At 59.4% G+C, this 57671-nt stretch carries 44 protein-coding genes (1 of these 44 running past the window's edge); 19 read left to right on the forward strand and 25 right to left on the reverse strand.

Going from position 1 to position 57671, the window contains the following annotated elements; translation table 11 throughout:
- Window positions 1-274 precede the first annotated feature (274 nt).
- Window positions 275-877: a YdeI/OmpD-associated family protein gene (locus C5L13_RS26755; RefSeq protein WP_105386322.1), complete on the forward strand. Its 603-nt coding sequence runs from the start codon at window positions 275-277 to the stop codon at window positions 875-877.
- Between the two features lie 106 nt (window positions 878-983).
- Here the strand turns inward: C5L13_RS26755 and C5L13_RS26760 are convergent, their stop codons facing one another.
- The 10 genes from C5L13_RS26760 to tssH all read right to left on the reverse strand — a co-directional run bounded on the left by C5L13_RS26760 (window position 984) and on the right by tssH (window position 16384).
- Window positions 984-1877: a leucine-rich repeat domain-containing protein gene (locus C5L13_RS26760; protein WP_105386323.1), complete on the reverse strand. Its 894-nt coding sequence runs from the start codon at window positions 1875-1877 to the stop codon at window positions 984-986.
- A 100-nt stretch (window positions 1878-1977) separates the two neighbouring features.
- Complete coding sequence (locus C5L13_RS26765; protein WP_105386324.1) at window positions 1978-6312, reverse strand: RHS repeat-associated core domain-containing protein; 4335 nt, start codon at window positions 6310-6312, stop codon at window positions 1978-1980.
- A complete protein-coding gene (locus C5L13_RS28860; RefSeq protein WP_158693538.1) occupies window positions 6305-6625 on the reverse strand; it encodes a hypothetical protein in 321 nt (106 codons plus the stop codon). The genes C5L13_RS26765 and C5L13_RS28860 overlap by 8 nt, the downstream gene beginning before the upstream one ends.
- 182 nt (window positions 6626-6807) lie before the next feature.
- On the reverse strand, window positions 6808-7353 hold the full coding sequence (locus C5L13_RS26775) for a PAAR-like domain-containing protein (RefSeq protein WP_280952659.1): 546 nt from the start codon (window positions 7351-7353) through the stop codon (window positions 6808-6810).
- A 41-nt stretch (window positions 7354-7394) separates the two neighbouring features.
- Window positions 7395-8603, reverse strand: coding sequence for a DUF2169 family type VI secretion system accessory protein (locus C5L13_RS26780; protein WP_105386327.1), 1209 nt, complete (start codon window positions 8601-8603; stop codon window positions 7395-7397).
- 16 nt (window positions 8604-8619) lie between these two features.
- Complete coding sequence (gene tssI / locus C5L13_RS26785) at window positions 8620-10890, reverse strand: type VI secretion system tip protein TssI/VgrG (RefSeq protein WP_105386328.1); 2271 nt, start codon at window positions 10888-10890, stop codon at window positions 8620-8622.
- A 45-nt stretch (window positions 10891-10935) separates the two neighbouring features.
- Window positions 10936-11676: a hypothetical protein gene (locus C5L13_RS26790; protein WP_158693539.1), complete on the reverse strand. Its 741-nt coding sequence runs from the start codon at window positions 11674-11676 to the stop codon at window positions 10936-10938.
- 187 nt (window positions 11677-11863) lie between these two features.
- Window positions 11864-12940, reverse strand: coding sequence for a hypothetical protein (locus C5L13_RS26795; RefSeq protein ID WP_105386330.1), 1077 nt, complete (start codon window positions 12938-12940; stop codon window positions 11864-11866).
- Between the two features lie 151 nt (window positions 12941-13091).
- Window positions 13092-13568 carry an Hcp family type VI secretion system effector gene (locus tag C5L13_RS26800; RefSeq protein ID WP_105386331.1) on the reverse strand — a complete coding sequence of 159 codons (477 nt, stop codon included), beginning with the start codon at window positions 13566-13568 and terminating at the stop codon, window positions 13092-13094.
- A gap of 38 nt (window positions 13569-13606) precedes the next feature.
- Window positions 13607-16384 (reverse strand): type VI secretion system ATPase TssH, encoded by a 2778-nt coding sequence (tssH, locus tag C5L13_RS26805; protein ID WP_105386332.1) that lies wholly within the window; start codon window positions 16382-16384, stop codon window positions 13607-13609.
- 232 nt (window positions 16385-16616) lie between these two features.
- Here tssH and tssA point away from each other — a divergent pair, with 232 nt between their 5' ends.
- From tssA to C5L13_RS26875, 14 genes are all read left to right on the forward strand, one after another.
- Window positions 16617-17678: a type VI secretion system protein TssA gene (tssA, locus tag C5L13_RS26810; RefSeq protein ID WP_105386333.1), complete on the forward strand. Its 1062-nt coding sequence runs from the start codon at window positions 16617-16619 to the stop codon at window positions 17676-17678.
- Between the two features lie 87 nt (window positions 17679-17765).
- Window positions 17766-18290 carry a type VI secretion system contractile sheath small subunit gene (tssB, locus tag C5L13_RS26815; RefSeq protein WP_105386334.1) on the forward strand — a complete coding sequence of 175 codons (525 nt, stop codon included), beginning with the start codon at window positions 17766-17768 and terminating at the stop codon, window positions 18288-18290.
- 125 nt (window positions 18291-18415) lie between these two features.
- A complete protein-coding gene (tssC, locus tag C5L13_RS26820) occupies window positions 18416-19897 on the forward strand; it encodes a type VI secretion system contractile sheath large subunit (protein WP_105386335.1) in 1482 nt (493 codons plus the stop codon).
- 58 nt (window positions 19898-19955) lie between these two features.
- Entirely contained in the window at window positions 19956-21359 is a 1404-nt protein-coding gene (gene tssC / locus C5L13_RS26825; protein ID WP_342588204.1) for a type VI secretion system contractile sheath large subunit, read from the forward strand.
- Window positions 21356-22186 (forward strand): type VI secretion system accessory protein TagJ, encoded by an 831-nt coding sequence (locus C5L13_RS26830; RefSeq protein ID WP_105386337.1) that lies wholly within the window; start codon window positions 21356-21358, stop codon window positions 22184-22186. The genes tssC (C5L13_RS26825) and C5L13_RS26830 overlap by 4 nt, the downstream gene beginning before the upstream one ends.
- A complete protein-coding gene (tssE, locus tag C5L13_RS26835) occupies window positions 22179-22688 on the forward strand; it encodes a type VI secretion system baseplate subunit TssE (RefSeq protein WP_105386338.1) in 510 nt (169 codons plus the stop codon). The genes C5L13_RS26830 and tssE overlap by 8 nt, the downstream gene beginning before the upstream one ends.
- Window positions 22681-24462, forward strand: coding sequence for a type VI secretion system baseplate subunit TssF (gene tssF / locus C5L13_RS26840; RefSeq protein ID WP_105386339.1), 1782 nt, complete (start codon window positions 22681-22683; stop codon window positions 24460-24462). The genes tssE and tssF overlap by 8 nt, the downstream gene beginning before the upstream one ends.
- A 10-nt stretch (window positions 24463-24472) precedes the next feature.
- A complete protein-coding gene (gene tssG, locus C5L13_RS26845) occupies window positions 24473-25504 on the forward strand; it encodes a type VI secretion system baseplate subunit TssG (RefSeq protein WP_105386340.1) in 1032 nt (343 codons plus the stop codon).
- On the forward strand, window positions 25494-26690 hold the full coding sequence (locus C5L13_RS26850; protein ID WP_105386341.1) for an FHA domain-containing protein: 1197 nt from the start codon (window positions 25494-25496) through the stop codon (window positions 26688-26690). Before tssG ends, C5L13_RS26850 begins: the two co-directional genes overlap by 11 nt.
- Window positions 26680-28020, forward strand: coding sequence for a type VI secretion system baseplate subunit TssK (tssK, locus tag C5L13_RS26855; RefSeq protein WP_105386342.1), 1341 nt, complete (start codon window positions 26680-26682; stop codon window positions 28018-28020). The genes C5L13_RS26850 and tssK overlap by 11 nt, the downstream gene beginning before the upstream one ends.
- A complete protein-coding gene (gene tssL, locus C5L13_RS26860; protein ID WP_105386343.1) occupies window positions 28017-29564 on the forward strand; it encodes a type VI secretion system protein TssL, long form in 1548 nt (515 codons plus the stop codon). The genes tssK and tssL overlap by 4 nt, the downstream gene beginning before the upstream one ends.
- Window positions 29561-33040, forward strand: coding sequence for a type VI secretion system membrane subunit TssM (tssM, locus tag C5L13_RS26865; protein ID WP_105386344.1), 3480 nt, complete (start codon window positions 29561-29563; stop codon window positions 33038-33040). The genes tssL and tssM overlap by 4 nt, the downstream gene beginning before the upstream one ends.
- 10 nt (window positions 33041-33050) lie before the next feature.
- Window positions 33051-34433: a type VI secretion system-associated protein TagF gene (gene tagF, locus C5L13_RS26870; RefSeq protein ID WP_105386345.1), complete on the forward strand. Its 1383-nt coding sequence runs from the start codon at window positions 33051-33053 to the stop codon at window positions 34431-34433.
- Window positions 34423-35340 carry a serine/threonine-protein kinase gene (locus C5L13_RS26875; protein WP_105386346.1) on the forward strand — a complete coding sequence of 306 codons (918 nt, stop codon included), beginning with the start codon at window positions 34423-34425 and terminating at the stop codon, window positions 35338-35340. The genes tagF and C5L13_RS26875 overlap by 11 nt, the downstream gene beginning before the upstream one ends.
- Window positions 35341-35343: 3 nt before the next feature.
- On the opposite strand, the gene C5L13_RS26880 is transcribed toward C5L13_RS26875, so the two are convergent.
- The 8 genes from C5L13_RS26880 to C5L13_RS26915 all read right to left on the reverse strand — a co-directional run bounded on the left by C5L13_RS26880 (window position 35344) and on the right by C5L13_RS26915 (window position 44297).
- Window positions 35344-36480 carry a polysaccharide biosynthesis/export family protein gene (locus tag C5L13_RS26880; protein WP_105386347.1) on the reverse strand — a complete coding sequence of 379 codons (1137 nt, stop codon included), beginning with the start codon at window positions 36478-36480 and terminating at the stop codon, window positions 35344-35346.
- Between the two features lie 316 nt (window positions 36481-36796).
- Complete coding sequence (locus C5L13_RS26885; RefSeq protein WP_105386348.1) at window positions 36797-37519, reverse strand: ABC transporter ATP-binding protein; 723 nt, start codon at window positions 37517-37519, stop codon at window positions 36797-36799.
- Window positions 37516-38265 carry an ABC transporter ATP-binding protein gene (locus tag C5L13_RS26890; protein ID WP_105386349.1) on the reverse strand — a complete coding sequence of 250 codons (750 nt, stop codon included), beginning with the start codon at window positions 38263-38265 and terminating at the stop codon, window positions 37516-37518. Before C5L13_RS26890 ends, C5L13_RS26885 begins: the two co-directional genes overlap by 4 nt.
- Entirely contained in the window at window positions 38262-39305 is a 1044-nt protein-coding gene (locus C5L13_RS26895; RefSeq protein ID WP_105386350.1) for a branched-chain amino acid ABC transporter permease, read from the reverse strand. The genes C5L13_RS26890 and C5L13_RS26895 overlap by 4 nt, the downstream gene beginning before the upstream one ends.
- Window positions 39302-40159: a branched-chain amino acid ABC transporter permease gene (locus C5L13_RS26900; protein ID WP_105386351.1), complete on the reverse strand. Its 858-nt coding sequence runs from the start codon at window positions 40157-40159 to the stop codon at window positions 39302-39304. Before C5L13_RS26900 ends, C5L13_RS26895 begins: the two co-directional genes overlap by 4 nt.
- A 178-nt stretch (window positions 40160-40337) precedes the next feature.
- Window positions 40338-41516, reverse strand: a complete 1179-nt coding sequence (locus tag C5L13_RS26905; RefSeq protein ID WP_105386352.1) for an ABC transporter substrate-binding protein — start codon at window positions 41514-41516, stop codon at window positions 40338-40340.
- Between the two features lie 293 nt (window positions 41517-41809).
- The gene (locus C5L13_RS26910; protein ID WP_105386377.1) at window positions 41810-43021 is read right to left on the reverse strand and encodes a LysR family transcriptional regulator; all 1212 of its coding nucleotides are present in this window, start codon (window positions 43019-43021) and stop codon (window positions 41810-41812) included.
- A 100-nt stretch (window positions 43022-43121) separates the two neighbouring features.
- Complete coding sequence (locus tag C5L13_RS26915; RefSeq protein ID WP_105386353.1) at window positions 43122-44297, reverse strand: ABC transporter substrate-binding protein; 1176 nt, start codon at window positions 44295-44297, stop codon at window positions 43122-43124.
- On the opposite strand from C5L13_RS26915, the gene C5L13_RS28865 reads away from it, so the two are divergent.
- Window positions 44275-44622 (forward strand): hypothetical protein, encoded by a 348-nt coding sequence (locus C5L13_RS28865; RefSeq protein ID WP_158693540.1) that lies wholly within the window; start codon window positions 44275-44277, stop codon window positions 44620-44622. The two genes, C5L13_RS26915 and C5L13_RS28865, sit on opposite strands and share 23 nt — an antisense overlap.
- Before the next feature lie 388 nt (window positions 44623-45010).
- Here C5L13_RS28865 and C5L13_RS26920 read toward each other — a convergent pair whose 3' ends face one another.
- The 5 genes from C5L13_RS26920 to C5L13_RS26940 all read right to left on the reverse strand — a co-directional run bounded on the left by C5L13_RS26920 (window position 45011) and on the right by C5L13_RS26940 (window position 51420).
- A complete protein-coding gene (locus C5L13_RS26920; RefSeq protein ID WP_105386354.1) occupies window positions 45011-46825 on the reverse strand; it encodes a DEAD/DEAH box helicase in 1815 nt (604 codons plus the stop codon).
- Window positions 46826-47081: 256 nt separating this feature from the next.
- Window positions 47082-47936 carry a carboxylating nicotinate-nucleotide diphosphorylase gene (gene nadC / locus C5L13_RS26925; RefSeq protein WP_105386355.1) on the reverse strand — a complete coding sequence of 285 codons (855 nt, stop codon included), beginning with the start codon at window positions 47934-47936 and terminating at the stop codon, window positions 47082-47084.
- 1 nt (window position 47937) lies between these two features.
- On the reverse strand, window positions 47938-49479 hold the full coding sequence (locus C5L13_RS26930; protein ID WP_105386356.1) for an L-aspartate oxidase: 1542 nt from the start codon (window positions 49477-49479) through the stop codon (window positions 47938-47940).
- The gene (nadA, locus tag C5L13_RS26935) at window positions 49476-50447 is read right to left on the reverse strand and encodes a quinolinate synthase NadA (protein ID WP_105386357.1); all 972 of its coding nucleotides are present in this window, start codon (window positions 50445-50447) and stop codon (window positions 49476-49478) included. The genes C5L13_RS26930 and nadA overlap by 4 nt, the downstream gene beginning before the upstream one ends.
- A gap of 67 nt (window positions 50448-50514) precedes the next feature.
- The gene (locus C5L13_RS26940; RefSeq protein ID WP_105386358.1) at window positions 50515-51420 is read right to left on the reverse strand and encodes an NUDIX hydrolase; all 906 of its coding nucleotides are present in this window, start codon (window positions 51418-51420) and stop codon (window positions 50515-50517) included.
- A gap of 334 nt (window positions 51421-51754) precedes the next feature.
- Between C5L13_RS26940 and C5L13_RS26945 the strand changes: the two genes are divergently transcribed.
- Window positions 51755-53059 carry a metal-dependent hydrolase family protein gene (locus C5L13_RS26945; RefSeq protein WP_105386378.1) on the forward strand — a complete coding sequence of 435 codons (1305 nt, stop codon included), beginning with the start codon at window positions 51755-51757 and terminating at the stop codon, window positions 53057-53059.
- 97 nt (window positions 53060-53156) lie between these two features.
- Here C5L13_RS26945 and panB read toward each other — a convergent pair whose 3' ends face one another.
- On the reverse strand, window positions 53157-53978 hold the full coding sequence (panB, locus tag C5L13_RS26950) for a 3-methyl-2-oxobutanoate hydroxymethyltransferase (RefSeq protein ID WP_105386359.1): 822 nt from the start codon (window positions 53976-53978) through the stop codon (window positions 53157-53159).
- Window positions 53975-54850, reverse strand: coding sequence for a pantoate--beta-alanine ligase (panC, locus tag C5L13_RS26955; protein ID WP_105386360.1), 876 nt, complete (start codon window positions 54848-54850; stop codon window positions 53975-53977). Before panC ends, panB begins: the two co-directional genes overlap by 4 nt.
- A gap of 503 nt (window positions 54851-55353) precedes the next feature.
- Between panC and C5L13_RS26960 the strand changes: the two genes are divergently transcribed.
- Both C5L13_RS26960 and C5L13_RS26965 read left to right on the forward strand, forming a co-directional pair.
- Window positions 55354-56850 carry an ABC transporter substrate-binding protein gene (locus C5L13_RS26960; protein ID WP_105386379.1) on the forward strand — a complete coding sequence of 499 codons (1497 nt, stop codon included), beginning with the start codon at window positions 55354-55356 and terminating at the stop codon, window positions 56848-56850.
- A 61-nt stretch (window positions 56851-56911) separates the two neighbouring features.
- Window positions 56912-57671: the 5' portion of an ABC transporter permease gene (locus tag C5L13_RS26965; protein WP_105386361.1), read on the forward strand. 257 nt of this gene lie beyond the right edge of the window; only the first 760 of its 1017 coding nucleotides appear in the window; it begins with the start codon at window positions 56912-56914; its stop codon lies beyond the right edge, outside the window.

The following is a 57671-nucleotide window of genomic DNA, read 5'->3' on the forward strand; positions in this document are numbered from 1 at the left end:
TACGCGTAGTCGAAGATCATCGCTTAGTGCCTGTGCCATCATCCACCTCTCCGCTGTGGATGTTGAATCAGCTTCGGCTCGCCCCGTCACCTCACAATCGATTCATCGATTACAGGACCTGCTCTAGGTAACATCCGGCAGAGGCAAGCCGTCCTCCGGGATGATTTCAGCCGCCATAACTGGCGGTTTCCGCGGTGCCGCTCTTGAGTTACCATTGCCTGTCGCAGACATGGGGATTTCAATCAGATCACTCACACCAGGAGACGATCCTTCCATGCCCCCCGTTACCGTCGACCCCAAGAAAGTCTGCGAATTCCCGGATGCCAATGCCTTCTACAGTTGGCTCGGCGAGAACCAAGATAAGGCTACCGAAATCTGGATACGAATCTTCAAGGTTGATTCCGACGTACCATCGATAACGCCCAAAGAAGCGATTGACGTCGTGCTGTGCTGGGGGTGGATCGATGGTATCAGGAAAGGACTGGACGAGAAGAGCTTTCTACAACGCTACACGCCGCGCCGCAGGAAAAGCATTTGGAGCCAGATCAACGTCGAGAATGTCGAACGCTTGATCAACGAAGGGCGCATGACCGGGCACGGACTGCGCGAAGTAGAGGCCGCAAAGTTGGATGGGCGTTGGCAGCGTGCCTATGCCAGCGGCAAGGACATGCAGGTTCCCGACGACCTTCAGGCCGCGATCGACGCCGATCCGAAGGCCAAGGAAATGTTTGGAAGGCTCAGCGCACAAAACCGTTTCGCTTTTGCCTTCAGAGTCCACAACATGAAGACCGAGGCCGGCCGCCGGAAGAAGATCGAGAGCTTCGTCGAGATGCTCAAGCAAGGGCAGACGATCCACCCGCAGAAGAAATTGCCCTAGGCTGGAACGCTGCAGCTTCCTCGACGACGTCGTGAGCGATGACACGCACTACTGACTGCCGGACGCGAATTCATTGCGCAAAAGAAACAGCGGAGGAAAAGTCCTCTCAACCAAGAATGCTGCTGAACGCGCGCCCCAACTTCCCGAGATCACCACCCTCTTCATAGAAAGGGTCGCGCGGCCGATAGGCATTGATCACATAGTTGCGCAGCTTCGGAAACCGCTCTTTCGGCAATTTGCAAGGAAGGTGAGATATCTCCAGATTTTGAACAGTATCGTTCTTTAGGTTTTCCCAAGCTTCGAGCTTGTTCTTCCCATATATTCGTAGCGACCGCAGGTTCTTCAGCTTCGAAAAAACCGAAACATCGCCTCCAATCTTGCATGAGGAAATCTGCAAAACTTCGAGCTCGTTGAAGCGCAGAATGTCCTCGACGTCTTTGATGGTCGAAGCGATCAGGAAAAGCCTCTTGATGGGAGCGCCTTCGAAAATCGACAGGGAGCCTGAAAAGCCTTGGAGCGAGAGATTGGCGAGCTTCGGCCATTTGCCATTCAGCGCCTTGATCTTATTGGCCTTCCAATCGAGATTGAGCCATGCCTCAAGTTCCGGAAACAGGTCCGGCAGGGCCTCGCCGAACGACACATCTTGGGTTGTGATCGCTTTCACGCTGCCGAACTGCTTGAACTTTTCGAGATCAAAATCCTTGGCGAAAGCACCCGATCCGGAAATGCCGATCTTTCCGATCGCATCCTTGTTCTTGATCCGATCAAGACTAGGAGCGAAGTATTCCTGCAGCCGTCCCTCGGCAATGTCCTGAACTTCGATGGAGAAGCCCTCACATTCATATTGGTCGATCAGATCACCGTATTTTTCGAAGCCGTCTTTATTGAAGGTTGCTTCCTTCTTTGCAAATCGGGATTCAACCGCGCGCACTATGACGTGAGGCCCTTTCATCAAATTGTCCATGGTTCGTTCATCGGCTTCGAACAGAACTTCCGACACTTATTTCTCCTCATCAAGCGCAAGCACAGCCTAACCGGCTGTGGCATTTTCCTGAGACACTGGAGCTTTTGCTGCCAACGTCAGACGTCGTCGAGCTGTATCAGCAACTTCCAAAGGCCCGCTTGATTCTCGCGGCCGTAGCGGTTGCCGCTGCCTGCTGGGCAGCAGTAGCATCTCGGAAAGCGGCTTGCCCGTCAAATTTTTCGTTAAGCCACATTGGATCCTGGACAGCGTCGAAGCCGGAATCTGCCAGAAGCCGGTTCTCGACAAGCGCCCCATATTTTTTGGGATCCATGCCGGCCGCCGCCGCATCGGCGTCCGTATTGGTATAGAGCTTGCGCGGGCAATTCTTACGGCCGTCGGCTTTGGTGGACGCACCCGACCGATATTTCATAGAAGCTTCCATGCGACCGGGCTCGCCCTTGCCCACATAACATTGACTACGCCGTTTCACCTGGAAGACGTAAACGCCGTAAAGACCCAGTGGATCGGCCCACCAAGTCGGAATCTCGACATAACCGTGCGACCGCAACCCTCCCGATAAGCCAAGCGGATCAGGACTGAGATATTGGCCGCATTGGGGATCGTAGGTGCGGAACCTGTTGTAATAGAGGCCAGTTTCCGCATCCTCCCACTGGCCGAGAAAACGGATCGGGCAAAGATCGGCCTCCTCCAGAGCGGAGTGTGTGGTAGCGCCGACTTCCTCCTCCTCGGAAAGAGCCGTGTTCCCGAAAACGGCGCGGATGATCGGCGCGCCGGCAGCTGAGCTGCTCGGCCGGCCGGAACCGGGTTGGCGATTGTCGTTGGCTGTCCGCGTCCAAAGGCCACGGAGACCACCCCACAGCCGGTAGGAAGAAGACCAGACGATCTCGCCCGTAGCGTCCGCAAGCTCTCGTGGTGCGCCAAGATGATCCGTTATCACATGCAGGACACGCTCCTCACCGGAGCGATTGGTGTCGATGCGCAAGATCGGAACAAAACTATCTGGCTCGAAGTGCCACCATACAGCGGATTGGGCTGGCTTGTCTTCGGACAACGGATAGCTAGCAGCCAAAACATTGCCATCCCACAGGAAGCGGCATCCAGCCAACACGGAGGCACCCTCAGGCGCACGATCTCTTGTCCGTATCTGACGCTTTTCGATCCGACGTCCCAATGGATCATAACCATAAGTCCAGATAGAACCGTCGGGGCATTTGACCTCAATAAGCTGATCGAACCCGTCCCATGTGAATTGGAAGGTTTGGCGGCGAAAGCCGTTGCGCTCCACGTGGCGAGCGATGGCACGCCCTGCGGCATCGTATTCGTAATAGATTCGCTCCCCATGAGCGCCCTGCGCCTGCAAGACCCGCCCACCATCTGACAGGCTCCAGCTGCTCAACGGGCGGCCGAGCGGATGGTGCGGCAAGGCTGTTTCGGATGCGACGATGTCCAGCGTTGGAGCATACTCGAAACGCTCCACCTCGTGATTTTCGCCTCCAAAGCCAGAAATGACGTCCTCCGGCAGCTTGGACAGAAGCGGCATCCCGCCGTCCGGTTGGCCGTGGCTGGCCAGTACGACTTGACCATTCTCATCCGTTTCGTAGCGACTCGCTCCCCAAAGCGGATCGCCCACAACAGTGGGACCTGCGGCGCGATCCCACCCGAAGCGCCGCGACCAAATGTCGGGAAGCGCTGAGGCAGGACCGGGCCGTGCGTCGCTAAAGGCGGTATGGCGAACGAGCTGGCCGACTTCGTCGTGCTCAAACTCTAGGAGGAAGCCGCCTGTGCCTACGTGCCGCGTTGGCCGTCCGATCCTGTTGCGAACAATCGACAATCGTCGCGACCCCGCAACCGACAAGCCCGTCAAGGCACCGAGCGCGTCATATTCGTAAGTCGTTATCTGATCGCCAATCCGGCGCTCGGTGCGATTGCCGCAGCAATCGTAGGTATTCTCGATGCGGATGCCGTTCGTAGTTTCGGCCGTCAGACGGCCAAGGTCATCGTATTCTAACTGGAGGGTAACCTGCGCATTGGCCGCAAGGCGCAGCCGACCAACGTCGTCGTAGTCGAAGGTTTCTCGCTGAAAAGGCTCGGGCTGCCCCGGAAGAAACGCGCTTCGGCTTAAAATCCGTCCGGCCGGGTCCCGTTGATATGCGATAATCCGGCCGTCCGGCTGGTGCGCTTCCGCGACGTGATCGGCCTTGTCAAGAACGTACCGGGTAGTTCGTCCATCGAAATCGGTCTCTTCTACAATACGACCAGCGCCATCACGAACAAAGACCCACTGTTTGCCGATCGCATTGACAACCCTCTCGAGTTCGAATTCATCGTTATAGTGGAATTCAATTCTGCCTCCCTTGGGGTCGGCGGCGGCGATGAGATTACCCAGCCCGTCGTACTCATAAACGCTCTGTCGACCTTCGCCATCAATGGTTTCGACAACACGTCCCTGACGTGAAGTGCGAGAACGGGTTACAACCCCATCAGCGCGCGTCGTTGCTGACGGAACAAAAAAGTTCTGACCTGGCTGATCTTCATATTGGTATTGCGTTACGGTACCATCGGTCTCCGTGACGCGCAGTATACGGCCGAAACCGTCGCGCTCCAGCCGCGTACGCGCGCTTCTAAAATCCAGCGTTTCTATCAGCCAGTGGTGGCTGTCGTAGCGGTTTTGCTCGATCAGCCCATCGTGGCGGATGATACCCACCGGCTGGCCTGCTTCGTTATTGTGAATTTCTGTTATATGACCGAGTGGGCTCTTCACCAGAACCAGTCTGCCAAAGTCATCATACTGGAAATGCCAAGCCTTGCCGGCGTTGTCGATCACCATCTCCAGATCGCCTTCCGGCGTCCAGCTATAATAGGTGGAACGACCGCTTGCATCGGTGACACGTTTGATATGACCGGCAGCGTCATAGTCGTAACGCGTTTCGCTGCCTTCGCCGTTGATCTCAGCGACGATCAAGCCCTCTTCGTCCTCGACGAATACCTTTTCGTGGCCTAGGGCGTTTACTTCACGAACGATATTTTTGTTGTCGTTGTAGTGAAATTGCACCGCGCGCCTGCGGTCCGATCCCGGCAGATACGTGGTGATCCGGTTTTCCTCGTCATACTCAAAGAGTGCTGGCGCTCCCTGATTACTTTGCGTCCTTTGACGGCGGCCGGTGCTATCATGTTCGAATTTGGCGTGATAGCGGCCGTTGCGGACGACTTGCGAGAGGCGGTCCTCGTCATCGTAGGCAAACTCGTGGCGCTCCCCATAGGGGCAATCCGCAAACACCATTCGCCCGTCGGAATCGTACCCGTAACGCATTACTGTTTTGCGACTGCCATCCACACCTTCAAGCTCAACAGTCTGCCGCAGACCGGCGGAGTAGGTGAAACGCAGCTTCAACCCTTCCGGCGTCGTGACCGTCAGCAGACTACCCTCAGCGTCGCGATCAAAAAACAGAGTGTTGCCGCTTCTGTCCTCTATCTTGCTAATCCGCCAGATGGCATCTGGCCCCTTTTCGAAACAGGTTGTTAGCGCGTCCTCTCGAAAGATCAGCGCGCGACGATGCCCCTGCATAAGCTGCGTGTTGCGAGTAGTGTCGCCCTCTTCCCAACCTTCAGGAATGGGTGTCGGCGCAGCGAAATCTATGCCGAAACCGTCTTCGTCGAGGAAAGTGAAGCCACCCTTATCATTGCGGATTATGGTGGCATCGATATCGCTTAACCGACCCCGGCCAAGCGGGCCGCTCGTCTCGACATTTCCATAATAGGTGCTGGTCACCGCGAGCCTGAGTAAACCCGGGACGAAGAAATCCGGATCGTAATGAACCGGAATCCCTGTCGGCATGAACGCGGGATTGCCCGCCAACCTGCAGTCACGGCGCTCGCGGCGACGGCGGCGCCTACGCAGGATACGCTCCTGCGCCATGCGCCGCAGACGCGCTCGGGCCGCCCGCTTGGCACCCTGGCCCACCAGACGGCGCAGGACATACTTTCCCAATGAACCGATACCCAAGGGGAGGTCGAGAAGCTTGTCCGCAATGTTGTTTTCTATGGTATTTTTGAGTTGATCGATGGCACCTTTCAGATCTGCATACTGGGCAGCATTCACCGCAACGGGCTGATCGCTTTCCAGCGCGGCAGAAAATTTGTCGGTGATGGAACTCGTCGAATTCGATAACAGGAAAACGTCGGAATCCGTTTCCGATGCGAATTTCAGAAATCGCACCATCTCACGTCTGCTAACCGCGTCCCAATAGAGCGATTTGTCTTCCAGATCAGCAAATTCGTTTATGTCCTGATCGAGCTCGGCTAGTTCCTCGTCAAAAAGGGAACTTCCGTCGGCATCCTGTTCCGGTGCGCCTGCACCAACGACCACGCGCCCATCGGCATTGGCCGGCGTTTGGGCGACGTTCGGCTGACCGCCTCCGCGCTCATGGACGGCTTCGCCTTCTTCAGCCAAGGCTGCTCTCCTGTGCAGAAAAATAATGCGCGCCCCAGGGCGCCGACTTCAGATCAAAATATTCGGAAAATTCGTAGCCGACGGCCTCGCGGCCGGGGCTGAACAGCATGAAACTGTCGCGTGCCGCTCCAGCCTGCTCCAGCCATTCGCCAGAACCGAGAGCGACGCCGTCGTGAAGAAAAAGATGGTAGTCTTCAGTCGCGAAGCCGTACAAAACGACCTCATCGAAGTGGAAGGCGATGCTGCCGGGCGAAATGTCGGACGAACGAAGGCGCTTGCCGGTGAAAATGTCGGAGAGAGCCTCACTGGACAAGGCCGACTCGTCATGGAGCAAAACATCGCCCTCGTCGTTCAACACGACCCATTGGCACCCGTTGCAAACAAGTTCGGCACCCCCGCCGGAAACCGCAAACACCAGGTGAAAGATACTGCCGTATATGTATTTTGATTGGGTAACGGATGCCCCAACCAAATCCCGCAGACCGTTTTTAAATATCATTGCCAAAACTCATCTATGATGATCTGCTTGATTTCCTGATAACCTAGATTTTGGCCGGAAATGATCTGGTGAAGTTGCTGGCGCTGATCTTTGGTCAATCCGAATTGTTTTACCAGCGCGTTGATCTGCTTGTTTTGCGCCTGGTTGTTGCCGGGTGTCCCGCCGCTTCCTGCAAGCAGGATCGGCACTTCCTTCTCGCTCATCGACCGGTGCGGCTCCGTTCCTCCCGGTCCAGGCCGGTTGATCCAGGCAGGATTGGAATCCCGAACAACAGCCCACCCCTCTGAAAAGACCGTTTTCGACCCCTTCTTCGCAAGCGCGTGGGACTTGTAGCCGTTGACCTTGACCCCCCTCCCGACGCCTGGCTCGTGACCGGTGACGACCAGAGCTCGAGAATTTAGCTGGAAATCCTGCTTGCCATTGTTGCGGACGGTCCGCGACGTCCTAACGGAAGCGCCGAGCGTCACCATCGACAAGTAGGGCACCTTCACCATCGAAGAACCCATGGGCGTCCAGCAGACATCGGGGCCGGTACAATGCATGATATTGGCGCCGTCGCGGCGTGCAGAAATCGGGATCGCCACTAAGCCGCCTCCTCTTTATCCAGATCAGGATCAAGAAGGGCGGGGTCACAGGCGATATCGTCGGGGTTCAATCGTACGGGCTTCATTTGCCGCGCCAGTTCCGGACGATACCGCAATAACGCCAAGCCTTCGGTCGCTGCCATGTCGTAAGGCGTGCGCCAGATGCAGTGGACCCGGGGATCGTCCCGATCTCTCTCGCCAATCTCAAGAAAGACCGTATCGAGAACCATCTTGAGCGCCAGTTCCGTGTCATCATTCCTGAGCGACATTGCCACCAGTTGGTCATCAGGCAGGCGGATCGTGAAGTCGGGGCGATCGGGATAAAGGTTTCGAAGCTCTATGCGGATTGCGCCTTCAAGGTACCGGCTGCCTTGAAGGCCCGTATGTGCGGAATTGTGGAAGCGATAATCGTAGTCCTTCGCCCAGTTCGGCCAGACATGTTCCATCCAGTGCTCGTCATAGGTCCCGCCGAGCGGACGCCGTGGCAACCAGGCCGGGGGGATCGGGCCCAAACCTTCGACCGGCTGCTGGGCATACGCGTCAAGAAGCTCACCACCGCCGTACAGAATCTGAGGCGCTTCCACCGGCTGCGTGTGATCTGTGAATTCTGGATCGATGAGCCCGCGCCCAATCGGGTTGCGCTCGAAGGCTTCAAGGATGGCATTACCATCGTCATCCAGTCCCTTGTCTATCGTCCCGCCGAACGCGTGCTCATAGCGGATCGGCAGGCTGACAATCGGACTTGGCGATGACAGCGTCCATTTTCGAAAGAGGCTTCTGAAACTGCGCCAAGCCGGTTTCTGCTCGTCGTCGAGTTCCTTTAGCCAGACCGGCCGCCATTGCCGTGGTCCTGTGATTACCATCTCGTGGTGCACGAAGGTTCCGAGGTCGTCGCTGACCTTGATGGAGACGGGCCATTCCGCAGCCGGCTTGCCGGCCGGGGCATAAGCGGTGGCATCAAGGATTATTTCGCTATGGGGCTTATACGGCACGAAATCCGAGGGATATCGCAACGAGGAGACGTTCAAATCGCCATGGAACGTATCCGTGAAGACGAACGGCTCCTGTTCGCTGGAAAACCGGCATTCGCCGTTCGCTCCGATGTCCATGGCGGTTTTTGCCATGAAGACACCGAATTCTTTGCCCTCGGCATTGCGGTTGGAAAACCGCAAGTTCGCGAAAGGCGTGAAGTTGATGACCTTGACCATGGTTCCCCCGGCGCAATCAGTTGAGGTCTATGACTTTGCCGATCTGCTGGAACGAACCCTCCGCCTCGAAGTGGAACGTCACACCCTTGATGATGATCGTGCCGTCCTTCTTCATCGTCATCGATGACTTGCCGACTTCGATGACATATTCTTCGCCGACGGTTAGCCTCTTCGCCTTGCCGACATTTTCCATGGATGTCTGCCCGACATTGGAAACCTTGCTCATGCCGATCTGTTCTGCGCTCGCAACACCTATCGTGTCCGATTTGAATGATCCGACGATGGTGTTCATGATGCCCGACAACGGGAAAAGGCCGGATGCGTCCTCGCCGACGCCTGTTCCGGAACCGGCGAGAGCCGTGCCAGCGTCGGAGCGGGGATTGTGGCCCGCTACCACACCCTGCCGGCTGCCCAGTCCTCCTGATCCAAGAAAACCCAGCGCAGACGACGCCAGCGTGCCGGCAAAGGCAGCCAGCGCCGGTCCACCTCCACCGGCAACCTGTCCTGCTTGAGCGAGAAGACCCGCCGTCTGCCCTGACAACCCTTGTACCGCCCCCATGAGAGCCATTGCCATCGGCCCTGTACCGCCGACAACGGTGTTCATCGAACCGCCGACTTCGTGCTTCTGGTTGCCACCGACCTCCACTGTCCGATTGGCTCCGATCGCGGAAACCTCGTGCCGATCGATCCGTTTGGTGCGGTCGTTCAGCACGCGGGTTGTCTGATCCTTCTGGGCATGGAAGAACATGTTTTCCCGCCCCGCATCGTCCTCGAAGGACATTTCGTTGAAGCCGGTTCCCTTGTGCGTGTTGGAGCGCATCACCATGCGCGTCTTGTTGGCGGGCAGGTCATAGGGCACGGCATTGGCGGGGTTCGGCACCACGCCGGTCACCAGCGGCCGGTCGGGGTCGCCGTCCACGAAGGCGACCATCACCTCCATGCCGATCCGCGGAATGATCTGGCCGCCCCAGGTGGAGCCCGCCCAGTTCTGCGCCACCCTCACCCAGCAGGTGTCCGATCCGTCCTTCTTCGCCTTGCGGTCCCAGGGAAACCACAGCTTGATGCGACCATACTGATCCGGATGGATTTCCTCGCCGGACGGGCCTGCGACAATCGCCACCTGCGTGCCCTCGATACGCGGCCGCTTCGTCTCGCGATGCGGCGTCATCGGCACGCGCGAGGGCACCGCCTCAAACGTGTTCTTGTATTCCGGCTCGTTGGAATTGGTCTCGTAGGAGCGGTCGACAACCGTGTGCACCGCCTTGACCAGCACATGCTCTTCGTAATGATGTTCCGGATGGGCCACTTCATAGGGGGTGAAGCGGCGGCCGGTTTCCAGAATGCGTGATGTCGAGGCGCCGAACACCCGATCATGATCGGCCTCACTTGCCTGCATCCTGAGCTTTTCCGCACGCTCGGCTCCCGCGACGGTGGAGATGCGGGCCGGATATTCGTAAAGCTCGCGCTTTATGGCGTCCGGCATCTGCACGAGCGAGGGCGTCATGGTGCCGGGCACCATGCGCGGCGTCTCGAAATTCCAGTCGGCGCCGGCCCTTTGGCCGGGCACATAGGAATAACGCCGGCTCCAGTCGTTGATATGATTGCGGTCCGACGACCCTTGCGCCAGCCGGACCTTCGCCTCCCCTTGCGCCGATGGTGAGGGCCCAAGCCAGCCGGAGGCGGCATCGGCCACATGCAGCTTGTGTTTGCCGTCCTCGTGGCTGAACCAGTAGAACAGACCGTCTTCCTCGAAACGCCTTGTTAAATAAGCAAGATCCGTCTCGTTCCACTGCACCGAATAGTGCTGCGGTGGTGGCGGCGTGACGATGCCCGAGGTATCCGGTGCCGGGATGCCGTGTTCGGAAAACAGCGTCTCGACGATATCGATCGCCGTCTTGTCCATCCAGATGCGGCAATCGGAACGGCGCGACAAAAGCCACATCTGCGGTTTGAGCACCATGGAATAGGAGCGCAAGCCGCGGGTGATCGGCGGTCCTTCGTTGAGCTCGGTCACCAGCCCGTTGAAAGGCCGGCGCACGGCGCTGCCCTCCTCGCCATTGCCCTGCTGGACTTCGATCGACACATCCACCAGCCGGCCGATCAGTTCCTCCGGCTTGACGATCGGCTTCTTGGCACGCGCCGAAATCTTGATCTCGAAGAGCGACGAGACATTTTCCTCGATCGTCACCCGCTCCGGCAGCAGCTGATCCTCGCCCAAGGGCGAGATGATCTTCAGGATGCGGCTCGCCTGGATGAAATCGGCGGACGTGGATGACAAACTGTCCATAACATCAAGTTCCGTCGGAATGGGTGAATTATTGTTGCCGTAGGACTATTGCTGCGCCCGGGGATTAGCCTTCAGATAATCAGCCAGCTCGGCGAAATAGACGCCGAGCATTTTCGTATTGGCCTGATCGGAGGCCTGTTTGTAAGCATCGACCAGGGCCTGACGTTTCGCCTTTCCAGCGGCGCTTGCATAGAAATCGGACAGGACCGACAGATCTTCAGACGGCAAGGTTGCCAGAATGAAGGCAAGCCTCGACTTCTCGTCCGTGCGCGCAACGTCCTTCGGCACCGGCTTTTCGTTCTCGATACGAGCGCGCAGTTGCTCCATCACGCCCTTCATCTCAGCCTGGAGCTTGTCCTGTGGTGCGGACGCCAGTTCCGCGGCACTGGAGTTTTCAAACGCTTCCAGCGCGACATACATCACTTGGCCGGTAAACGCCGTCTCGACCGCAAGATCCGGAGATGCCATCAGATCGGCGAGTTGGGTAATTCGCGGTCCGGTGCCGGTATCGGCAAGACGCGTCTCGATATCTTTAGCGGCGGCCTGGTCCTGGGCTTCATACATCCTGGCGACCTTTGCCCGCCCCTCCTCGAATGCTGCGACCGCCTTGGCGAAGACGGCCGGATCTACGGTCGCTCCGCCGGTTTCCGCCACGGCATCCAGTATCCCATCGCTCATAGCGTCCGGTTTGAAGGAGGCCCGGACCGCCAGTTCGAGGATGGCTTCGGTTTCCGGTGCAGCCGCGATGCCTTGGTCCCTCGCCGCTTTCGCTATTTTCGCGACCATAGAGGGCGTCGCCTTAAGACGGGGGCCTGCCTGCTCTATCTGCAGCAGGGATTGATCGACGGCATCGGATGCGCCCGCAAAGGCGGTCCCGCCAAATACAAGTGCGCAAGCAAGCGCCGGAGGCGCGAGGCGCGCTCGAACCATCCTGAAGAGATTTGAAGAGCCGTTTACTACCATAAGCATCGCCTCAAATCATCCGCACTTCCGTGAGTTGCCGGGGTCTAGCCTCGGCGGAAAGGCGGCTGATGATCTGCTCCGCTCTCACTATCTGCGTTTTGTCGGTCGGATCGAGCACCAGCTTCGCCATGAAGTTCTGCTCCGGATAGAACCGACCGTTACCGGTCTGCATACTCAACACGTTGATGCGATCGCGAATTCCGGATCCGATATTCTTGTATCCGACGCGCTGGCCAGGCTCGTAGTGCGGGTAAGGCGTGCCCTTCAGGCGAGGTGCGACCGCTTTCGGATAATCCGTCGCCGAAGGCATCTGTGTGATGGGCGTGCGCCCATATTCGACATCCTGGCCCATGCCGCCCAAGGTTCCGCCGGTGGCGGGCGCATAGCGGATGAGCTGGTCGGAATCCAGAACGGACGCCATGTAGAACAGCAGTTCCATCTTCTTGGACAGCGACTGCTCGTCGATAAGCCGACCGGAAGGTGGATTGCAAAACGGAATGCCTTTTGCCAGATCAGCGATTTTCGACTTGCTCGCCTCGTCAATCGAACGGTCGTCGCGGACGCCCTCGATGAAGTTGTGCACGCAGATATGGTTGCTGTCGATGAAATCGCTGATCCGCGTCATGTAGTTTATGGCGCTCGCATTGACGGCCATCGGTGCGCTGCTGGTCAGGCTCTCCGTCGCTTTCTTCACCTGATTGCCGGCGAGTTTCTTGGCTTCGTCCAGAACGCCGCCGAGCGCGAACATAAACGGCTTACTGCTGGCTGCGGCGTGCATCAACTCGAATGTGAGGTTCAGATTCCTGTTGCAGATCACGCTCAGGAGCCCACGCCCTGCCAGAACGCGAACCGAGGTCGTGGCGAATGCCGCCATCATGATGCTGCCGGTCAAAATCGAAGCGGAGAAGACAAAAAGCTCCGCCAGCGTGCGGTCGCGCTCGGCCTGGGCGCTCCTCTCGCGATTGAAATTGTCGATGGCGTCGCCATAGGCGCGCACATAGGGTCTGGCAATATTGAGTTGCCATTGGGACTGATACTTCGGAAGATTAACAAGAATATCGTCCAGGCGCTTAGTTGCTGACGGCACGACCCATCTCCATTGTCCGGGCGAAAACATATCTTTCAATTCACCAGCCAAAACACTCGGTTTCGCCAATGAGTTTGGGATAGTGGAAAGGCAATCGAAAACTTCCGCTACAATGCCGGCTGGCAGCCGGCATTGTAGATTTCGAGAAACCTTAAGCCGCCTTGGTGGTGGCGAGGTCGTAGGACGCGATCATCGGCGACTGCGGCTTCTGCATATCGTCGTATGGCGTGTACTTCACTTCCATCTTGGTGAAGTTCAGCTTGATCGTTTCGACCGGACGGTCGCCGTTGGAGTCGATCGAATAGCTGGCGATCAGCGTGTTGGTCAGCGTGTATTCGATGTAGGTTTCACCCGGATTGCCGGTGGTGACAAGGTGGATGACAGTGCGCTTGCCGGTGCGGCCCGAGCAGGCTTCCTGGAAGAGTTTGGTCGACGAGGAGTCGCTAACCTTGGTCAAGATGACTTCCGACACAGTCGGCTCGGAAGCTTCACGGTTTGCCGCGGAACCGGCAGACGTGTTCATGTTGCGGGAGACGTTCCAATGAATGGCTTCGATATCCATCCACTTGCGATGCTGCTCGTGAGTCGCGTCGCCCTGAATACCCTCGATCTGCAGATAAATCGGCATGCTATCAACTCTCCTGTAAGGGTTTTGCCTAGTTGCTGCTAAGGCGCAGTCGCCTTTCTTGCTGCTCCTCCCCGAGAGCTTTTTCGCTTCGGGGCTTCTTCATCCGCCTGCCGGTCTTTTACTGGTTCGGCGAATTGTGTGCGAACGGGCGCGTCTTCGGCGCGAATGCCGAAACCCTGGCCGTCGTAACTGATAATGACCTCGGCAATCTTGCGGTCCTCGGCAATCGCATCGAGGAACAAGGTCGAAAGCATCGGCAGGAGGTCGCGCGCGATCATGACTTCGATCGTGCGCGCGCCCATCTCGCTCATCTTGGCTCGGGAAATCAGCACCTCACGCGCTTCCGGAGAAAGCCTGAGCTCAGCGCCGTAAGCCGCCGTGACGCGCTCTCGGATGCGGCCGATCTGGATATCTATGATGCCGGACAAAGTCTCGCGGCCGAGCGGCATGAAAGGCAATACGGTGGTACGCCCGAGAAACGCGGGCTTGAAATGGTTCTGCAGTTCAGGCAGCAGCAGCGCCTCCAGTGCCTCGCCCTCGGGCATGGTGTCCAGATCGGCCGAAAGGCTCGCCAAGAGCTCGGATCCCGTATTCGCCGTCATGAAGATCGTTGTATTCTTGAAATCGATGTCGCGACCTTCGCCGTCGCGAAGCGTTCCCTTGTCGAAGACCTGATAGAAGATCTCCTGGACGCCTGGATGGGCCTTGTCGATCTCGTCGAGCAGCAGCACGCCATAGGGCCGCCGGCGCACTGCTTCGGTCAGAACGCCCCCCTCTCCGTATCCGACATAGCCGGGCGGAGAACCGAGCAGCATGGAGATCTTATGCTCTTCCTTGAATTCGGACATGTTGATTGTCGTGAGATACTGGCTGCCGCCATAGAGGATGTCCGCGAGCGACAGCGCCGTCTCGGTCTTGCCCGTCCCTGACATGCCGACCAGCAGGAAGACGGCCGGCGGCCGACGCGGATCGGAAAGTCCCGCTCGAGCTGCTCGCATGGCGGATGCGATCCGATCGATCACATAATCCTGGCCAAGCACCCGCTCCTTGAGGCGCGCATCGAGCGTCTTCACCGTCTCGATTTGATCCGACATGAGCTTTCCAACCGGGATTCCTGTCCACCGGGCAAGAATTGTCGCCACCACATCCTTGTCGACCACACGCGGGACAAGAGGTGTTTCTCCGGCCGCCTCGGCAAGCCCTTTCTCTGCGATGGTCAATGCGGCTCGTGCACTTTCCGGTGTCATGGCATGCGGAGGGAAAGGGGCGACGTTGGTGCCTTCCGCCTCGTCTTCGGGCGTGGCAAGTGGCAGGACTCCTGCTTCCGAGGTGAAGGCCGCTTCGAGGCGATCGGCCTCACGCACGAGCCGCAGTTCCTCGTCGAATTTCGCCTGGGCGGCGCCAATTTGGGCGGCGATCTCATTGCGGGCTCCAGCAATTTCTGCCAGCCGAGCAACTGCCTGAGGTGTCTGAGGCTCCTCCCTCAGCCAGTCCGCCTCCGCATCCAGCAGATCGCGCTCATTGATGAGCAATTTCAACGCCTCCGGCGTCGTCTGGCGAGCAAGCGCAACTGCAGCCGCGGCGGTATCGAGAAGGCTGATTGCTTTGTCGGGAAGCTGCCGGGCCGGCAGATAACGAGCCGACAGCCGCACGGCAGCAACGATCGCTTCGTCGCGGATGCGGACTCGATGATGCGTCCTGAGCTTTGCCGCTACGCCGCGCAGCATGCGGATCGCAGTGTCCTCTTCCGGCTCCTGTACATGCACGGTCTGGAATCGCCGGGTGAGCGCTGCATCCTTTTCGATGAAACGCTTGTATTCTCCCCAGGTGGTTGCTGCGATCGTGCGCAGTTCACCGCGGGCCAGAGCCGGCTTCAAGATATTGGCCGCATCGCCCTGACCGGCCTGCCCTCCGGCCCCGATCAATCCATGCGCCTCGTCGATGAACAGAATGACCGGCTGGGGTGACGTCTTGACTGCGTCAACCACGCCATGCAGGCGGCGTTCGAATTCCCCTTTGACGCCGGCACCCGCCTGCAAGAGACTGAGGTCGAGCAACAAAAGCCTGACATTCCTAAGCCGATCAGGCACGTTGCCAGCCGCTATCTCCAGAGCCAGTGCTTCCGCCACCGCGGTCTTGCCGACGCCAGCTTCGCCTACGAGGATGGGATTGTTCTGGCGCCTTCGCGTCAGAATGTCGATTATCTGACGCAGCTCCTGGTCGCGGCCAATGACCGGATCGATCCGTCCGGCGCTGGCATCGGCCGTCATGTCGCGCGTGTAGAGGCGCAGGAACTCGTTCTCGCCGGATGAAAAAACCGGCGCATCCAACGCCGGCTCGGAAACATTCAGATTGCGGACACCCGCCTTGCGCATGAGGTCCTCGAGCATTTGGCGGTCGAGACCACGCAATGACGGAGCCACACCGCGCACAATAGCGCGCAAAGTCTGGTCGTCGATCAGGGCAAAGAGAAGGTCCGGCAACGTCACCACGTCACGGCCCCATTGAAGCGACGCGACCAGCCAGGCTTCACGCCCCAACAGGAGCAGGTTCTGAGACAGCGAAAGCGCGCTTCCGGGGTCGCGTGCGATGTCGGCGACCGCCGCATCGAGCTCTTGCCGCAATGTCGTGCCGGGAAGCGTGAGCTCCTCGAAAAGTGCGGAAAATTGAGGAATGTCAAGCATGGCGCGAAGCCAGTGGGCGATGTCGACCACTGGATGCTGCTGTCTTGCCGCGAGCGATGCCGCTGTCTCAAGACCGACACGCAGATTTGGCTCAAGCGTTCTGATGAGACGGTTGAGGTCGATGTCTGACATCCGCCAAGCCCTGTCTTTTGGGTCGAAATTCAGTGTTTTCTTAGATGCGAGGCAACAACTAGGGCGGTTACCAGGGCTTGTCCAGATCAAAAGTCGCGCTATTTCCAAAATAGCTGAAATCGGTAGACGTCATAAATCTGTCATTCTTCCGGTACGGTTGACAAGCCAGTATAGGCGCCACAAGATGCTAGTTAACTAAATTTACCCAGTGATTTTGGGGGGAAAAATAAGAGTGAATGTCCGAGCGCTAGTAGATCCACTTGATAAAGACAGACCGTGCGGAGAAAATCTGCGCGACAATACTGTATCGAGGGAAATATACTATAGAATTAAGGACGCGCGGAGCGCAGCAAGGACCGCAGAGCGCGGTATTGCGCCGGGAGAAATTATTGGTGTTCCTCCTGAATGGAATGAGGTTAGCAATCTAGGATTGCAGATTCTTTCTTCCCGGAGTAAAGATATCGAAGTATTGGCCTGGCTTGCAGAGGCCCAGTTGAGGCTGCGCGGGTTTGAGGGGTTGTGCGATGTCTATACGGCGATGATGTCGCTTTTAGACAACCATTTCGATGCCCTTCATTCGATCGGCGACGAGGATCTGGACGAACGCTTCGCCCCGCTCGCTGGCCTCAACGGTGTCGGCGGCGAAGGCACCATTATTCAGGCGATCCGACTGACTTCATTGGTCCCTGGCGCAAAATTCGGGCAATTGTCGCTTTGGGATTTCCAGCTTTCGCAACGCGCGGGTGAAGAGTCGAGGCGGGAGCAACTCCAGCAGGCCGCAACGGAGGCCGGTGTCGCACGGATGTCGGCCCAGCTGAACATCCTGATGGAGTGCATCGCTGCGTTCGACCGACTCGTTGAAATACTTGACGCTCGCTGCGGCGAACATGCCCCACCCAGCTCGAATACACGCAGGGTGTTGCATGAGGCCGCATCCGCAATCAGGGTGATCGCAGGTCTCGGTGCCGCCGACGTGGTCGAACCGCTGACGGCCGGCCCGAATTTGGAGGCGGCCAATGCCAACGGGCCGAGAGAACTGCCCAACCCCATACGCATTGCCTCGGCCGATTCGATTCACTCCCGCGAGGAAGCGCTGGAGCTTTTGACGTCTGTCGCCGGTTATTTTCGCCGAAGCGAGCCGCATTCCCCGATATCGATGTCCATCGAGACTCTTGTTCGCCGCGCCCGGATGGATTTTTCCGAGCTTCTTGCGGAGCTGCTGCCTGAGCAACAGGCACGCGATGCGGTTCTCTCGGCAGCCGGCATCAAGCCTCTTGCCGAACGGGGAGGCTGAATGCTCCTCCGATCATAAAGGCCTGGCCTGCTTATCAATCTCATAATTCCAACTCGCGATCTGCCGACGGCATGAAGGAGAATTCAAATGGCAAGTGTGCATGAAAAACTGGAACGGGTGCGCAAACCCCGGGTCCACATCAAATACGAAGTGGAAACGGAAGGCGCGATGGTGGTCAAGGAACTGCCCTTCGTCGTCGGGGTCCTCGGCGACTTTTCCGGAAACCCGACACAGCCGCTCAAGCCGTTCGGCGAACGCAAGTTCGTGCAGATCGACCGCGACAACTTCGATGACGTGATGCGGCGCATGACCCCCGGCCTTACTATCTCCGTCGACAACACCTTGCAGAACGACGGAACCCAGCTACCGGTTTCGTTGAAATTCGAAAGCATGGAAGATTTCGAGCCTGGCTCGATCGTCAGTCAGGTGCCGGCGCTCAAAGCCCTTTTGGACGCGCGTAACGAATTGCGCGACCTGATGAGCAAGGCCGATCGCTCCGAAGAGTTGGAGCGCCTCCTTGAGGACATTCTCCAGAACAAGGCCGATCTTTCCCAGCTCGTTGCCCAGCTAGGCGGCAACAAAGCCGGCGAAACGAAAAATCCGGTCAATTGAGCAAAGGGTGTGCGGGCCGCAAGCCCGACATCTCCAAATTCCTGCTTCTCTTTGGTTGAGCAACGGATTTCGCGGGAAAGGACCCCGTCCTTCAGGGCCGCTGCTCTCAAAAAAAGGATCACGACATGAGCGCTGACACGCAATTGCAGACGAAGGAAGAGGCCGGGTTCGCTCCGGATCACGACCTGCTTTCAAAGGTCGTCGCGGCCACCCGGCAGACAGAGCCCAACCGTGCCCAGGACCTGCTGCGCACACTGACGGACCAGGCACTCAAGGGAACCGTCACCTATGATCGCAATCTGACGATCACCCTGAACAACGCCATAGCGGAGATCGACAAGAAGATCTCCGAGCAGCTCGCCACCATCATGCAGGCGCCCGAATTCCTGAAGCTGGAAGGCACGTGGCGCGGGTTGAACTATCTCGTCAAGAACAGCGAAACGAGCGCCAACTTGAAGATCCGGGTGTTGAATGCATCCAAGCGCGAGATCTCCAAGGATCTGGCCAAGGCGGTTGAATTCGACCAGTCACGGCTTTTCAAGTCGGTCTATGAGGACGAATTCGGTACGCCGGGCGGCGAACCCATGGGTGCGCTGGTCGGTGACTATGAATTCGACAATTCGTTCGAGGATGTCCAGCTGCTGCAGGGTATCTCTTCGATTGCCGCAGCCGCCTTCGCACCCTTCATCTCTGCGGCCAGCCCACGCATGTTCGGCTTTGAGGATTTCAGGGGGCTCGCCAAACCCCGGGATCTCGAAAAGATCTTCGAAACCGTGGAATACGCAAAGTGGCGTAGCCTGCGCGACAGCGACGACTCCCGTTTCGTCACTCTCGCCTTGCCGCGCGTTCTGGCCCGCATGCCTTACGGCCCGAAGACCAGCCCGATCGACGAGTTCAACTACGATGAGACGAACGGATCGAATACCGGCGAGTTGCCGCATTCCTCCTATTGCTGGATGAACGCTGCCTATGTGATGGGAACGCGGCTGACGGAGGCTTTTGCCAAGAGCGGCTGGTGCACTGCAATCCGCGGCGCTGAGAACGGCGGCAAGGTCGAGGGCCTGCCGATGCACATCTTCTCAAGCGATGACGGGGATCTGGATCTCAAGTGCCCGACGGAAGTCGGCATTACCGACCGGCGCGATGCCGAATTGGGAAAACTCGGCTTCCTGCCGCTCTGCCACTACAAGAACACTGACTATGCCGTGTTCTTTGGAGCCCAGACAACGCACAAGCCGAAGCTCTACGACCGGCCGGAGGCCAATGCAAACGCCGCGGTTTCGGCCCGTCTGCCCTATATGATGGCGACCTCGCGTTTTGCTCACTATCTGAAGGTCATGGGTCGCGACAAGATCGGCTCCTTCATGGAAGCTGAAGATTGCGAAGCCTGGCTCAACCGCTGGATCTCGAACTACGTCAACGCGAATGACGACGCCGGCGAGGAATCCAGGGCCAAATATCCACTACGGGAGGCCAGGGTCACCGTACAGGAGGTTCCCGGCAAACCCGGCGCCTACAATGCAGTCGCCTGGATGCGCCCGTGGCTGCAGATGGAGGAGTTGACCACATCGCTTCGCATGGTCGCTCGGATCCCCTCCAAATCCTGATGTGACCGCACGCGCGGCGCCACCCCCCTGCGCCGCGCGTGACTTCTTGATTCACGGTTTGACCGGGACGACGATGGGTTCGAACACCAAATGGCGGCGCCGCGCGGATCAAGTGATCGCGTTGATCGATGAGGCGCTTAACCAGCAAATCAATATGATTCTTCATCATCCGGACTTCCAGGCGATGGAGGCTCGGTGGCGGGCGCTTGCGATGCTGGTACGCGAGGCCAGCCGCAGCGGCGACGTGAAGATCAAGATTCTCAGCCTTGGCTGGCGGGATCTTTCGCGCGGTATGGAGCGGGCTACCGACTTCGATCAGAGCCATCTATTCGAACTGGTCTACAGCCGCGAATTCGGCATGCCTGGTGGTGAGCCTTTCGGCCTTCTGGTCGGCGACTACTATTTCTCTCCTGACGAGCCGGTGGGCGGCGATCCGATCAGCACGCTCTCGCAGCTCGGCATGGTAGCGGCAGCAGCCTTCTGCCCCTTTGTCGCAGGCGCCTCACCGGGGACGATCGGACTTGAAAACTTCACCGAGCTGAACCGGGTCCATGACTTTTCGTGGCTCGCCAGCGATCCTCGCAGAATCCGCTGGAACGGGCTTCGCGCCCGGGAGGATTCCCGTTTCCTCGGGCTTGTGGCGCCGCGCATCCTGCTGCGCCCGCCGCTAGAACCTTATTCCCGCCGGCGCACTGATGGCTTTCCTTTCCGGGAAAACACGTCGGCTGACGGCAGTTCTCTTTTATGGGGCAATGGAGCCTTTGCCTTTGCCACGGTGGTAATTCGCAACTTTATAGAATCCGGCTGGTTCGCCGACATTCGCGGCGTCACCCAAGACGCGGTCGACGGCGGCTTGCTCAGCGCCGCTGAATTGCGGCCCTATGACTTCGATACCGAAAGCCACGGGCTCTCAGCTCAGGCGCCGGTAGAGATGCGGTTAACCAGCGTCCAGGAGCAACAATTCAGCGATCTCGGAATAATTCCGATCGCCACGACCTATCTCTCGGCGTCGGCGATCTTCAATTCGAACCAGTCGCTGCACGCGCCGCCGCATTATTCCAACGAACATGCCCGTCAGAACGCGCGCCTGACTGCGATGCTGCAATACGTGCTCTGCGCTTCTCGTTTCTCCCACTATCTCAAGGTGATTATGCGCGACGAGATCGGCCAGCTTTCTGACGCCATTTCGATCGAACGCAAGCTGGTCGACTGGCTCAGCAGCTACACGCTCGGCAATGACGACGCCGACCTGTCGTTGCGTACCCGCTTTCCGCTGCGCTCTGCCGGAATCAGCGTCAGCGAGATCCCCGGCAAGCCCGGCACCTTCTCGTGCACGGTCCGGCTGCAACCGCATTTCCAGCTGGATGACGTTTCAACAAGCTTCCACCTCATCGCCGAGACCGCGACCGCCGGAAAGACCTCAACCCGTTCCGCCGCCCTGCCCGAAAGGATGCCTGCATGACACTGTCCGAAAGTATCGCCAGAGCGCTCAGCGATAATCTTCTCAAGGACGCGCTGGACGAATCCAGAGCGCATTTGAAAACAAAGCCGTCCGACCAGCAGGCAAGACACCTCTATATCGACCTACTGGTGCTAGCCGGTGATTATGAGCGCGCCGACAGCCAATGCAGTCTCGCAGTCACCTTCGCGCCAGAGGGCACGATGGGATTTGCGCTGTTGCGCAATGAACTTCGCGCCATGGCTGCCCGTGAAGCATGGTTCGAAAGCGGCGCAGTGCCTGGTTTCCCGCAAGGTCCTTCCGAGTTGGACAGGCTTGCCGTTCGTCTCGGCATCGCCCATCGCCGCGGCGAAGCGGATGACGCAAAAGCCGCGCTCGCTGAGCTGGAAGAGATCCGCAGCGAACGGCCGATGATCTGGAATGGAAAACCTGTCTCCGACTTCCGCGACTTGGACGACCGCACGCCGCACGGGTTGGAAGTGATCATGACCGGAGGTTCTTATCTCTGGATCGATTTGGCCAAGATTGCGGAAGTGGTCCTATTTCCCATAGGACGGCCACGGGATCTCGCCTTTCGCCGTGCCGAGTTGACCCTGATCGACGGTGCCGTCGCTCCCGTTCTTCTGCCGGCGATTTATCACGGAACAGGTCAAGAGGCGAAGCTCAGGCTCGGGCGCGAAAGCGAATGGATCGACGAGCCGACGGGGATCACCACCGGCCGCGGCCAACGCTGCTTCCTTGCCGGTGACGAGCTGGTTTCGTTGCACGATACCAACTCTCTGGAAGCAACTGCGACAGCGACCGCCAACAAGCGGATAGCGCATGGTTGACCCGCTCGAACGCTACCGCCCTCGTGATCGCCTATTGGCCCGCTCGATCCTCGACAGGCTGATCGACGAGGCGCCCGATCGAAATTCTGATCCACCGAAAAGCCTGACGGAACAGACGCGCGAAATGCGGGAAGCCATCCGACGGGATCTGGAAGCCCTGCTCAACACCCGGCGTTGCCCGACGGCGGCCCCCTCCTTGCTGTCGGACTTAAGGGATGCGCTCGTAAATTACGGCGTTGACGGGATGGTCTCGGCCAATCTGGTCACAGACGAAGCTAAACTTCGGCTGGCGCAAGTCATTGAACGGCGCATATCGATGTTCGAGACGCGCCTGTCCGACATCCGCGTGACGATCCTGAAAAGCCGAACAATGACCGAGCGGGCGCTGCGGATGAGGATCCAGGCGAGCTTCCGCCTGCACGAGGGAATGCCGCCGATCAGCTTCGAATCGACCATCGATCCTTCCACGCAACGCTTTCTGGTGGAGGCCGCAAATGGCTGATGGCTTCCTTCACCGCTACAACGACGAACTCAAGGCACTTCGCCGCCGCGCAGCGCGCTTTGCCGATGCCTTCCCGAAGGTTGCCGGTCGCCTGCGCTTGACCGGAGATGTTGCCGATGATCCGCATGTCGAGCGGCTCGTCCAGAGTTTTGCCTATTCAGCGGCACGCATACGCCAAAAGCTCGACGACGAATTTCCGGAACTGACCGATAGTCTGCTTGAAACGCTTTACCCTCACTATCTTGCCCCTCTGCCATCGATGAGCATCGTACGCTTGCGCCCAAGCGATACGTTGGCCTCGATGCAGTTGGTGCCTCGGCACACGGAAATTCTTGCCGAACCGGTTGGCGGTGAAGCCTGCCGTTTTCGTACCACTCAAGACGTCGAAATGGCTCCGATCGAGATCATCGGGGCTAAATTGTCGGGCCAGCCTGTCAACGCCCCGGCATCTCCCTATGGCGGCATAACCGGATGCCTGCGCCTGTCGATCCGCGCGCTCGACCCGCGCAAGCCTATCGGCGACCTTAAAATGAAGCGGCTGCGCCTGCACATCCCTTCAGCGTGGCAGCAGGCCGTCGCGATCTACGAATTGATCATAAATCAATCGATCGGAATCGCGCTGGCAAAGCATGCGGACGACGGACAAGCGATCTTCCTGCCGAGCAGCAATCTAAGGCCGGTAGGTTTCGACCTTGAAGAAGCGATGCTGCCTTATCCCGCTCCAAGCTTCAATGGTTACCGGTTGCTTACGGAATTCTTCGCGCTGCCGCAGAGATTCCTTTTCCTCGACATCGAAGGCCTCGATGTCTGGAAGGGCGAGAGGCTGGAGATCTTCATTTACCTCAAGGAGACCGACCCGAAACTCGAGCGTACGATCTCGGCAACTGATTTTGCGCTCAACGCCACCCCGGTGGTCAACCTCTTCCGACAGACCTGCGAACCGATCACCGTCGACGGCACGCGAACGGAATATCGTCTGATGCCGGATGCGCGGCGCCAAAAGACTCGGGAAATCTATTCCATCGACCGCGTGCTTATGACCGGTTCGCGCGGAGAGGAACAATTCTGCCAACCCTTCTTTGGCCGCTCGCAGCGCCCTGGCGGCACCAGCACGTTCTGGCAGGCCTACCGGCGTTTCGATGCGGATGATCGAACCAGCGACATGGAGATTGCCTTCGTCGATCGCGACCGCCGTTTCGCAGCGCCGGTCGATGCCGTGGCAAGCATCGATACACTATGCATCAATCGCGACCTTCCTGAACAGCTTCCCTTTGGCGGCGGCCATCCGTTGCTGCAGTTGGCGTCCGGCCACGAGGCCGTCGCCGGCGCGGACGCGCTTATTCCGCCCACTCCTTCGGTGCGCATGAACGACCAGGACGGCCGGAACTGGCGGTTGATGTCACATCTGATGCTCAATCACCTTTCACTCTTCGACAACGAAGGGGCCGCGCTGAAGGATATCCTCTCCCTTTATGCCTTCCGTGATAACCCGGAGACCAAACAGCTTGTCGATGCTCTGGTCGGCATCAAGGCGCAGAACTCCACCGCGCGGCTAGGCGACGGCGGCATGGTCCCTGGCACAAAGATAATGCTGGAATTCGATCCCGCCGCGATCGATCGCCCCGCCGCCTTCCTGTTCGGTAGCGTGCTCGACCGCTTCTTCGGCCTCTATACCTCGATCAACACCTTCACCCGCCTCACCGTCTCGATGAAGGGACAGTCGCGCGCTATTGCGACCTGGCCGGCGCGGGCTGCCGATCGCCCATTGCTCTAGGAAAGGAACCATGGATCTCTCGACCTCCCGCCAGCCTGACGCCTTAGTGGACCTGCTCGAACACGATCCAGGTCGTTTCGAGCCTGTGACCGCATTTCGGGTGGCGCAGGCGTCTGTCGAACGCGATCTGAATGTGGTTTCGCATTTCGGCGTCTCGCTGGCGCCGCTTCCGGTCAGCCGTTTCAATCGGAACGGACCGCAACCGGCAATTCGCGCCGCACTGGCTGGCCCTGTGGGGCCTACCGGATCTTTGCCTCCGGCCTACAACGAACTGATCATGCGCGAAGAGCGCAACAAGTCACGGGCCTTGGTGAGCTTCTTCGACCTGTTCACCGCTCGTCTGACTGAACTCTTTGCCGACGCCTGCGAAAAGTACCGGATTGCCAGGCGGCTGCGGTGGGGCCGAGACCGCAAGCGCAATGCCTTCATCACCACGCTCCTTTCGCTCACGGGCTTCGGCACTGATCGGCTGGCGGAGCAAAGCGGCTTTGACGAAGACGTGATCCTGAGGTTCTCGGGCTTCTTTGCCGCACGCAACCGTAACGCCAGCAATCTTCGTGCAATGCTCCAGGAATTCAGCGGCTTGCCCGTGGAGATCGAACTTTTCCGCCCTCGTTGGCTGACAATTCCCGAGGAGGAACGCAGCCGCATGGGGCAGCCGCAGGGCGTACAGATCGGTGTCAACGCCACAGCCGGTACCGCCATTCGCAATTTCAGCGGTGGCTTCAGGTTGGTGATCGGCCCGCTCAGCTACACCGATTACCTGGCGCTTGCTCCCGGCGGGCGCAAGATTGCCGAGCTCTTTGCGCTCACACGCCTCTATGTCGGCTCCGGCCTCGATTTCGACGTCCAGATCGTTTTGAAAAAAGAGGACGTTCCCTTCTGCCAGCTCGGCCAAGCTGGGTCGGGAGCGGGGGATTTGCCCCGCCTTGGTTGGAATAGCTGGGCTCGCCTGGCTCCGGCATCAAAAGACAGCAAAGACGCAATCGTGGTCGAGCATGTTGCCGCTCAGGTTTGGGGAGGCAGCGGCCATGCGGCTTGAATTAAAACCGCTTCCCAACGGTTCGGCACCATTACCTGCCCGACAGAAGTGGTTCCTCGAACGTGGCCGACGCACACTGGGCCGCGCGCCGGATTGTGACTGGCAGGTACCTGAAGATCAACGTTCTGTTTCAAAGGTGCATTGTGTCATCGAGCGCGACAGTCAGGGTTATCTACTCCGTGATCGAAGCGCCAACGGATCCAAAGTCGACGGCGTCGTTGTTCACGAAGGCGAAGTGGCGCGGCTGACGGATCAGTCCCGTCTGGAGCTTGGCAACCTCGCCTTCCTGGTCGAAATCTCCGGCCGGAAGGACGAGGCAATGGAGGATCCCGCCGCCGACCTCACTGTCAGCGACGAACCGCTGACCATATCCGCCATCCTCGCCGACATCGCGCCAGGCGGGAGCATCGCCACCGGTATCCTGGGGGAACGGGCCGCGGACGAATGGGCGGCCTCCATACCCGGCTCCAAGGAAAACAAGGCGGTCTCTCGGCAGGTCGAGATCGGCTGGAGCGGTCCGCCTGAAATCCAATCCGCCTTAAAGATCATTCCCGACGACTGGCTTTCCGATCTTAATTCTTCCTCCGACTACGGCAGCCAGATCGAACATGGTGCAGCGACGCGCGTGGCGGTACCGATTGGCTCCGCCCGAACGGTGCCGGTGCCGGATATCGCCGAGTATGACCCGCCATCGGCAGCGCTCGACGACTTGCCGCCCGCTTCACCGGTCTTCCAGAACGACATTGGAGAAAGGTTGGAGCCCCTTCTCGGCAGGTTGGAGGAAACGATTGAGGACGCATTTGCGCTTCTTGGTCTGAACGCTCCACCGCGTCAGTCTGAATCCGCATTTCCCGAGCAAAACCCACATGAGACGGTGACCAACCGCCTGGAGATGCTGCTCGGGCAGCAACTCAAGCTCAATTTTGCGCTGCGGGCACTCGTGCACGAAGCAGGCAGGACCTTGGAGCCCAGGGTTCTCGAAGCGCGGGTCGACGCCGGTGGAAGAGGCCTCGCCTGGAACCGCGGCCGGCAATACTGGCAAGCTTATAGGGCGCAATTCGACAAGAACGGCAAAACGCTGTCGATCCTGGAGCTCTTCCAGGATGCGATGGCGCACGCCTCGGGCAGAGCCGCTGGCGTGCCCTCAGGAACTGAGAAGGAAGAAGGTATACGGCATGAGGAATGAGAACAGGGTAGCCTGGAGCGAAGGCATGTTCCTTCGCGTGCAGCATTTCCAGCAGGCGGACCGGTGGACCGAACGGCTGGTACGTACAAGCACGCGCGGCCTCTCCCCCTATCCATGGGGCGTTCTTGAAATCGGCATCGACCGCAGCGCACTGGCAGTCGGCCATTTCGCTCTGTCCAACCTGCGCGGCATTCTTCCGGACGGCACCCCCTTCGAAGCTCCGATCGATACCGACCTGCCGCCGCCGCTCGAACTGGACGAGAGCGTCAGGAATTCCATCATCTACCTCGCGCTTCCGGCCAGGCAACCGGGCAAGGCAAACGTTGCTCTGAATGGCGGGGCGACGCTCAACAGCGTGCGGTTCGTGGCCTCGCACTACGAGGCGCCGGATGCCAATGTCGAGACTGATTTCATGGCCCCGATCGATGTCGGACGCCTCAAATTACGCTACCTCAAAAGCGGAGATGAACTCGCTGGCTACGAACTCGTCGGTCTTGCCCGCGTGATCGAAGTGCGTTCCGACCGGGCCGTCGTTCTCGATCCGGAATATATCGCCCCGAGCCTCAACTGCGCGGCGGAAGCGCGGTTGGCGGAACTGATGACCGAGCTTCTCGGCATCGTGCGCCACCGTGCCGAAGCGATCGCCGAACGGATCGGCGATCCGACGATCCGAGGCACGGCGGAAGTCGGTGATTATTTCCTGCTGCAGATCCTCAACCGTGCCGATCCGATGCTCAAGCATCTCCTGGCCAATGCGACGCGCATCCATCCGATCGAGTTCTACGAGACATGCATTCAACTGGCCGGAGAACTGGCTACCTTCACCACCGAACGCAAGCGTGCCACGGATTTTCCGCCTTATCGACACGAGGACCTGAAGGCGACCTTCGCTGCGGTTTTCGACGACCTTCGGGCCTCGCTTTCGGCTGTATTGGAGCAGGCTGCCGTTGCCATCGAGCTTGCCGAACGCCGGCATGGCGTGCGGGTCGGAACCATCAACGATCGTTCGCTGCTCAAGGATGCCGGTTTCGTGCTGGCAGTGCGGGCGGAGATGTCGGCCGAGGAGGTTCGGCGCAAGCTGCCGGCTCAGATTAAAGTCGGTCCGGTCGAGCGCATCGCCGATCTCGTCAACGTCGCGCTGCCAGGCATTCCGGTCCAGCCGCTGCCCGTGTTGCCACGCCAGCTGCCCTATCGGGCCGGCACCATCTATTTCGAACTCGACACCAAGAATCCGCTCTGGAAACAACTCGATACATCAAGCGCCATCGCCTTGCATCTTGCTGGCGATTTTCCTGGCCTTGAAATGGAACTGTGGGCCCTTAGAGAATGAAGAACGAACCCGCATCTTCGTGGCAGAACCTGCCGACCGTCGTCGAACTCACTGACGATGGCATCAAGAAAAAACAATCCGCCCGCAAGATGGCGGAAATGCTGGACGACATTTTGGAGTTTCCGGACAACGCCGCGGGAAACAACGCCGAGCGGCCGAGCTCCAAGAATGGCTGGTCCGTGGAATCGTTGCTTCTTGATTTCAGGTTCGGTGGAGAGGAAGTGCCGACGCTTGTCCGCTCGGCAGCCCCGCTGCTCAACCTTGCGCACGCTCTGCGCTACAGTGATAATCAACCGGATATCGATGAGCTTCGGCGGCTTTCCGTCCAAGCCGTCAACCGATACGAGCGCGATCTCGCGAGCGCCAGGATCAGTCCTGAACGCGCCCGCGCTGCGCATTACGTCGTCTGTGCGACCGTCGATGACGTGATCCTCAGCAAACCCTGGGGTGTGCGCGCGGGTTGGGCGCGCTCCGGTCTGGTTTCGACATTCCATATGGACGTGACCGGCGGCGACCGCGTGTTCGACCTATTGGATCATTTCCACCAGAGCCCCGGCGCCAACCAGGACCTGCTGCTGCTCATCTATCTCTGCCTGTCGCTTGCATTCGAAGGTCGCACCCGTGTTTCGCCACGTGGCAACCTGGAACTCGGCCGTATCCGCGACAGTCTCTACAAAACGCTCCTCGGTCAGTTCGGCGTTTTCGAACGCGAACTTTCCCCACATTGGAAGGGCGTTTCTGCCCGCCACAAGCCGCTGCGAACTGTTGCTGCTCTTTGGACCCTTCTTTCCGTGCTCGCGCTCGTCTTTGCGCTTGGTTATCTCTTCTTCACGCTCTCACTCAACAGAGCCTCAGACGGAACGTTTCAGCGTCTTGCGAGCCTCCCGCCGCGCCAGCCGCCGAGCGTATTGATCACCACGCCTGAACCAGACCCACAGCCCGGTCCAGCGGCGGCGAAGCCCGTGCCTGAACCACCGGTTGAAGCACCACCGGCGCAGACACAGCCGATACCGACCCGGCTCGACAACCTGCTCGCCTTCCTTCAGCCGGAGGTCGACAAAAAGCTCGTCACTCTCTCGGATTCAAACGGCCGGCTTCTGGTGCGCATAAACAATTCCGGCCTGTTCGATATCGGCAGCGCTGAGGTCAGCGACAAGTTCCACGACCTGCTGCAGAGAATTGGTGGCGCGCTCGCGGCTGAAAATTTCCGGGCCGTCGTTGTCGGTTACACGGACAATGTGCCGATCCGCACGATACAGTTCCCCTCGAACTGGCATCTGTCGGAAGCACGCGCCAAGGCCGTGGGGCAGATACTGAGTTCCTTCACCGGTCCTGAGGCGATCCTCACCGAAGGCCGGGCGGATAGCGACCCCATCGCCGACAACAGCACGGCGGAAGGTCGTGAGATGAACCGCCGCACGGAGATCCTGGTCCTGACCAACCCGTCCGAGCGGCTGAATGATACCAGCCTCAGGGTTCCGCCCATTCAGTCGGAACGACAGGAGGCGCCCGCGGGCGCGACCACAGGAGGCGCGTCAAGATGAACCCCTTAAGCCTCTTTTATTCGCTTCGTTCCTATGTGGAGGCCTATGCCGGTCTCCTCGGGCGGCGTTTCATCACCATCATCTGGGTGGCTGCCATTTGTGTGGTCATCTGGTTCTACGGCCATCTCGCCGCCTACGGGGACTTCAAGCCGCTCGCGGGCGCAAACGCCCGCCTCACGCTGATCGGCGTCATCATCGCCGGCTGGCTCGCATATCTCGCCTATACCATCATCCGCGATCGGCGCCGCGACAAGCGGCTCGTCGAAGGAATAGAACAGGATGCCGCGGCTGAGGCTGCAGCCAGCCAGCAGGCGGAAGTCGGCGAGATCCATAGCCGCCTTAAGGAAGCCCTGCAGCTCCTCCGCCGCATTACCCGGAAGCGTTTCGGCTATATATATGAACTCCCCTGGTATGTAATCTTCGGAGCACCCGGCTCCGGCAAGACCACTGCTCTTACCAATTCCGGACTCAAATTTCCGCTTGGCGACGCCCTTGGAAGCAATTCCATCCAGGGTATAGGAGGCACGCGTCATTGCAACTGGTGGTTTGCTGATGAGGCTATTCTGATCGATACCGCCGGTCGGTACACGACCCAGGACGATCTCAACGGTACGGCCAAGGCGGGTTGGGAGGGTTTCCTCGGACTGCTGCGCAAGTATCGTCCCTCCCAGCCGGTTAACGGAGCACTGGTGACGCTTTCCGTCGGAGACCTGCTCACGCGCGATGCCGAAGCACAGCGCGAGGAGATCCGGATCATTCGCCAGCGGCTTTCGGAACTGGACGAATTTTTGCACGCACGCGTTCCGGTCTACCTGGTGCTCACAAAAGTCGATCTTCTCACCGGTTTCGTCGAGTTTTTCGATGGGTTCAACAAAAGCGACCGTGAGCAGGTCTGGGGAACAACCTTCGGCTTGGAGGAGAGTTACAAGGCCACCACCCTGCCCGATCGTTTCCTCGAAGAGTTTGCAATGCTGCAGGAACGCGTCGGCGCCATGCTGATAGAACGTCTGCAGCAGGAGCCTAACCCGGAATTTCGAGGCCGAATTTTCCGCTTTCCTGCTGAACTCGCCTCGCTGAAGGAACGCCTCCACGAGGTTATGACGGAGCTTTGTTTCGGTTCCAAGTTGATCGAACCGCCCCTGTTGCGGGGGATCTACTTTGCCTCCGGTACGCAAACGCAAGCCGTGGCCTCAGCACCCGCCCCACGCTCGCGCCGAAGCTATTTTCTATCGCGCCTCTTCAAGGATGTGATTTTCGACGAAGCTTCGCTTGTCGCTCGCGACAAACGGTTGTCGGGTCGACAGGTTCTGTTCCGCCGCGCGGCCTATGCCTGCGCAATCGCAGTGCTCGCCGTGGTTCTGACGAGCTGGACAGCAACCTATTTCCAGAACACCTCGGCGCTCGCTAGCGCTGAACAGCGTATCGACGCTTATGAGCAACTCGTACGGGACGTGCCGGTGCGCGAGGTCGCCGACACGGATTTCCTGCGCGTGCTGCCGGCGCTAGACAACCTGGCCGCAGTGACGACGGACTTCTCCAAAGCGCGCGTCTGGCCGCTGAGTTTCGGCCTCGACCAGGAAAGCAAAGTTTCAGGCCGACAACGCGATGCCTATCAGCGGGCCTTGAATGCACTCCTGCTGCCACGCATCCTGGTTCAGCTCCAAAAGGAGATGACGGAGACGACCGAAGTCGCCAAAGTGTTCGATGCACTCAAACTCTATGGCATGCTCGGCGGTCTCGGGCAGATGGATTCCGCCTTCGTCGCCGCCGAAGTAGAAGACATGTTCATGGCCTTGTATCCCGGTGAAGGACGTGCGTTTGCCCGGCAAGCCCTTATTGCTCACGCCACTGCGATGGCCCAGGGCTCACTGCCGCCGATCGAACTCGATAGTGCCTTGATCGCCAAGGCCCGGGACACCATCCGCTCGCAAAGCATCGCTACCCGTGCCTATGATATTCTTGCAGACTACCAGCAGGCGCGTGCCCTTCCGGCCTGGGCTCCCGCCAATGCGCTTGGCCCCGTAGGTGAACGGGCTTTCGAACGGAGCTCTCGCACCCCCTTGAACGAAGGTATTCCAGGCTTCTTCTCCAGTGCCGGATATCGTCTGGTCGTCCTGCCGAGAATCACCGAGGCCGCCCGCGAGGCGCTTGATGAGCACTGGGTGCGAGGCGCCGTCAATCCTGCTGGCGCCACTGTCGACACCATCAGCCAAGCGGCTCTGCAACTTTATTTCGGCAGTTTTCAGCAACGCTGGTCTTCCCTGCTCACCGACATCCGGGTGAAGCCGTCCCAGACCATCGCCGATGCGGCCGAAACCACCCGTATCCTGGCAAGCGAGCCAAGTCCGGTGGAAGCGATCGTCAAGTCGATCGTCGCCGCCACGGATTTGCGCACTCCCGGTACTGAGGTCGCCTCCGCGGCTGATGTTCGCCTTCCCGCCTCCACAACGGCACTTGCCGGTGCAGCGAATGCACCGGATCTTTTCGGTTCCCTCCGCGAGGCTCTCGAACCACCTGCAGGTCAGACATCCGTTGCAGATCAGACGGACAAGCCGAAATCCCGGATTGCGATGGTGGGCCCGGTTTTGCAGAAAGTTCATGAGCAACTGTCACGCGCCACCACTTCCACGGCCGAAGTGGCAAAGGTTTTTGATGTCGACAGCCAGCTTACCAATGCCAATCAGGACCTCCTGCAGCACGCTCGCCGACTTCCCGCGCCCGTCGATACCTGGATAGCCGGGGTTGCAGCCGATGTCGGCTCTCTCGCCGTCAAATCCGCTCGCACCCGCATCGACGATGCCTGGGCAATCGAGGGGGCGGGCTTCTGCTCCAATGTGGTCAACGGTCGGTATCCGTTCGACCGCGAATCTCCGCGCGACGTGGCGATGAGCGACTTCGTTCGGTTGTTCGGACCGGAAGGCCTGTTCAAGACATTCTTCAACGAGAAACTGGCAGCCTTCGTGGATACCGCATCGACTCCCTGGGGGTGGAAGGGCACCTTCGGTGCATCCAGTATCCCGAGCGAAGCGATTGCTCAGTTCGAGAATGCCGACAAGATCAGCCGGGCTTTCTTTCCGGCAGGCAGCGAAAACCCGGCAGTCACCATCAACATCAAGCCCGTCTCTCTGTCGAAAGAGGCCAACGCGGTGATGCTGGAGATCGAGGGACAGCGGGTGGTTTATTTCCATGGGCCTATCCAATCCAAATCGATTGTCTGGCCGTCTACCGAAGCGAGCAATGTCTCGCGGCTCGCTTTCCAGCCTGGAGGTTGGCAACAGGCACTGACGCAAAACGGCGACTGGTCGCCCTTCCGACTTTTCGACGACGCCAATATCACCCTGCAGGGCGACGACCTCTTCCGCGCCAAGTTTCAGCAGAATGGCCAGTTGGCGGAGTTCGACGTTCAGTTCGGCTCTGTACTGAACCCATTCCGGCTGGAGGCGCTCAGCGCCTTCTCGTGTCCCACCCAGTTCTGATCGCTTCGCCATGAACGAACACGCAACCCTCGATCAGACAATGACGGAAGCCGACCGGATCGGCTTTTTCGGCAAGCTGCCGACTCATGGCGATTTCGTCTCGACAGGGCTGAGCCGAAACGTCCAAGGCGCCCTCGACAACTGGCTGCAGGGAGGCCTCCAGGCCATGCAACAGGAGCTCGGGGAGGAATGGGAGCGCCGGTTCCGCTCGATGTCCGCCTGGCGCTTCATCATCGAACGCGGCCTTTGGGGTCCGGCAACGCTTGCAGGTGTGATCGTCCCGAGCGCCGACCGGGTCGGGCGCAGCTTTCCGCTGGTTATCGCGGCCCAGCTTCACGGTTTCGCCGACCACCCTCGCCGGCTTTATCTGGACGCGACGTGGTTCACCGCCTCGGAAGCGATCGCGGAAACCATCGCCACGCGCGATTTCGATATCGGTCACTTCACAGCGAGCCTTAAGCGGCTCAGAAACCCGCGGCCAGCCGACGCCGACGAAGGTGAGGTCGACTCAAATCACATCTCCCCGCGGGGAACGCTTTGGTGGCGGATCGACCGGGAAGACCGCCGCGCGAAAGGCTTTCGTACCGATGGAGCGCCTCAACCCGCGCACTTCCCGAAGCTGTTGGGCGACGCCGCCGCCGTGGCGCCTCCGCCACCGGACGCTCCACCTGTGAACATTGGCGTGCATAAACCCGTTCTTCGGGGGGAACAGCACCGTGTTCTAAACCTCACCCACAGCTATGCCAGTCATCCCGGAACACGGCTCGCGCTGAACGCAGATTCACTGCTTGTTTCGCGAAGCCCATCGATCTTTGCGGTCGCAGATGGCGTTGGCGATGACAGCGGCGCGGCGGAGGCCGGACGCGTTGTGACCAATGTGCTGAGAGAAGTCGCCCCGCGGGAGACGATGGAGGCTCTCGTGCAGGAGATCAAAGGTAAACTTGGTCGCGCTCACGGCCTTCTGCAGTCGGCCCACTTTTCATCGGAGCGTGAACCAGCCTCGGCGAGTGTCGTGGTGTTGGCAAGCTCTCAGGATCGTTTCGCGCTGTTTTGGGCAGGCGACGCGCGATGCTATCTTCTTCGTGACGGCATGATGCGTTGTCTGACCCGGGATCACGCCGAGGTCGGACTGAAGCGCAGGCTCTCCCGCGGCGTAGGCATCAGGGGCCAGCTCAGCCCTGAACTGAGTTCGGACAAGCTGCTTTCGGGCGATCGCTTTTTACTGTGCAGCAATCCTCTTGCGCGCGTCCTGCCGGAACGGACCATCGCCGAAGTTCTGCTCTCCGTAAGCCTTGATGAGGTGGCCGCGGTTCTCGCTCAAGAGGGACTGATTGCCAACTGCCGTGAGAATATCAGCGCCATTGTAATCGATGCACAGACCGATGACCGTTGACGCACCGAAAGGCGATCTCGAAGAGGTCGCGCGTCGATTCTCCCACCTATGGCACGCCCTCACCAGCGGTGAAAAAGGGGCCCATTCTGACGATCTCAGAGCAATGCTTGTGGATCGCGTTCGTGATGCATTGGATCGCGGTGCCGATAAGCTGGATAGCTCAGACAAGAACATCATAGCCAACACTTTTGTGTTGGAGGCTTTGGTCCATCGCGGCGTTGCGACGGATGTCTTTCGCACCCGTCACCGGGATCTCGGCACGTTCCATGCGATAAAGATGCTTCGTGCAGACCATGCCCACGACCCGGTAGCGCGTAAACTTCTGTTGCGCGAAGCGCAAATCGGAATGGCGCTCTGTCATCCTCACCTTGCCGCAACCCAGGCGGTGTTGCGACTTTCCGATGGACGGCCCGCACTTGTCACCGAATGGCTCGATTGCCGCATCGCAGGGCTTTTACCGGGATCGCTTTCGATCAAGGATGTGACGACGATCATGGTTGCGTTGCTTTCGGCAATCGCCGCCGTGCATGCCGTAGGTTTTGTCCACTGCGACCTGTCGCCGTCAAACCTCCTTTACGGAGACGGTTTTCGGGATATCAAGATCGTCGATTTTGGAATTGCACTGGAAATCGGCCGCAGGCATAGCGAGCTCGATATTGCCTTCGCCGGCCAACCGGATTTCGCCTCCCCAGAACAAATGGCCGGAGAGATCGTGGATGCACGCTCGGACCTCTACGCCGCTGGGCTTTTGCTGTCGCTGCTTCTGCGGCATTGCCGGGAAACGGGCGAGAAGGCAGAAGAATTAAAAACTCTCGCAATCCGATTGTCGCAGCGGCGTCCGCAAGACAGGCCCGAAAATGCGAAGGCCGCCTTGCATCTGCTCGGCGGCCTAAATGGCTCTGAATAATACTTAGTTGGAGCCTGGAAGCGGAGCCGCCGCCGTCGGCGCACTCTTCTGGTACACGGTAAAGAGCTTTGCGAAATCCACTAGGCCGGAATTGCTGGCATAGAGAATGTCGCCGTCCATGACCTTGAACTGCTGCATCAGTGCCAGGTTGGAAACGTCGTTCAGGTCCACTCGGTAGATCGCCGGCTTGTTGGTTACGAAAGGTGCACCTGGATTCTTGGCGGCATTTACGGCTGCGGCTTGGGTGTAGACGGGCTGGTTGCGCAGAACGTAAAAGTTGCTCGCGTCAGCGCGATCGTCGAGCAATCCGCCGGCGCGGCCAAGCGCCTGGGCCAGCGTCAGCTTACCCGGCTCGAACTCGAATTCACCCACACTCTTGAACGCGCCGAAGGCGGTAAAGGTCACAGCGTCCTTTCCGATGTAAAGCTGATCGTCGGGCAGGAGATGGACGTTCTGACGGTCCTCGTTCAATACCCGTTCAAGCGGGGCGCTGGCGCGCTGCTTGCCGCGAATGAGCGTCACGGTCGCAGCGCTTGGCGCAGAGGATGCCCCTCCGGCAAGCGCAATCGCATCGAGCACTTTTTCCTTGCGGGCTGTGAGAGGGAAGCGGCCGGCCGAACGGACGTCGCCGTTGACGGTGAAGCCGCTCGTGGGCTTGTCGACAACCGCAACGATTGCCTGCGGGTTGACCGCCGAGCCCTTCAAACCAGCAACAATACGCGCCTGCAGTGCCTCGGGCGAAGATTCAAGCACCCGCTGCCGGCCGACGAACGGAAGGGTCACGGTCCCCGCCGAGTCCACGGTAAAACGGCCGAGATTGAGGGTCTTGCTCTGGGTCGAGGAGAAAAGTCCCTCCTCACCCGTGTCGAGAATCGTAACCTCGATAACGTCGCCGCGACGCAACCTGGTGTCGGCGAAACCGCCCGAGCGCATGATACTGAGGCCGTTATCCGCCGCCGAATAGGCGAGCGGCGAGACCACCACGGGATCCATCGGGGCATCGGCAAGCCTGACGACCCGAATTCTTTCGTTCGTCTGAGGATCGGTGGCGCTATAGAAACTACCAGCCGTTGGGCCATCCGACGGGCGTGCGCAGGCAGCGAGAACCGCGACAAAAACGAAGGGTACCAGCTTCCGCATCACGTATCCTTTGGCAGTGATCTGATGATTCAGAGAAATACCAATCTGGATTCGCGCGACAACATCTGGTTGCTAAAAAAACTCATTTGTGACGACAACAAGGCGTTGAATGTGGCTTATCGGCAACCCATCGATTGCGGCGGCCAGCGCCGCTTCACTCGAAGCGCATCGTGCCTGGTCAACGGCCCTGTTCGTGCCAGGCGAAAGCTTCATCGAGAGATGGGGAGTTTGTCCGCCTCTTGCGCAAGCAAGGGTGAATAGTCGGATAAACGGTCGCCGAATCGGGATGGGCACAGGTGGCGTGCTCTCACCTGCGTCAGTGCCTTGTTCCGACCTTCTCCACCCCAAGATGCTGGCCAAGCACCGCCTCGTCGGCAAGCAATTCGGCGCTCGTTCCTTGATAGACGACCGCGCCGCGATCGAGAATGACAGCATCGTCGGAAAGAGGCAGGACCTTGCGTGCCTTCTGCTCGATGATGATTGCCGACATACCCTCGCCCTGGGTAATGCGCTGGATCGCCGCGAGCAGTTCGTCCACGATGATCGGCGCCAGACCCTCGGTCGGCTCGTCGAGGAGCAGCAGCCTGGGGTTGACCATCAACGCACGCCCGACCGCCAGCATCTGCTGTTCGCCGCCGGACAACTGGTTGCCGAGGTTTTTACGCCTCTCCTTCAGGCGGGGAAACATGCCGTAGACACGCTCGACGTTCCAGACGCCCGGTCGCGCGATGGCGGTCAGGTTTTCCTCGACCGTCAGCGATTTGAAGATGTTGCGCTCCTGCGGCACCCAACCGATACCCGCTGCCGCCCGTCTATCCGCCCTGAGCTTGGTGATATCGCGTCCGATCAGATGGATCGACCCGGAATGATGTGTCGTAACGCCTGCAAGCGTGTTGACGAAGGTCGTCTTTCCCGTTCCATTGCGGCCGAGCAGGGCCAATGTCCGACCCTCGCCAATCGTCAGGCTGATGCCGGCAAGCACGCTTGCCTCGCCATAACCTGCAACGAGTTTTTCTATCACCAGTACCGGCGCGCTCATGCATTTTCCCCGAGATAAACGGCCTTGACGCGAGGATCGGCGGAAATTTCCGCGACAGTGCCTTCTGTAAAGAGCGCCCCCGCCACCAGAACAGAAATGCGATTGGCGAAAGAGAAGACCAGATCCATATCGTGCTCGATCAAAAGCACCGTCACATCGCTGGGCAAATCCGATACGATCGCCAAGACCTCGTGACGTTCGTCTTCCGGTACGCCAGCCGCCGGTTCATCGAGCAGGAGTACGCGCGGTCTGGACGCGAAGGCCAGTGCGATTTCCAACAGGCGCTGCTTGCCATAGGGGAGGATCACGCTTCGCTCGCCCATCACCGAAGCAAGGCCGAAACGGGCCAGAAGCGCTGCCGCTTCCTCAACAATGCTGCCGTAGCCAGCGATCGACGTCCACAGGTTGTGGCCGATCCCTTCCCGCTCCGCGATTGCCAATGCGACCGTCTCAAGTGGCGTAAAATCGTTGAAGAGCTGATTGATCTGAAAGGTCCGGGTCAGCCCCCGATTGACCCGCCGGAACGATGCGAGCGAGGTGATGTCCTCGCCTTCCAGAAAGACCTGTCCTTCGGACGGTGGCAAAACACCCGTCAACAGGTTGATCAGGGTGGTTTTGCCAGCCCCGTTCGGTCCGATCAGGGCGTGGCGCGCCCCGCGCTCCACCTTGAGGCTCACATCATTGGTCGCAAGGAATGCACCGAAACTCCGCTTCAAGTTCCTGGTTTCAAGAACGATATCGCTCATCGGCCCTCCTCCTTCGACTTCGAAAGACGCTCCGGCAGATACTCAACCCACCGCGCCAGGCGGTCGCGACCGACCAAGACCAGAACGACAAGGATCAGCCCGATATAGAACATCCAGTATTGCGGCGTTACGATCGAAAGCCAGTCTTTCACCAACGTGAACAGCACCGCCCCGAAGATGCCCCCGTAGAGATAACCGGTGCCGCCGATCGTCAGCACGAGCAGCACGTCGGCAGAGCGGTGGAATGCCAGCACGTCGGGTGACACGAAGCTCGTCGTCTGGGCAAGCAATGCACCTGCCATGCCCGCGAAGACGGCAGCGATGGTGTAAACCGTCACGATGCGCTTGCGAGCCGGGATTGCGATCATTCCTGCCCGCATCGGGTTTGCCTTGATCGCCTTCAACGACAGTCCGAATGGCGAGAAGGCAAGGCGCCGCATCAGCATCGTACCGACAAACAGAACGACGAGACAATAGACGTAACCCGTCTTTCCGAAGAGGTCGAATTCGAACAGTCCCAGTATGGGGCCAAGCGAAAAGCCGCTGAGACCGTCAGCCCCACCGGTCAGCCAGGCCATCTGGTTGGCCATTTCCGCCATCATCAAGCCGATGCCGAGCGTCGTCATCAGCCGCGTCAGATCCGACCCGCGCAGAATCAGGAAGCTGGTAACGAAGCCGAGCAGGCCGGCCCCGATGCCCGCCACCAAAAGCCCTACCACCGGCTCTGCCACATAATGCAGAGCGACCAGGCCGGCGATATAGGCTCCCAGTCCGAAGAATGCCGTATGACCGAGTGACACGATCCCGGCAAAACCGAGGACCAGGTCCAGCGAGACGGCAAACAGCGCCAGAATGGCGATCTCGGTCAGAATCAGCATCTTCGACGGCAGCACAAAAAAGGCAGCGATCGCGGCGATCCAGACGATGATTTCATAAAAGCGGACGCGGCTCCTGCGCTTCATCAGCTTGGCGGCGCGGCTTGCTGCCGCAGTCGAAGAGGACGTCGCAACCATGGTCGCTTCCTGTGGGAGAACACTCATCGGCTACCCCTGGAGAAGAGACCGTTCGGACGAACGATCAGCATCACGATCATCAGCGCGTAGATGACGAACGGTCCAATGGCGGGAACATAATATTTGCCGGCAACATCGGCGATACCGAGCAGCATGGCGGCAAGAAATGGGCCTGAAACGGTCGACGTGCCGCCGACCGATACGACGATCAGGAAGTAGATCATGAACTTTAACGGGAAATTCGGGTCGAGACCGAGGATTTCGGCTCCCATTGCACCGCCGAGACCGGCCAGACCGGACCCGAACGCGAAGGTCAAGGCGAAGACCAGAGGCACGTTGATACCAAGCCCCATCGCCACCCGGCGGTCGTCGACAGCGGCACGCAACCGGCTCCCAAAGCGGGTCTTTGACAAGATGAGCTGCAGAGCGAGCGCAAGGGCCGCGCAGACCACGATGGTGAAAAGCCGATATCGGCCCACTCCTACCCCGAATACATCCATCCTGCCGGAAAGTTCTGGTGGAAGGTTGATGAGCTGCTGTTGGCCGCCCATGAAATAATCGGTTGCGGCAACCGCCATGAATACGATCCCGATCGAAAACAGAACCTGATCGAGGTGGCTTACCTGATAGAGCCATTGGTAGAGCGTCCGCTCCAACACCAGCCCGATCAGAGCCGAGGCGATGAAGGCGGCGGGCAAACACCAATAGAAGGATATGCCGTAGCGGTTCATCATCACGACGGTCACATAGCCCCCGGCCATGGCAAAGGCACCGTGTGCGAGGTTGATGAAATTCATGAGGCCAAGTGTCACCGTCAACCCGCAGGCCAAGATGAACAGCAACATACCGTAGGCGACACCGTCAAACAGGATTGTCAGCATTTGGATCTTCTTTGGGGGCGACCGTTGACGCTACAGGAAGCATATGGTCGCAGGATTTAGCGCGACCGACCATGGCCCTTATCCCTGGAGCCACAGTCGTGATCGAGGATGACAGGCTTTTGCAGCAGGAGGAAGAAGCAGCGGATCCACTTCCGCCACCTGCCGCTCAAGCCCGCACTTATTTCGCTTCTGCCTTTTCCGGATCCTTAAGCGCCGCAAACGTCTTGAATTCGACGTTTTGCAGCTCGCCGTTCACGTCCTTGACTTCCCGCATGTAGATATTCTGGATGATGTCGCGGGTATCGGGATCGATCGAGACAGGACCGCGTGGGCTCGTCCAGGAGAGACCCTTGACGGCCGCCATGAAAGCCGGGCCGGTGGCATCGCCCTTGGTCTTTTCCAGCGCAGCATAAATCAGCGCCATGCCGTCATAACCGCCGACCGACATGAAGTTCGGCCGCATGTTGTTGTTCGCCTTCTTGAAGGCTTCGACATAGGCCTTGTTTTCCGGGCTATCATGCGCGGTGGCGTAGAAGTGCCCGGTGATCGTGCCGACCGCCGGCTTGCCCATGCTATTGAGGATGTCGTCGTCGGTGACGTCACCGGTGGCAATCAGCTTGATGCCAGCCTCGGCCAATCCGCGATCTGCAAATTGCTTCATGAACAGCGAGCCGACACCGGATGGCAGGAAAACGAAGACTGCGTCAGGCTTTGCGTCACGCACCCGTTGCAGGAAGGGTGCAAAGTCCGGGTTCTGCAACGGGATCCGCACCGCTTCGACGACTTCGCCACCCTTGGATTTGAACTCCTTGGTGAACCACTTTTCCGCGTCGATGCCAGGACCGTAGTCGGATACGAGTGTCACGACCTTCTTAATGCCGTTTTCAGCCGCCCAGGTTCCGACGGGAAGGGAATATTGCGGCAAGGTGCCCGAGGTGCGAGTGATGTATTCCGACGCCTTGGTGATCGAGGCCGTGCCGGCGGCCATCACCACTGTCGGCACCTTCGCCTGGGTGGCGACGGGCGCAACGGACATGGCAAGCGGCGTCAGGCCGAAACCGGCAAGCACTTTGGCGCCGTCGTTGACGACCAGTTCCTGGGCAATTCTGCGGGTCTGGTCGGCGACGCCAGCGTCATCGCGGATTACCAACTCAATCTTCTTGCCCGCGACGGTATCGCCATGGGTTTCGATGAACGTCTTGGCGCCGGCTGAAACCTGTCTTCCTGTCGATGCAAACGGACCGGTCATCGGCAGGATAAGGCCAATTTTGACCACTTCCTGCGCAGATGCCGGAAATTGCGTCAAGCAACCAAGCGCCGCGCTTGCGACCGCCAGCAAAGTTCTTCTGTTGAGCATACCTTCCCTCCTCCTCTTGAATACGCACATTCCGCGCCGGCGCCATTTCGACAGATAAAGGCGAACCAGTGAGTAAAACCTGCGGTTCTCGCGCCTTATTCCCTGACTGCTTGGCGGTGTCACCGCAGGATAATTTGATGTCCTACTATCTTCACTTTCACTGCTTTAGCAACCCGATCGAGCGATCACCGCTCGTTGGGTCAGCTCGGCATCATCGCGAATTTCTTCAAGCCATCTTAAGCCCGCGTTTCGTCCCTCGTTAATCAGATCATTTGCCCGCGCATAAGTTTTCGTTATAGGCGCCTTTCCGGCGGCGTCGGCAAAAGTTCCAGAAAAGTTTTCTGAGCGGCCGTTGGCAGCCAGTCTTTGCGCAACGTCACGCCGATCGGACGAGACGTCTTGCTCATGTCAAACGGCAGTGCTTGCATGAGTCCCCGCGCGATCTCCGCCTCGGCCTGAAGTCTGGACGTGCAGCCCAGATATTCGCAGGTGTCCAAAAGTTCACGCATCAGGATAAGTGATCCCGTTTCGACGATATTCTTCGGCGCTCCACCTTTGGCGTCAGAAAAAATCTGGTCGAAATAGCGTCTGATCGGCGTTCCCTTCTGGGCTACGACCCAGGGAAAGCTCGTGAGGTCTTCGATTGAAATCTCGCGCCGGCCGGCAAGTGGATGATGGCAGCCTGAAACGAGTACGATCGTATCGTGAAACAGAACCTTCTGTTCCACGTCGCCGATGGGCGGGGGATCTCGCAGGGCTCCAAGTAGGAAATCGATATCGCCGCGGCGAAGGGCCGCCAAAAGATCGCCGTAGGGGCCTTCCTGTATGTGGATCGGCAGATTGGGGCGAAACCTTCGGAAGCTCGCGATCGCTTTCGGCAGCAGGTAGGATTTTGCCAGTGGCGTGGCCCCGACAACGATCCGTCCGATCTCGGCGGTGGTTAGTTCGGCAAGATCGGCATCGGCTTGCTCCAGTTCCAGGAAGGCGAGCCGGGCGGCCTGCGCGAGCCCTTGCGCAGGCCGTGTCGCGACAAGACCGTAGGGCGTTCGCTCGAAAAGGGGACGAGCCGCCACGTCTTCAAGCTGACTTACGGCGCGATATACGGCGGGCTGGCTCAGCCCTAATTGCCGTGCAGCCAGTGTGAAATTCTCCGTTTCCCTCACCGCGATCAAGGCTTTGAGCTGGGAGGTCGTCGCTGTTATCAGCAGTCTTGGTGAAAGCTCCGATAGCGCAGGGTCCAGATAGCCAAAGGCACGCTCGACACGCCTGGCGAGGATTTGGCCGGCCGAATTGGCGAAAATACGCTGAGGCGTACGGGAAAACAGCATCAGCCCCGCCGTCTTTTCAATCTTCGAAAGGGCCTGCGTAACGGCAGGCTGCGATACGAAACAGAGTTCCGCGGCCCGGGTGATGGAGCCGGTATCGATGACTGCGAGAAACGCCCTGAGATGCCGCAGGCTGTGCTGCTGAATCTTTGATTCAGGTGGGATGGGCGAAGAAATCATGGTGCCCGTTTTGTACGGGAACTGCCGTGCAGGCTCAAGGAGCGGCGCATCCTCCCTCATCGATCGGATGGCGGCTGATCCGCCATCCGATCGAGCAGCATTATTTGGCCGCCGCATTGGGATCCTTGATCTTCGGATAGGTAGCAAACTCGACGTTGTAGAGTTCGCCGTTCACTTCCTTGACTTCGCGCATGTAGATGTCCTGCACAATATCGCGGGTGTCCGGATCGATCGTGATCGGGCCTCGCGGGCTCGTCCAGGACATGCCCTTCATGACGTCGACGAGCTTCGCCCCATCAGTGGCGCCATTTGTTTTCTTGAGGCTTTCATAAGCCAGATGCATGGCATCGTAGCCACCAACCGACATGAAGTTCGGTCGCATCCCCTTGTTGGCCTTCTTCATCTGCTCGACGAAGGCCTTGTTTTCCGGGCTGTCATGCAGTGCGGAGTAGAAATGGCCCGTAATCACGCCCTTTGCGGCCGGCCCGATGCCATTCAGCAGGTCGTCGTCGGTGATGTCACCGGTGCCGATCAACTTGATCCCCGCTTCTGCCAGACCACGTTCGACGAATTGCTTCATGAAAAGCGAACCGACACCCGACGGGACAAAAACAAAGACCGCATCCGGCTTGGAGTCACGGACACGCTGCAGGAACGGTGCGAAATCGGGGTTGGCGAGCGGAACTCGCACGGCTTCCACGATCGTGCCACCATCCTTTTTGAACTGGTTGGTGAACCCCTTCTCGATATCGATGCCCGGACCGTAGTCGGAGACCAGCGTCACGACGCGCTTTAAGTTGTTCTGCACCGCCCAGGTGGCGACCGGAACCGCCGATTGCGGACCGGCCATCGAGGTGCGGACGAAATACTGCGATTGCGGCATGATCGCCGATGTCGTGGCCGACGTAATGATCGCGGGGACCTTCGCTTGGTTGAGGACCGGTGCAACCGACATAGCAAGCGGCGTCAAACCGAAGCCCATCAACAGCTTGACCCCGTCGTTGACTACGAGTTCCTGAGCAATGCGGCGGGTCTGGTCGGCAACCCCGGCGTCGTCGCGCAGCACGACCTCGATCTTCTTGCCCGCCACGGACTCGCCGTTGAGTGCAATGTAAGCCTTTACACCCGCCTCGACCTGGCGGCCGGTGGACGCGAAAGGCCCGGTCATCGGCAGGACGAGGCCGATCTTGACCACCTCCTGGGCGGTCGCCGGTAGCGCCACCACCGCGCTGAACGCGAAGCCTGCAACAGTCATGAGTGTTCTTCTGGTAATCATCTTCTTCCTCCTCCTAAGACGAACCATTCCGAAACTTTATTTGGGCGGCATCCTCCTCAAGAGCGCCCGTCGTCGATTTAACCCCGCTACAGATGGCGCGGACATGGCAAGCCAATCAAGCAAGGGAATGAATGCCGCCGACAACCACTCTACAGCACCCGCATTCTTTTCCTCCAAACACAAAACGGTGTATACACGTTGCCATAACCTGCGACCGCTCGAAAACGCGCCGCAATTCCACTACGCTTCGCTTTCCTTACCAGAACCCGTCACAAAAAATCACCTCAGTAAGAACGACTCGATCGCCCGTGGCGATTACAAGTGACGTTTCCCTCCGCCACCATTTTCTTTCAGAGACTTAAGTCTGTATACATCAGGTGTCAATATTGACCTTTGGACGAATGCTTTGCGCAATGGCAATCCAACACGGGAACATCCGATAATCCTTCCAGCTGGCGAGGGGCAACGGAAGGAAATGCTCACGGCAACTAACCTGCTGCTGACAATCGACACCTTCAGTTATAAGATCGCTAGGGCCCATCGCCGCCTCCAACACGCGCCGCTTGGAGGAAGCGGCTGAGCTGCCGCGATCATCATGTACGTGATGTACGGGTTTATCCCCATCCGTCGGATTTCGTCAGGGTAACAGTGAGGCTGTTAAACTCACAGAAGGTCTATCCGATCCGTATGCAAAAATGCCTTGCGATCCGGGGCTATTCTCCACGCCTGTTTGATTTTGGTTTGTTCTTCTTGAATGGCCGGGCGGAGCCGGGACGATCCGCTGACTTCTTGCTCGGTTTGCCCCTTTGCTGAAAGTCAGACTTGGGACCCTCGGCAAACGTCTTCTTCGACTTGGGTTGTGAGCCGGAAGAGCGATCGAAATCCGGGACCCCGGGCAGTTTCACGACCCTGACGCCGCGTTCCAGCGTCTTGCTCTTGCCAATCGACTGCATAAACCTGTCCGCATGGTCGGCTGCGATCTCGACGAAGGTTTCCTCCGCCTGCATTTTTATGGCGCCGATTTCACCCTTGGTCAGATTGCCGTTGCGGCAGAGCATCGGGATGAGCCAGCGCGGCTCGGCATTCTGCTTGCGGCCCACCGACAGCGAAAACCAGACGGCTGGGCCGAATTCTCCGCGCGGCGTGCGGGGGGTGCTGGGAAATTCAGAACCTTGGCCGCCGTCGCGCGGCTTGCGCGCCGCTCCCTGCTGAACCGAAATCTCGAGAAGGTCTTCCGGCGCTGACTGCTTGGCGCGGTAGAAATTGACGAAGGCGGCTGCAAGCTTTTCCGCACTGTAAGTGGACACCAATCGGGCGACCAGTTCCTGCTCTTCCTCACGTGGTGGCTCATTGAAGATCGGATCGGCCAGGAGGCGCTCCTGGTCGCGCGCGATCACCTCTTCGGCCGACGGCGGACGCGCCCAGGTCGGCGTGATCTCGGCCCCGGCAAGCAGTCGTTCGGCCTTGCGGCGGGCATTGACCGGCACGATCAGCGCACTGATACCCTTTCGGCCCGCGCGGCCCGTGCGACCACTTCGGTGAAGCAGCGTTTCGGAATTGGTTGGCAAGTCCGCGTGGATCACCAAGTCGAGACCGGGGAGATCGATGCCACGCGCAGCAACGTCGGTCGCGATGCAGACGCGCGCACGGCCGTCGCGCATGGCCTGCAACGCATGAGTACGCTCATTCTGCGTCAGCTCCCCGGAAAGGGCCACCACGTCAAAATTGCGGTTGTTGAAGCGAGCGGTGAGATGATTGACCGCCGCGCGGGTCGAGCAGAACACGATGGCGTTGGTCGCATCGTAGTAGCGCAGAACGTTGATGATCGCGTTCTCGCGGTCGGAAGGCGCGACGGCCAGTGCGCGGTATTCGATATCCGCGTGCTGCTTTTCCTCGGTGGTCGTCGAAATGCGAACGGCGTTCCTCTGGTAGCGTTTCGCGAGTTTGGCGATGCCGGACGAGACGGTGGCCGAGAACATCAATGTGCGGCGATCGTCCGGCGCCGACTCCAGGATGAATTCCAGATCTTCGCGGAACCCGAGATCGAGCATCTCGTCCGCCTCGTCCAGGACCGCGACCTTCAGGTCGGAGAGGTCGAGCGCATTGCGGCGTATGTGGTCGCAAATTCGCCCCGGCGTGCCAACGACGATATGGGCTCCGCGTTCGAGCGCACGCCGTTCGTTGCGGATGTCCATGCCTCCGACGCAGCTGGCGATCACCGCACCGGTCATCTCGTAGAGCCACTCCAGCTCACGTTTCACCTGCATGGCAAGCTCGCGGGTCGGCGCTATGACGAGCGCCAGCGGATTGGCTGCCTGCCCAAAGCGCTCTTGTTCGGCAAGCAAGGTCGGCGCCATGGCAATGCCGAAGGCCACGGTTTTACCCGATCCCGTTTGCGCCGAGACCAGCGCATCGGAGGCGACAAGCGCAGGATCGAGCATAGCCTGCTGTACAGGGGTGAGCGTTGAATAGCCCCGGTTCGACAACGCCTTCGCAATCGCCGGAACGGCGCCGTGGTGATCGGACATTAAATTAACTTTCGGATCTAAGGCGCATGCGCCGACGCCGCAAAGACGCGGCTAAACTTTAAGCCCCTCTACTCGGGCAGGCAACCAATGTCAAAGAGCTACTTCTAGCACGCCATCGAGCCGTTGCGTCAATTTGGAACTCCACCGAACTTTTTTGGGAAAATACCGGTGTCGTCCGCTTCAAAACAATGGCCGACAGGCGTACCTGGAACTGCCCCGACCCAACCGCCTTTGCAATCACGCAGCCATTGCGTTTTCATATCTGAACGAAGTCCAGCCCGATATCGAGCGTCGGCGCGCTGTGGGTGATCCATCCCAACGAGAGCAGATCAACGCCGGATGCCGCAACGGCTGCAGCCGTTTCAGGCGTGATGCCGCCGGAAGCTTCGGTGATCGCCCGCCCGGCGACGATAGCCACCGCCTCACGCAACAGGACCGGCGTCATATTGTCCAGCAGCACCGCGTCCACCCCGGCTTCCATTGCCTCCCTAAGCTGGTCGAGCGTATCGACTTCGACTTCCATTTTCACCATATGGCCCACCGCGGACTTCGCGCGCCGGATCGCCTCGGAAACAGACCCAGCAATAGCTACATGATTATCCTTGATCAGCATGGCGTCATGGAGGGCGAACCGGTGGTTCATGCCACCGCCCGCCCGAACCGCGTATTTTTCGAGAGCCCGCAAACCGGGCGTCGTCTTGCGGGTGCACACCACGGCAGCCTTCGTACCTTCGATCGCGCCAACGATCTGCGCGGTCACTGTCGCAATACCCGAAAGATGGCCGAGGAAATTCAGCGCCGTGCGCTCGCCGGAAAGAATCCCGCGCGACGGCCCTTCGATCGTTGCGATGACCTCGCCCGGCCGGATGCTGACGCCATCCCGCACATGGCGCGTTACCGAGATTTTCGGATCGACCAGCGCGAATGCGAGTTCAGCCGCGTCGAGACCGGCAACGACACCGCGCTTGCGGGCAGCCATGACGACAGTCGAGCGGTGATCTTCAGGGATCACAGCCGCCGAAGTCACGTCACCGGCAAGGCCAAGATCTTCCATGAGAGCTGCGCGGACGGCAGGTTCGATAACGATGCGGGGGAGTGCAGCAAGGTTCATATCAGGCAATCCTGGCGAATGGTTGGGAGACCGTGGAGCGAGCAACCTGTAGCGCTTCTGCAAGGCTCATCCTGCGCCGCGTTGCGTTGGGAAGCTTGAGCGGAAAATCGGTGCGAGCGTGCGCGCCACGTGATTCATCTCGCAAGCTTGCAAAAACTCCGATGAGCAGTGCGACAACTGCGGGATCAGCGGCTGTCCCCTCGCTCTCCACGAGAGGCAGCAGGCTGGCGATGGCGGTATTGATGGACCCGGCATTGCGCAGCACGCCGAGATGACGGGACGCGATCGGCCGGATTGCGGATGGATCCGGTGGCACAGGCAAAACGGCGGCCGCAATAGCTGCGACCTCGGCTGCAGGCGTGCTCGCAACGTCGTGGGCAACCTGCATACCCATGACGGCTGCTTCGAGCAGCGAGTTGCTGGCCAGCCGGTTGGCGCCATGGAGCCCGGTGCACGCGGCCTCTCCCACGACCCAAAGCCCTTCTACCGAACTCCGCCCGCTGGCATTTGTTGCAACGCCGCCCATGTGGTAGTGGGCCGCTGGCCGAACCGGAATAAGTTCACCCGACGGGTCGATACCCGCCTCCCGGCACAGGGCGGCGATTGTTGGAAAACGACTGGCAAAGCGGCTTCCGGCTGCCCGGCGGGCATCCAGGAAAACACGGCCACCGCGAGCGATCTCCATCCCGATGGCACGCGCTACGACATCACGTGGCGCGAGTTCGGCGCCCGGCTCCCCGGCAAGAAAACGGTTGCCCCGTTCATTGACCAGGATTGCCCCCTCGCCGCGCACCGCCTCGCTGATTAGCCCAAGCGGCCGCCGCGAGGAATCAAGCGCAGTCGGGTGAAACTGCACGAACTCCATGTCGGAAAGCACCGCACCGGCCCGCGCTGCCAGCATGATGCCCTGACCGAAATTGCCGAGCGGGTTCGTGGTCGCCTCATAAAGGCCGCCGAGGCCGCCGGTCGCCAGAACGACGCGCGATGTCCGAAGAACCGCCGGGCCACGACTGGTCGCACAAAGCAGTCCAGCCACCGCCCCATCCTCGTTCAGGATGCGGCGCACATCCGTATGCGGGAGAATGGTGATGGATGACGTTTTCAAGACCGCTGCGACCAGCGCCTTCACGATCGCCGCCCCGGAACCGTCGCCTGCAACGTGCAATATTCGCCTGCGGCAGTGGGCTGCCTCCAGCCCAAGCGCATAACCGTCGCCCTCAGCTTGATCAAACCGCACCCCGTAGCGCTCCAGCGCCGCGACGGCCAGCCCTGCACGCCGGAGGATGGAAGCGGCAATTGCCGGGTCGCAGAGACCGTCACCCGCAGCAAGCGTGTCAGCAAGATGCAGATCGGCACTGTCGTCATCTGCGAGACTTGCCGCCATGCCGCCCTGCGCCCAGCCGCTCGAAGAGCCTTGGCCAAGTCCGGCTCTGGTCAAAAGAACTACGGGCTGCGGAGCCAGCGTGAGTGCCGCCATCAGCCCCGCCATTCCGCTTCCGACGACGGCGACACGGCCGGCAAGATGCCCGATCTCGTCGATCATATCGCAAGCATCCTTTCGACCGAGCGGCGGGCAGCAGTTGCGATCGCCGGATCGACGGTAACCTCGTGCCGGTTCTCCTCGAGCGCACGGCGGATGTTGGAAAGCGTGATACGCTTCATATGCGGGCAGAGATTGCAGGGACGGATAAACTCTACATTCGGGTGGTGTATCGCGACATTGTCGCTCATCGAGCATTCGGTCAGCAGCACCACCCTGGCCGGTTTCTTTTCGGCGACATAATTCGACATAACGGCTGTGGAGCCGGCAAAGTCGGCCTCCGCCACCACTTCCGGCGGGCATTCCGGATGGGCCAGTACCATGAGCCCCGAATGAGCTTCTCGCAGGTCGCGTACATCCTGCGCACTGAAGAGTTCGTGAACTTCGCAGTGCCCGTGCCACGCTACGATCTCGACATTGGTCTCCCGCGCGACGTTCTGCGCAAGGTATTCGTCGGGGATCATCAACACCTTTGGCACACCGAGCGATTCAACGACCTGCTTTGCATTGCCGGACGTGCAGCAGATGTCGGAAGCAGCCTTTACGGCAGCCGACGTGTTGACATAGGTGATGACAGGCACACCCGGATGAGCCTGCCTAAGCAAGGCAACATCCTGCGGCGTGATCGACTCCGCCAACGAACAGCCTGCCTCCAAGTCAGGAATCAGCACCGTCTTTTCTGGATTTAGTAGCTTGGCTGTCTCAGCCATGAAATGGACGCCTGCGAGAACGATGACATCGGCGTCCACTTCAACGGCCTTGCGAGCCAGGGCGAGACTGTCGCCGATGATATCGGCAACGCCGTGGAAAATTTCTGGCGTCTGGTAGTTGTGGGCGAGGATAACGGCGTTGCGGGAGCGCTTCAAAGCCAGGATCGCATCGATATCCTCCTCAAAGGTCATCCACTCGGCTTTTGGAATGACGCGGCTGACGCGCTCGTAGAGTGAGGATGCGGAATTCGTAGGGTGCACGCGCTTTCTCCTTATACTCTAGCTGAGTATATCCAGAGGAGAGAGATATTCTCTATTCGAGTTTATGTCAATTGCGGGAGAGAGGAAGTTTCGAGCCCGACAGGGCGCGTTCTTCCAGCACAGCGTGACGATAGCGGAAGAGTTTGGCCGGCCGGCCACCGGTTTCGCTGGTGACTTCACCGGTCTCCTCGATCAGTTGCTGCTGATCGATCAGTCGGCGGAAATTCGGCTTATGCAGTGTGAGGCCGGCAAGGGCTTCGACAGTGCGCTGCAACTGCAGGAGCGTGAAATTTTCGGGCATGAGCTCGAAGACGACGGGGCGGTATTTGATTTTGGCCCGCAGACGCGCAATGGCGGTAGCAAGGATGCGGCGATGGTCGGCGAACATCGGCCGGCCGGCCGAAATATCAGGTGGGGCGTGCCCCGCCTCGGCGACCAGCCCGGCTTCATACATCAATTCGTAGCGCTGCAGCGTGAGATCCTCGTTCCACGCCGCATCGTGGAGGCCAAAGGCAAACTCGACCCGGCGTTTTCGATGCTCGCGACGGGGCAATTCCACATCCGCCCAGGCTTGCAGCTGGTCGGAAATGCCGGAAAGGATCGCGGGTCTGCCGCTTCTGTGGTCTTCCCAGGGGAAATATTCGTACCAGCCGTGCCAGCCCGGCTTTCCTGCACCCGGAGCCGCCTGCTCGCGGACGAGACCAAGATAGCTAATCGAAATTGTGCGCCGCTTGGCGCTGTCATGGGTACGGTCGCGGTCGGCAAAGGTGTAGAGCTGCTCCAGATAACCGACGGGATGGCCGGTCTGGTCCTGAACCCATTCTCTGAGACCGGACTGCAGGCTTCTGTGTACGAGCTCGAACGGACCAGACGGCAGAGCTTCCCCTCGCCTCACCGTCATGACTTTCGGCTCCCCCTGAGTTACGGCGGTCAGCACGGCTATGAGTTCAGCATGGGCAAGTCCGACCGTCACGCGGGTCACATCTCCAATTGCGTACCGGCCGTCTTTATAACCAGCAGCGCACGAATTGGTAGAGCGCGACGCACCGCAGCATTCCCGAGCACGGTCCTTCACTGCAAAAGAAGACCAGTCTGGACGCTTATCGGCGCCGCTGGTAAACTACAACTACTTGTGCTTGTGCCGTGACTACCTCTCCTCCTAAAGCGGGATAATCGTCATGTGTCAAAATTCCTTTGGATCGCAAGAACTGGCAAGGGGCAAGTTTATAGCGGGGGTCGTCTCCTTCACCGCAGCGGTGTTCTTTCTCGCGCGCCCGGTGTTCACGATGCTTCGCTCCGGCAGAGAAATGTTTGCTGCAGCTCTCCTGCTCGGACTTTGCGCCACCGCGAACGCCGATGACGTGCTTTTCGAAAACGTTCGCATCTTCGACGGAAAAGGGGCTGCTCTATCGGAACCGTCGAATGTGCTGGTCCGAGGCAACGTGATCGCGGAGATTTCGACAAGCCCCATCGAGGCCGAAGGCGCTGAGCGCATTGCCGGTGACGGGCGAACGCTGATACCGGGCCTGATCGATGCGCACTGGCATGCGATGTTGGCTGCGGCCAGTCCGGCAGAGGTAATGGGCGATGTCAGCTTCGCCAGTATCCTGGCCGGCGAGGAGGCGACGGACACGCTGATGCGCGGCTTCACCACCGTCCGAGACGTGGGCGGCCCGGCGTTCGGCCTCAAGCGCGCGATAGACCAGGGCATCATCCCCGGACCGCGCATCTATCCGTCCGGTGCCATGATAACAGTGACCAGCGGGCATGGTGATTTCCGCCAGTTCACCGACCTGCCGCGGAGGGTCGGCGGTCCGCTCACCCCTATGGAGACGAGCGGGGGTGCCATGGTCGTAGACAGCCCCGACGAGGTGCGTTTGCGCGCCCGCGAGCAGCTCATGCAAGGGGCGGTTCTGATCAAGCTGACGGCGGGCGGCGGGGTGTCTTCGCCCTTCAGCCCGCTCGACGTCACCACCTTCACCGAGGCGGAACTAAGGGCCGCGGTTGAAATTGCCGAGAATTGGGGCACGTACGTCGCCGCGCACGCTTTCACCACGGATGCGACCCGAAAGGCTATCGCGGCTGGTGTGAAGTGCATCGAACACGGCTTCCTCATGGACGAGGCCACCGCCAGGCTGATCGCCGAAAAGGGCATTTGGCTGAGCTTGCAGCCGCTTCCCGAATTGATGAGGACAGGCCTTAGGGAGGGTTCGGTCGAGCGCGCCAAAGCCGAGGAGGTGTGGCCGGGCATCGGCAGGACATACGAACTGGCAAAGAAGTACAAGATCAAGACGGCGTGGGGCACGGATGTCCTCTTCTCCCGTGCGCTGGCGCGGCAGCAGGGAGCAATTCTGGCGTCGCTCACGCGTTGGTACACGCCTGCCGAAGCGCTCGTCATGGCAACTGGGACCAATGCCGAGCTGCTGGCACTGTCGGGCCAGCGCAACCCCTATCCCGGAAAGCTCGGCGTTGTCGAGGAAGGCGCGCTCGCGGACCTCCTGCTCGTCGAAGGCAATCCGCTGGAGAATATGGACCTGGTCGCCGATCCCGGCAACAATTTCAAAATCATCATGAAGGACGGCCTGATCTACAAAAACACGCTGGCCAAGTGAGAATTTGACAAAGCCGCCTGTCCTTCCGGATGCGCCGACGGCCTGCCGGTCGTAGAGCGCCGCAGTTCATCGGAAGCAATAGCAAATGGCTTGAATGTTATGACCGCGCTTTGAACGTATGTTGTGCCGCTGGGAATTCCCGCGCACGAACCTCGCGGGCATATTCCTCGACAGCCTTGGAAACCCTTTGACCAAGCTCGTCATAACGTTTGACGAAACGCGGCGTAAAGTCGTTGAACAATCCCAGCATGTCATCGGACACCAGGATCTGGCCGTCACAGGCGGAAGATGCGCCGATGCCGATCGTCGGAACGTCGATCAATCCGGTCAGTTCGCGCGCGAGAGGTTCGACCGTTCCCTCGATGACGACCGCAAAAGCACCTGAACTGCCGATGGCGATTGCGTCACGACGAAGCTTTTCACTTTCCTGTTCGGAATGCCCGACCGACCGATAGCCGCCTGCGGTGTGGACCTGCTGGGGCATCAGGCCAATATGGCCGAGAACCGGAATGCCGCGCACGGTCAGGAAGGCGATGGTGTCGGTCATTTCCGCCCCACCTTCCAGTTTGATCGCGTCGCACCCCGTTTCCTGAAGAACACGGGCGGCATTTCTAAACGCAACTTCCCTGGATTCCTGATAGGTCCCGAACGGCATGTCGACAACCACGCAGGCATTGGCTGCGCCCCGCATCACCGCCTGTCCATGGGCAATCATCATCTCCAGAGTGACGCCGATTGTGGTCTGCATCCCGTAGAGGACCATGCCCAGCGAATCCCCAACCAACAACAGGTCACAGTGCGGATCGAGAAGACGCGCCATCGGCGTGGTGTAGGCGGTCAGGCAAACGATAGGATTGCCGCCTTTCATTGCCCGGATGCGCGGGGGCGTCAGCCGCTTCTGTCCTGCCACGGCGCTCATTCGACAACTCCTTCCAGTCTCTTGCGGGGGCCGGAGATGACCCTGTTGTCTAGCAATCTGGTGGAGCCGAAGCGGACAAAAAGCGCCACGACAACAGGTTCGACGATCGACGTGACCGGCCGTAACGTCGAAGCATCTCTCACCGCGACGACCTCGGTATGCGCCAAGGGTTCACGCGCCAAAAAGGCACGCAGTTTTTCCTCGAGCTCCTGCGGGTCGCACAATCCAGCCGCGATCAGCCGTTCGGCTTCGGCAAGCGTCTGCGGTACGATGACGGCAGCAGCGCGTTCAGCTTCAGTGAGGTAGACGTTGCGCGATGATAGCGCCAGCCCGTCGCTATCCCGCACCGTCGGCACGGCAACGATGCGGACCGGTAAGGCGAGATCTTCCACCATCCGTTTGATGACGATGACCTGCTGATAGTCCTTTTCGCCGAAATACGCCGCATGCGGCTGAACAATGTTGAAAAGCTTGCAGACGACCGTCGCGACACCTGCAAAGTGTCCCGGCCGCACCGCACCTTCCAGTTCGCCGCCAAGCTTCGGAACATCAACCACTGTCTCCATCGGGCGCGGATACATGTCCTCGACACTGGGGGCAAACAGGATGTCGACGCCCGCCTCCTCGAGCATGCCGCTGTCACGCGGCAGGTCGCGCGGATATCTGGCCAGATCTTCATTGGGGCCGAACTGCAGCGGGTTCACGAAAATAGAGGCGACGACGATCGCGTTTTCCGCTCTAGCGCGCTTTACAAGTTCCATATGTCCGGAATGCAGATAGCCCATGGTCGGGACAAACCCGACACTTCTCCCGGTCCTCGCAAGCTGCTGGAGATCTTCCCGCAGCTCCCCAATGGCACGAATGACACGCATAACCCCTCCATGATCAGGCTTGGCCAGGGCGGGTAATACCAACTTCTGCCTCGGTCAATGTGCGCCAACGATTAATAACGATTAGCATCCGCTGCGCATTGCCGGTGAAGAACCTCACCAGCGCGAGGTTTCCTTTTTCGGCATGACCGACACCAAGGGACTGCGCCTCAACCCAGCCGTCATCTTAGAGCCGTTCGGGACTGGAACCAAGCCGAGTGGCAAGTACTGTGCCCAAGGCAAGTGCGACACGTTCAACGCTCACAGTCCGACGCAATCCACCAATCATCACACAGTTCCGTCACCGGCTGGTTGACACTTGTCGTAAGACGTCATATCACATAGAAGACATTTGGAGCTGCCGGTGAGGAGACCCGCGGCGCAAGGGAGGATCGATCGTGAAGACACTTCTAAAAGTAATCGGGCCGGTTTTGCTCGGTTCTACGCTGCTTTCAACGCCCATACTTGCCGAAACGCCGCCCAATATGCTGGTCGTGGGTTTCTCGATGAATAACATCCTCACGCTTGATCCTGCCGCCATTACCGGCAAAGAAACCGTACAGGTTCTCACAAACATATATGACAACTTGGTTGCCCTGAATGCCGTCAACCGATCCCAGGTCGATCCGCAGCTTGCGGAGAGCTGGACGATAAGTGACGACAATACTGCAATCACCTTCAAGCTGCGCAGCGGCGCGACATTTGCTTCCGGCAATCCGGTCACCTCGACCGATGTGGTCTGGTCCTTCAAGCGCCTGATGAAGCTGAACCTCGCCCAGGCATCGTTCCTCAAGACGCACGGCTTCTCCGCGGCAAATGCGGACGCAAGCTTCACCGCCCCCGACGACCAGACCGTGGTTGTCAAACTGCCGAAAAAGGTCGATCCGCAGATTATCGTCCAGACGCTCGGCATCGTCGGCCCCGGTTCCATCCTCGACAGCAAGGCCGTCATGCAACACGACAAGGGCGGGGACATGGGTGCCGCATGGCTCACCAACAACTCAGCCGGCTCCGGCCCCTTTACCCTCGGCCAGTGGCAGTCAAACGAGCGCGTCACACTCGAACAAAACCCGAAATATTGGGGCGAGAAGCCCGGGATGCGGCGCATCATGATGCGGCATCTCGCTGAATCGCAAAGCCAGCGGTTGATGCTCGAAAAGGGTGATATCGACATTGCCTATTCCATGTCGGCCGCAGACCTCAAGGCACTCGAGGCCAACAAGGATGTGAAGATCCAGACCAACGGCGGCAGCGGTTTCTATTACCTTGCCGTGTCGATGAAGGACGAGAAGTTCCAGAAGCCCAAGGTTCGCGAGGCTCTTCGCTATCTGATCGATTACCAGGGGCTCAACGACAGCGTACTGCCTTATTTCGGCAGGCTCCGCGATCGCCCGATCCAGACAGGTTTGCTCGGCGCGCTTCCCAATGCCGGCTACAAGCTCGACGTCGCCAAGGCCAAGGCCCTGCTGGCGGAGGCAGGTTATCCGGACGGCTTCTCAACGACGCTGAGGGCGATCTCCGACGTCCCGTTCATGAGTGCGGCAACAGCGATCCAGGCGACCCTGGCTCAGGCCGGCATCAAAGCCGAGATCATCACCGGTGCCGGTGACCAGATCTATGGTGCAATGCGCGAACGCAAATATGAACTGATTGTCGGCCGTGGCGGCGGCGGCCAGCTTCCGCATCCCGACTCCAATCTGCGTGCAATAGTCTACAATCCGGATAATTCGGATCAGGCCAAGCTGACCAATTTCCAGGGCTGGCGAACGTCGTTCTACGATGAAAAAATCAACAAGATGGTCGACGAGGCTCTCATCGAGGGCAACAAGGACAAACAGCTCAAGAACTACCAGGACATCCAGAGCTATTACGCGGAGATGGTACCGGCAATCCAGCCATTCTCCGAGGTCGTCGACAGCGTTGGCTTCCGCGCCGACATCAAGGGACTGGAGCTGAACCCGTCCTGGTCGACCCAGCTCCGGACGGTCAAGAAAGAGCGGTAATCGCAGATGCCGCAGCGCTGCCGGCGCTGCGGCTTTTCACAATACGATATCGAGGTGCCTCATGGGAAACGAGCGTCTATCCGCTTTCACGCGGCAGGCCGGCACGATATTGGCGACTCTTGTGGGCCTGCTGATCCTGACTTTCTGCATCGGTCGGCTGATGCCGGTCGATCCGGTTCGCGCCATTGTTGGTGAGGAGGCCGATCAGGCGACCTATGAGATGGTCGCCGAGCGGATCGGCGCCAACCTGCCGCTCTACCAGCAGTTCGTCCGCTACATGAACGATCTCCTGCACGGCGATTTCGGCATCTCGATCCGTACGGGACAGCCGGTGATCAACGACATCCTGCATGTCATGCCGGCAACGATCGAACTTGCCACATTTGCCATTCTCTTCGGTGCCGGCTTCGGCATCCCGCTCGGTATCCTGGCAGCGGTGCGTCGTAACCAACCGGTTGATCACGTGATCCGCTTCGTCACCCTCATTGGCCATTCCATGCCGATCTTTTGGACCGGGATGATCGGGTTGATCGTCTTTTATGCGGTACTCGATCTGGTCGGCGGCGGCGGCCGTATTTCGGACTATTACATCGGCCTCGTGCCGGAGACGACCGGCTTCCTGCTGATCGATGCAATACTTGCGGGCGACTGGGAAGTCTTCTGGGATGCGGTCAACCATCTGCTCCTGCCAGCAAGCATCCTCGGCTATTCATCCATGGCCTACATCACCCGCATGACCCGCAGCTTCATGCTCGACCAGCTGAACCAGGAATACATCACCACTGCCCGCGTCAAAGGTCTGTCGAAGGGGCGAACGATCT

The sequence above is a fragment of the Neorhizobium alkalisoli genome, from assembly GCF_002968635.1.
Classification (GTDB): Bacteria; Pseudomonadota; Alphaproteobacteria; order Rhizobiales; family Rhizobiaceae; genus Neorhizobium; species Neorhizobium alkalisoli.

What these genes read in the sequence shown, in the direction of transcription:
- C5L13_RS26910 (WP_105386377.1), bottom strand. Translation starts at nt 43,021, where the DNA reads ATGATTTCTTCGCCCATCCCACCTGAATCAAAGATTCAGCAGCACAGC.
- C5L13_RS26960 (WP_105386379.1), top strand. Translation starts at nt 55,354, where the DNA reads ATGAATAACATCCTCACGCTTGATCCTGCCGCCATTACCGGCAAAGAA.
- C5L13_RS26900 (WP_105386351.1), bottom strand. Translation starts at nt 40,159, where the DNA reads ATGCTGACAATCCTGTTTGACGGTGTCGCCTACGGTATGTTGCTGTTC.
- C5L13_RS26800 (WP_105386331.1), bottom strand. Translation starts at nt 13,568, where the DNA reads ATGCCGATTTATCTGCAGATCGAGGGTATTCAGGGCGACGCGACTCAC.
- tssM (WP_105386344.1), top strand. Translation starts at nt 29,561, where the DNA reads ATGAACCCCTTAAGCCTCTTTTATTCGCTTCGTTCCTATGTGGAGGCC.
- C5L13_RS26780 (WP_105386327.1), bottom strand. Translation starts at nt 8,603, where the DNA reads ATGGTCAAGGTCATCAACTTCACGCCTTTCGCGAACTTGCGGTTTTCC.
- C5L13_RS26790 (WP_158693539.1), bottom strand. Translation starts at nt 11,676, where the DNA reads ATGGTCGCGAAAATAGCGAAAGCGGCGAGGGACCAAGGCATCGCGGCT.
- C5L13_RS26945 (WP_105386378.1), top strand. Translation starts at nt 51,755, where the DNA reads ATGTTTGCTGCAGCTCTCCTGCTCGGACTTTGCGCCACCGCGAACGCC.
- tssB (WP_105386334.1), top strand. Translation starts at nt 17,766, where the DNA reads ATGGCAAGTGTGCATGAAAAACTGGAACGGGTGCGCAAACCCCGGGTC.
- C5L13_RS26885 (WP_105386348.1), bottom strand. Translation starts at nt 37,519, where the DNA reads ATGAGCGCGCCGGTACTGGTGATAGAAAAACTCGTTGCAGGTTATGGC.
- tssF (WP_105386339.1), top strand. Translation starts at nt 22,681, where the DNA reads ATGGCTGATGGCTTCCTTCACCGCTACAACGACGAACTCAAGGCACTT.
- C5L13_RS26905 (WP_105386352.1), bottom strand. Translation starts at nt 41,516, where the DNA reads ATGCTCAACAGAAGAACTTTGCTGGCGGTCGCAAGCGCGGCGCTTGGT.
- C5L13_RS26775 (WP_280952659.1), bottom strand. Translation starts at nt 7,353, where the DNA reads ATGCATTGTACCGGCCCCGATGTCTGCTGGACGCCCATGGGTTCTTCG.
- tagF (WP_105386345.1), top strand. Translation starts at nt 33,051, where the DNA reads ATGAACGAACACGCAACCCTCGATCAGACAATGACGGAAGCCGACCGG.
- tssG (WP_105386340.1), top strand. Translation starts at nt 24,473, where the DNA reads ATGGATCTCTCGACCTCCCGCCAGCCTGACGCCTTAGTGGACCTGCTC.
- C5L13_RS26755 (WP_105386322.1), top strand. Translation starts at nt 275, where the DNA reads ATGCCCCCCGTTACCGTCGACCCCAAGAAAGTCTGCGAATTCCCGGAT.
- tssI (WP_105386328.1), bottom strand. Translation starts at nt 10,890, where the DNA reads ATGGACAGTTTGTCATCCACGTCCGCCGATTTCATCCAGGCGAGCCGC.
- tssK (WP_105386342.1), top strand. Translation starts at nt 26,680, where the DNA reads ATGAGGAATGAGAACAGGGTAGCCTGGAGCGAAGGCATGTTCCTTCGC.
- C5L13_RS26890 (WP_105386349.1), bottom strand. Translation starts at nt 38,265, where the DNA reads ATGAGCGATATCGTTCTTGAAACCAGGAACTTGAAGCGGAGTTTCGGT.
- nadC (WP_105386355.1), bottom strand. Translation starts at nt 47,936, where the DNA reads ATGAACCTTGCTGCACTCCCCCGCATCGTTATCGAACCTGCCGTCCGC.
- C5L13_RS26930 (WP_105386356.1), bottom strand. Translation starts at nt 49,479, where the DNA reads ATGATCGACGAGATCGGGCATCTTGCCGGCCGTGTCGCCGTCGTCGGA.
- C5L13_RS26915 (WP_105386353.1), bottom strand. Translation starts at nt 44,297, where the DNA reads ATGATTACCAGAAGAACACTCATGACTGTTGCAGGCTTCGCGTTCAGC.
- tssE (WP_105386338.1), top strand. Translation starts at nt 22,179, where the DNA reads ATGGTTGACCCGCTCGAACGCTACCGCCCTCGTGATCGCCTATTGGCC.
- C5L13_RS26875 (WP_105386346.1), top strand. Translation starts at nt 34,423, where the DNA reads ATGACCGTTGACGCACCGAAAGGCGATCTCGAAGAGGTCGCGCGTCGA.
- C5L13_RS26850 (WP_105386341.1), top strand. Translation starts at nt 25,494, where the DNA reads ATGCGGCTTGAATTAAAACCGCTTCCCAACGGTTCGGCACCATTACCT.
- C5L13_RS26830 (WP_105386337.1), top strand. Translation starts at nt 21,356, where the DNA reads ATGACACTGTCCGAAAGTATCGCCAGAGCGCTCAGCGATAATCTTCTC.
- panC (WP_105386360.1), bottom strand. Translation starts at nt 54,850, where the DNA reads ATGCGTGTCATTCGTGCCATTGGGGAGCTGCGGGAAGATCTCCAGCAG.
- tssL (WP_105386343.1), top strand. Translation starts at nt 28,017, where the DNA reads ATGAAGAACGAACCCGCATCTTCGTGGCAGAACCTGCCGACCGTCGTC.
- tssH (WP_105386332.1), bottom strand. Translation starts at nt 16,384, where the DNA reads ATGTCAGACATCGACCTCAACCGTCTCATCAGAACGCTTGAGCCAAAT.
- C5L13_RS26880 (WP_105386347.1), bottom strand. Translation starts at nt 36,480, where the DNA reads ATGCGGAAGCTGGTACCCTTCGTTTTTGTCGCGGTTCTCGCTGCCTGC.
- C5L13_RS26920 (WP_105386354.1), bottom strand. Translation starts at nt 46,825, where the DNA reads ATGTCCGATCACCACGGCGCCGTTCCGGCGATTGCGAAGGCGTTGTCG.
- tssC (WP_105386335.1), top strand. Translation starts at nt 18,416, where the DNA reads ATGAGCGCTGACACGCAATTGCAGACGAAGGAAGAGGCCGGGTTCGCT.
- C5L13_RS26895 (WP_105386350.1), bottom strand. Translation starts at nt 39,305, where the DNA reads ATGAGTGTTCTCCCACAGGAAGCGACCATGGTTGCGACGTCCTCTTCG.
- panB (WP_105386359.1), bottom strand. Translation starts at nt 53,978, where the DNA reads ATGAGCGCCGTGGCAGGACAGAAGCGGCTGACGCCCCCGCGCATCCGG.
- C5L13_RS28865 (WP_158693540.1), top strand. Translation starts at nt 44,275, where the DNA reads ATGAGTGTTCTTCTGGTAATCATCTTCTTCCTCCTCCTAAGACGAACC.